This is a genomic window from Syntrophorhabdaceae bacterium (assembly GCA_036504895.1).
Lineage (GTDB): Bacteria > Desulfobacterota > Syntrophorhabdia > Syntrophorhabdales > Syntrophorhabdaceae > PNOM01.
Window position 1 is genome coordinate 57,672 of the sequence record DASXUJ010000008.1, and the last position, 45,513, is coordinate 103,184.

The 45,513-nt window shown below is 55.8% G+C and carries 37 protein-coding genes and 2 tRNA genes (1 of these 39 cut by a window edge); 26 read left to right on the forward strand and 13 right to left on the reverse strand.

From position 1 onward, the window contains the following. From murA to VGJ94_01065, 7 genes are all read left to right on the forward strand, one after another. On the forward strand, positions 1-992 hold the 3' portion of the coding sequence (gene murA / locus VGJ94_01035; protein ID HEY3275177.1) for a UDP-N-acetylglucosamine 1-carboxyvinyltransferase. It extends 283 nt beyond the left edge of the window; the window shows 992 of its 1,275 coding nt (coding positions 284-1,275); the start codon falls outside the window, past its left edge; the stop codon is at positions 990-992. Continuing rightward, complete coding sequence (gene hisD, locus VGJ94_01040) at positions 973-2,250, forward strand: histidinol dehydrogenase (protein HEY3275178.1); 1,278 nt, start codon at positions 973-975, stop codon at positions 2,248-2,250. The genes murA and hisD overlap by 20 nt, the downstream gene beginning before the upstream one ends. Continuing rightward, entirely contained in the window at positions 2,247-3,116 is an 870-nt protein-coding gene (hisG, locus tag VGJ94_01045; GenBank protein HEY3275179.1) for an ATP phosphoribosyltransferase, read from the forward strand. The genes hisD and hisG overlap by 4 nt, the downstream gene beginning before the upstream one ends. A 10-nt stretch (positions 3,117-3,126) precedes the next feature. After that, complete coding sequence (gene hisB / locus VGJ94_01050) at positions 3,127-3,717, forward strand: imidazoleglycerol-phosphate dehydratase HisB (protein ID HEY3275180.1); 591 nt, start codon at positions 3,127-3,129, stop codon at positions 3,715-3,717. After that, positions 3,714-4,316: an imidazole glycerol phosphate synthase subunit HisH gene (gene hisH / locus VGJ94_01055; protein HEY3275181.1), complete on the forward strand. Its 603-nt coding sequence runs from the start codon at positions 3,714-3,716 to the stop codon at positions 4,314-4,316. Before hisB ends, hisH begins: the two co-directional genes overlap by 4 nt. A gap of 997 nt (positions 4,317-5,313) precedes the next feature. Beyond that, positions 5,314-6,213, forward strand: coding sequence for a PocR ligand-binding domain-containing protein (locus VGJ94_01060; GenBank protein HEY3275182.1), 900 nt, complete (start codon positions 5,314-5,316; stop codon positions 6,211-6,213). Between the two features lie 172 nt (positions 6,214-6,385). Beyond that, entirely contained in the window at positions 6,386-6,571 is a 186-nt protein-coding gene (locus VGJ94_01065) for a hypothetical protein (protein HEY3275183.1), read from the forward strand. A 14-nt stretch (positions 6,572-6,585) separates the two neighbouring features. Here the strand turns inward: VGJ94_01065 and VGJ94_01070 are convergent. From VGJ94_01070 to VGJ94_01080, 3 genes are all read right to left on the reverse strand, one after another. Next, a tRNA-Leu gene (locus VGJ94_01070) sits at positions 6,586-6,667 on the reverse strand. Between the two features lie 319 nt (positions 6,668-6,986). Continuing rightward, a complete protein-coding gene (locus VGJ94_01075; GenBank protein HEY3275184.1) occupies positions 6,987-8,333 on the reverse strand; it encodes a radical SAM protein in 1,347 nt (448 codons plus the stop codon). A 13-nt stretch (positions 8,334-8,346) separates the two neighbouring features. Next, positions 8,347-8,922, reverse strand: a complete 576-nt coding sequence (locus VGJ94_01080; protein HEY3275185.1) for a rhomboid family intramembrane serine protease — start codon at positions 8,920-8,922, stop codon at positions 8,347-8,349. Between the two features lie 148 nt (positions 8,923-9,070). On the opposite strand from VGJ94_01080, the gene galT reads away from it, so the two are divergent. The 6 genes from galT (at position 9,071) to VGJ94_01110 (ending at position 15,157) form a co-directional block, all read left to right on the forward strand. After that, positions 9,071-10,072, forward strand: a complete 1,002-nt coding sequence (galT, locus tag VGJ94_01085; GenBank protein HEY3275186.1) for a galactose-1-phosphate uridylyltransferase — start codon at positions 9,071-9,073, stop codon at positions 10,070-10,072. A 9-nt stretch (positions 10,073-10,081) separates the two neighbouring features. Beyond that, on the forward strand, positions 10,082-11,539 hold the full coding sequence (gene glgA, locus VGJ94_01090; GenBank protein HEY3275187.1) for a glycogen synthase GlgA: 1,458 nt from the start codon (positions 10,082-10,084) through the stop codon (positions 11,537-11,539). After that, positions 11,526-13,259 carry an ATP-binding protein gene (locus VGJ94_01095; GenBank protein ID HEY3275188.1) on the forward strand — a complete coding sequence of 578 codons (1,734 nt, stop codon included), beginning with the start codon at positions 11,526-11,528 and terminating at the stop codon, positions 13,257-13,259. Before glgA ends, VGJ94_01095 begins: the two co-directional genes overlap by 14 nt. Next, positions 13,256-13,615 (forward strand): response regulator, encoded by a 360-nt coding sequence (locus tag VGJ94_01100; GenBank protein HEY3275189.1) that lies wholly within the window; start codon positions 13,256-13,258, stop codon positions 13,613-13,615. The genes VGJ94_01095 and VGJ94_01100 overlap by 4 nt, the downstream gene beginning before the upstream one ends. 91 nt (positions 13,616-13,706) lie before the next feature. After that, positions 13,707-13,778, forward strand: a tRNA-Ala gene (locus tag VGJ94_01105). 98 nt (positions 13,779-13,876) lie between these two features. Next, positions 13,877-15,157, forward strand: a complete 1,281-nt coding sequence (locus VGJ94_01110) for a hypothetical protein (GenBank protein ID HEY3275190.1) — start codon at positions 13,877-13,879, stop codon at positions 15,155-15,157. Between the two features lie 501 nt (positions 15,158-15,658). Here VGJ94_01110 and VGJ94_01115 read toward each other — a convergent pair. The 7 genes from VGJ94_01115 to VGJ94_01145 form a co-directional block, all read right to left on the reverse strand. Beyond that, on the reverse strand, positions 15,659-17,017 hold the full coding sequence (locus VGJ94_01115) for a pentapeptide repeat-containing protein (GenBank protein HEY3275191.1): 1,359 nt from the start codon (positions 17,015-17,017) through the stop codon (positions 15,659-15,661). A gap of 104 nt (positions 17,018-17,121) precedes the next feature. Then, positions 17,122-18,411, reverse strand: a complete 1,290-nt coding sequence (locus VGJ94_01120) for a hypothetical protein (GenBank protein HEY3275192.1) — start codon at positions 18,409-18,411, stop codon at positions 17,122-17,124. 238 nt (positions 18,412-18,649) lie between these two features. After that, positions 18,650-19,813 carry an aldo/keto reductase gene (locus VGJ94_01125; protein HEY3275193.1) on the reverse strand — a complete coding sequence of 388 codons (1,164 nt, stop codon included), beginning with the start codon at positions 19,811-19,813 and terminating at the stop codon, positions 18,650-18,652. Positions 19,814-20,312: 499 nt separating this feature from the next. Next, positions 20,313-20,921, reverse strand: a complete 609-nt coding sequence (locus VGJ94_01130) for a class I SAM-dependent methyltransferase (protein ID HEY3275194.1) — start codon at positions 20,919-20,921, stop codon at positions 20,313-20,315. A gap of 77 nt (positions 20,922-20,998) precedes the next feature. Beyond that, positions 20,999-21,679, reverse strand: coding sequence for a LuxR C-terminal-related transcriptional regulator (locus VGJ94_01135; protein ID HEY3275195.1), 681 nt, complete (start codon positions 21,677-21,679; stop codon positions 20,999-21,001). A gap of 213 nt (positions 21,680-21,892) precedes the next feature. Then, positions 21,893-22,408: a GNAT family N-acetyltransferase gene (locus VGJ94_01140; GenBank protein ID HEY3275196.1), complete on the reverse strand. Its 516-nt coding sequence runs from the start codon at positions 22,406-22,408 to the stop codon at positions 21,893-21,895. Positions 22,409-22,628: 220 nt separating this feature from the next. Next, positions 22,629-23,804 carry an MFS transporter gene (locus VGJ94_01145; GenBank protein HEY3275197.1) on the reverse strand — a complete coding sequence of 392 codons (1,176 nt, stop codon included), beginning with the start codon at positions 23,802-23,804 and terminating at the stop codon, positions 22,629-22,631. Positions 23,805-24,289: 485 nt separating this feature from the next. Between VGJ94_01145 and VGJ94_01150 the strand changes: the two genes are divergently transcribed. The 11 genes from VGJ94_01150 (at position 24,290) to VGJ94_01200 (ending at position 37,422) form a co-directional block, all read left to right on the forward strand. After that, positions 24,290-24,832: a 2-oxoacid:acceptor oxidoreductase family protein gene (locus VGJ94_01150; protein ID HEY3275198.1), complete on the forward strand. Its 543-nt coding sequence runs from the start codon at positions 24,290-24,292 to the stop codon at positions 24,830-24,832. A gap of 20 nt (positions 24,833-24,852) precedes the next feature. Beyond that, positions 24,853-26,790 (forward strand): NAD(P)-binding protein, encoded by a 1,938-nt coding sequence (locus tag VGJ94_01155; GenBank protein HEY3275199.1) that lies wholly within the window; start codon positions 24,853-24,855, stop codon positions 26,788-26,790. Further along, positions 26,787-27,941 (forward strand): transketolase C-terminal domain-containing protein, encoded by a 1,155-nt coding sequence (locus VGJ94_01160; protein ID HEY3275200.1) that lies wholly within the window; start codon positions 26,787-26,789, stop codon positions 27,939-27,941. The genes VGJ94_01155 and VGJ94_01160 overlap by 4 nt, the downstream gene beginning before the upstream one ends. Positions 27,942-28,201: 260 nt before the next feature. Beyond that, a complete protein-coding gene (locus tag VGJ94_01165; GenBank protein HEY3275201.1) occupies positions 28,202-29,185 on the forward strand; it encodes a thiamine pyrophosphate-dependent enzyme in 984 nt (327 codons plus the stop codon). Next, positions 29,185-29,862, forward strand: coding sequence for a GntR family transcriptional regulator (locus tag VGJ94_01170; GenBank protein HEY3275202.1), 678 nt, complete (start codon positions 29,185-29,187; stop codon positions 29,860-29,862). The genes VGJ94_01165 and VGJ94_01170 overlap by 1 nt, the downstream gene beginning before the upstream one ends. 161 nt (positions 29,863-30,023) lie before the next feature. Further along, entirely contained in the window at positions 30,024-30,518 is a 495-nt protein-coding gene (locus VGJ94_01175) for a TRAP transporter small permease (GenBank protein ID HEY3275203.1), read from the forward strand. 3 nt (positions 30,519-30,521) lie between these two features. Continuing rightward, a complete protein-coding gene (locus VGJ94_01180; protein ID HEY3275204.1) occupies positions 30,522-31,841 on the forward strand; it encodes a TRAP transporter large permease subunit in 1,320 nt (439 codons plus the stop codon). 60 nt (positions 31,842-31,901) lie between these two features. Then, positions 31,902-32,900, forward strand: a complete 999-nt coding sequence (gene dctP, locus VGJ94_01185) for a TRAP transporter substrate-binding protein DctP (protein HEY3275205.1) — start codon at positions 31,902-31,904, stop codon at positions 32,898-32,900. Positions 32,901-32,903: 3 nt separating this feature from the next. Beyond that, positions 32,904-34,193 carry a nickel-dependent lactate racemase gene (gene larA, locus VGJ94_01190; GenBank protein HEY3275206.1) on the forward strand — a complete coding sequence of 430 codons (1,290 nt, stop codon included), beginning with the start codon at positions 32,904-32,906 and terminating at the stop codon, positions 34,191-34,193. A 214-nt stretch (positions 34,194-34,407) separates the two neighbouring features. After that, complete coding sequence (locus tag VGJ94_01195) at positions 34,408-35,427, forward strand: TRAP transporter substrate-binding protein (GenBank protein HEY3275207.1); 1,020 nt, start codon at positions 34,408-34,410, stop codon at positions 35,425-35,427. Between the two features lie 462 nt (positions 35,428-35,889). Beyond that, a complete protein-coding gene (locus VGJ94_01200; GenBank protein HEY3275208.1) occupies positions 35,890-37,422 on the forward strand; it encodes a sigma 54-interacting transcriptional regulator in 1,533 nt (510 codons plus the stop codon). A 703-nt stretch (positions 37,423-38,125) separates the two neighbouring features. Here the strand turns inward: VGJ94_01200 and VGJ94_01205 are convergent. Both VGJ94_01205 and VGJ94_01210 read right to left on the reverse strand, forming a co-directional pair. After that, on the reverse strand, positions 38,126-39,646 hold the full coding sequence (locus VGJ94_01205) for an amidohydrolase (protein HEY3275209.1): 1,521 nt from the start codon (positions 39,644-39,646) through the stop codon (positions 38,126-38,128). A gap of 529 nt (positions 39,647-40,175) precedes the next feature. Then, the gene (locus tag VGJ94_01210) at positions 40,176-41,105 is read right to left on the reverse strand and encodes a sensor histidine kinase (protein HEY3275210.1); all 930 of its coding nucleotides are present in this window, start codon (positions 41,103-41,105) and stop codon (positions 40,176-40,178) included. Between the two features lie 616 nt (positions 41,106-41,721). Between VGJ94_01210 and VGJ94_01215 the strand changes: the two genes are divergently transcribed. Then, entirely contained in the window at positions 41,722-42,660 is a 939-nt protein-coding gene (locus VGJ94_01215; protein HEY3275211.1) for a ribonuclease catalytic domain-containing protein, read from the forward strand. Beyond that, the gene (locus tag VGJ94_01220) at positions 42,657-43,193 is read left to right on the forward strand and encodes an RNB domain-containing ribonuclease (GenBank protein ID HEY3275212.1); all 537 of its coding nucleotides are present in this window, start codon (positions 42,657-42,659) and stop codon (positions 43,191-43,193) included. Before VGJ94_01215 ends, VGJ94_01220 begins: the two co-directional genes overlap by 4 nt. Before the next feature lie 1,071 nt (positions 43,194-44,264). On the opposite strand, the gene VGJ94_01225 is transcribed toward VGJ94_01220, so the two are convergent. Continuing rightward, positions 44,265-45,326, reverse strand: a complete 1,062-nt coding sequence (locus VGJ94_01225; protein ID HEY3275213.1) for a TRAP transporter substrate-binding protein — start codon at positions 45,324-45,326, stop codon at positions 44,265-44,267. Positions 45,327-45,513: the final 187 nt, after the last annotated feature.

Here is a 45,513-nt window from a genome sequence, read left to right on the forward strand (position 1 = left end):
CGGTCCTCGTCCTCGGAGCCCTCATAAGCGCGTTTAAAAAGGCCACGGTCTCCTATCCGGGAGGGTGCGCCATAGGGGAGCGGCCCATAGACCTCCACCTGAAGGGACTTACGGCGCTGGGCTGCGACGTCCATATGAAGGAAGGATATGTGGAGGTGACGGCAAAGCATATGAAGGGTGGGCGCATCACCTTCGAGACCACCACGGTCGGAGGGACGGAAAATATCCTTATGGCCGCGGTGCGGGCAAAAGGGGAGACGGTGATCGAGAACGCCGCCCGGGAGCCCGAGGTGGTCGACCTCGCGCGGATGCTCAGGAAAATGGGTGCAAAGATCGATGGGGAAGGTACCCAGGTCATTCGGATACGCGGGGTTGATTCACTCAAGGCCTGCAATTACGATGTGATCCCGGACCGGATCGAGACAGGCACCTTTCTTGCCGCCTGCGCCATGACCAGGGGTAATATTACTATAGAGAATTGCGTGCCGGAGCATATAAAAGCGGTGATCGAGAAGCTCAGAGAAACGGGCATGGAGATTACGGAAGAGGGGAGTACCATCCGGGCCGCCATGACGCGGAAAAGGCCCATCGCGGTGGACATAAAGACCATACCTTATCCAGGGTTCCCCACGGACATGCAGGCCCAGATGATGGCCCTTATGACCATCTCACGGGGAGTGAGCGCCGTAACGGAGACCATATTCGAGAACAGGATGATGCATGCGGCAGAGCTTCGCCGGATGGGAGGGGATATACGGGTCATCGGTAAGACCGCGATCGTGAAGGGCGGGAAAAGCCTCTCCGGCGCAAAGGTGATGGCCACCGACCTCCGGGCAAGCGCCTCCCTGATCATAGCCGGACTCGCGGCCTACGGCACTACCGAGATCTCGCGGATCTACCATATCGACAGGGGTTATGAAGCGATCGAAAAGAAGCTCTCCGGACTTGGAGCCAGGATAGAGAGGAAGAAAGATGAAGATATGGGATCTTGAAAGGGAATATGACCGCCTCATCCCCTTCATCTCCGAGGGGAGAGAAAGAAGAAAAGCGTCCATAGGTCCCGCGGTACAGAAGATAAAGAAGGAGCTCCTCGCCCACGGCGAGGCGGCACTCGTGGAATTCTCGAAGCGCTGGGACGGTTGGGAAAAGGAATATCCCCTCAAAGTCACGGAGGACGAAATCCGGGAGGCCGCGGAGGCCATACCCCATGGGGACCGGGCCATCATCCGCGGCATGATACAGAACGTGCGCGCCTTTCACCGCTTCCAGAAATCCAAATCACGCACCTACCGGAGCAGGGGCCTTCTCGTGAAAGAGGAGTTCGTGCCCGTTGAAAAGGCCATGGTCTATGTCCCCGGCGGCACCGCGCCATACCCGTCATCCGTGACCATGGGGGTGGTGCCCGCCCAACTCGCCGGCGTGAAAGAGATATTTTTGGCCACACCGGCGAAAAAGGGCGCCATAAACCCCTATATCCTCGCCGCATGTTCCATGCTCGGCGTGACGGAGGTCTTCCGGATCGGCGGCGCCCAGGCCGTATTTGCCTTTTCCTTCGGCATCGGACCCATCCCAAAGGTCGATATTATCGTGGGTCCCGGAAACGCCTACGTTGAAGAGGCAAAGAGGGACGTCTACGGGAGGGTGGGGATCGATATGCTCGCCGGCCCCTCGGAGCTCGTCGTTCTTGCCACTGAAGCATTTTCACCGCGCCTCCTCGCGTGGGACCTGATGTCACAGGCAGAACATGATGAGATGGCAATGGTGGGTTTGATCTCTCCTTCCGAAGCACACCTCAGGGAGGTCGAACAAGAGATAGACAGCCTCATCGGATCGAGCCCCAGGGCTGCCGTGACGAGAAAGGCCCTGGACGAAAATGGCTTTCTCGCCCGCTACAAAGACATAGATAAGGCAATCAGCCTGGTGAATGCCATCGCACCCGAGCATATGGAGCTTATCGGCGATGAAGCCCTGGGTGAGAGGATCCTTTATCCGGGCATCCTTTACGTCGGGCCCTCGACCCCGGTTGCGCTGGGCGATTATTATATCGGTACCAATCATGTGCTGCCCACGAGCGGCGCGGGAAGGTTTACCGGGGGGCTCTCAGTCGACACCTTCCTGAGAAGAAAAATGGTGGTGAAGGCGGAGAAGGAATTCATCACACGATACGGGGACAATGCCGAAAGGCTCGCCCGCATAGAAGGTCTCTTCGCCCACGGAGAGGCCATAAAGGCCAGAAAGGAGTCCAAATGAAACTGAAAATAGGTTTACCGAAGGGAAGCCTCCAGGAGACGACGTTCAAGCTTTTCAAGAACGCGGGGTACACGATAAAACTGCCGGAGCGCTCCTATGTGCCGGTAATCGACGACCCTGAAATAGAAGGCCTCGTGATAAGGGCCCAGGAGATGGCCCGCTATGTGGAAGACGGCATCCTCGACATGGGGATCACCGGATACGACTGGGTAAAGGAACAGGACGCGAAGGTGGTGGAGCTGGTCCGCCTCAAGTACGGGAAGGTGGGGTTCAGGGGGGTAAAATGGGTAGTGGCCGTGCCCATGGATTCGCCCATAAAGACCGTCGAAGACCTGAAGGGAAAGAAGATCGCCACCGAGCTGGTAGGGTTTACGAAGAGGTTCCTCAAGAAGAGGGGCATCGAGGCGAGCGTTGAATTCTCATGGGGCGCGACCGAGGTGAAGCCGCCTCTTCTGGCGGATGCGATTATCGAAGTCACGGAAACCGGGGCCTCCCTGAAGGCCAACAATCTGAGGATCGTGGATACGATCCTCGAGTCGGAGACCGTGGTGATCGCCAATAAAGACGCATGGAAAGACAAGTGGAAAAAAAGAAAGATAGAGAATATAATGATCTTGTTGAAAGGCGCGCTCCTGGCGGAAGAGAAGGTGGGGCTCAAGATGAATGTGCCGAGGAAGGTGCTGAAAACAGTGACCGAAATCCTCCCCTCCCTCCATACGCCCACGGTGTCGAACCTTTCAGACGATAAATGGGTCGCCATAGAGGTGATCATCGACGAGAAGGTGGTGAGGGATATTATCCCCGACCTGAAACGGGCCGGAGCGGAAGGCATCGTTGAGTATCCTTTGAGCAAGGTAATACCCTAAGGGGGAAAATATGGCAAAAGCAAGGCAGGCGAAGGTAGAGAGACAGACAAAGGAGACCGACATCAAAATAAAATTGACGGTCGATGGGGAGGGCATGGGCGACTCCTGCACTGCCATACCCTTCTTCGACCACATGCTCAATCTCTTCGCACGCCACGGCATGTTCGACCTGAGCGTGGAGGCCAAGGGGGACCTCGATGTGGATACCCATCATACTGTCGAGGATGTGGGCATCGTCATGGGCAAGGCGCTGAAAGAGGCCATCGGCAGCGCGGAGGGCCTCAGGCGGTACGGCCATGCCATAGTGCCCATGGATGAATCTCTCGCCATGGTGGCCATAGATATGAGCGGAAGGCCCGCCTTTGTGTGGAACGGAGAGCTCCAGGGGAGGATCGCCATGTTCGATCTCGAGGTGGTGAAGGAGTTCTTCAAGGGTTTCGTGGGCGAGGCCAGGTGCGCGCTCCACGTGAACGTGCTGTACGGGGACAACCTCCATCACAAGGTGGAGGCCGTCTTCAAGGGATTCGGAAAGGCCCTCAAGGAAGCGGTCACGAGAGACGAACGGATCAAAGGGGTCCTGTCAACTAAAGGAATGTTATGATCGCAATAGTCGATTACGGTATGGGAAACCTGAAGAGCGTGACCAACGCCTTCCAGAAGCTTCATGCCGACGCAGTGATTACAAGGGACAAATCAATCATCGAGAAGGCGAAGGGCATTGTCCTTCCCGGTGTGGGCGCCTTCGGGAAGTGCATCGAAAATCTCGAGACCTTCGGGCTTCTCGATTTTATCAAAGAGTTGATCGAGAACGACAAGCTCTACCTCGGCATATGTCTCGGTATGCAGATCCTTTTCGAGACGAGTGAAGAGGCGCCCGGAGTGCGGGGCATGGGGTTCGTGAAGGGGACCGTTCCCCGGTTCGACGGGAGCCTGAAGGTGCCGCACATGGGCTGGAACAGTATCGAGCGCGTTCATGGCGCCGAGATCCTGGACGGCATACGGGAAGGCGAGTTCTTCTACTTCGTCCACTCCTACTATTGTTCTCCTGAAGAGGACGTGACGGCCACGAAAACGACATACGGGATCGACTTCGCGTCGTCAATTCAGAAAAAAAGGGTATTCGCCTGCCAATTCCACCCGGAAAAAAGCCAGCGCGTGGGACTCGCCCTGCTTACGAATTTCATTAAGATGACGAAATAGGCGCACAGCTGTTCATGGGGCCCGCGTCGCATGCCATTTAGGGGGCTCACGTCGCCCCCTCGGCGAACAAAGTCCGCCGAGCCTCCCCCCTCTCGCGCGCTGTGCGCGCTACATCACGCCGGGAAGATCCCTACCTGTGCCTTCGTCTTAATTTCCGCTTTGCGTTGTAAACGGTATGCTCACTTTTCGCGCTCCTTAGTCAACTGAGGTGCCGGGCCTTTCATCCACTCTTACCGGGTTTGCGCCGCACATTTGTAAGGGGCTTGCGTCGCCCCTCCGATAGCAAAGCTATCGGAGCCTCCCCCCTAAGGGCGCCTACTTTTGGCTACTCTTTGTGGCGCTCGCGGTTCGCGCTGTGACGCAGGAAATTTCTTGCAAGATTCATCAGGACATCGGATTATCGAACTGCTTCCATTTAAATCTTATTCCGCCGCACCTTCAGGTGTAAGTCATATTGTTTCTTGGATCATATGGAACGATAAATGTGAGCGGCTGCCGACGGACTTTTTTGGGCGGGTGCTGTTCGGCCGACGGAGGTATTAACCGGACAGGGCAACTACGGTTTGGCGACGGGTGTCTATTTTTCAAATTGGACCAACTGCAGGGGGGAGGGGAGGGGGGCAAAAAATTGTCTTGACGGGCGCTAAAAACGATCTCGCAGAATTCGCGAGGCGGCACGAAAAGGCACCCATGAGGGTCATACTGACTTGAAGAGGGTGTAATGCAGTACAAGGGGTACAAGGGCCGCCAGAGAGATCGGCCGTTGCGGTCTTTTGTTGATGATGGGGTTTCGGGAGCACCAAATGACTGGAAGCACTCGTTCCCTTGATACGGTGAAAAAAACGTGCGAAAATTTATAAAAGTTCCTGATCCTCGAGGTTTGCGAAATTAACATATTCATCGTGTGGGGGCGCCGTCTATAATAGAAAGTTCGCAGAGATCGGCGCCAAGGGGGAGTGAGGGTATTCTTGTTGACGGCAAATGTGGCATAGAAGATTTGATCGACCTCGGAAGCCTGGGCAGGATTTTCAAGACCTTCGCGGAGATTACCGGATTCGGGATCGGTCTGGCGCAGCATCCTTCGGACAGGGTGCTTTTGACCTCCGGCTGGTCGGATCTGTGCGCCCGCTTTCATAGGGGCTCTCCTTCATCGCAACAGGTGTGCGAGAAGGGTCTTCATGACCTTTTCCGACAGGCGGGGGAGCCTGGCGTGCTGATAGTGAGGGAGTGCGGCCATGGTGCGGCAGATTGTGCCCTCCCGGTGTTTATCGAGGGGGCCCATGTGGCGAGCCTCTTCACGGGACAGGCATTCATTGAAGCACCCGACCGCCTGACTCTCCGGAATCAGGTGGAACAATACGGCTATAATTCCGAGGAATATCTCAAAGCCGCATCGCGTCTACCGGTAGTCATGAGAGAAGAGCTGGCGAACAAAGCCTCTTTCCTGACCGCAGTCGCCGTGATTATTGAGGAAATGGCGCTTCAGAATATGGAGACGAAGAAGAGAGCCGAACTGGTCGAGAAGGAGATGAGGCGGCACGAGGATAGAGAGAGGACGCTCGCGGCAGGGGAGCGTCGATTTCGCACGGTCCTTAATTCCCTGAATGACGGAGTCCTCAGCTGTGATCCTGAAACGGGTCTCATTATGGACGTAGACGAACGCGTGTGTGAGATCTTCGGCTGGACCGGCGCAGAAGCGCAAGGACTGCCGGTAATGCAGGTATTCGGTGACGAGCCGCAGTTTTCCGGGGAAGAAGCGGTCGCCTTCCTTAGGAGGGCCGCAACAGAGGCCCTCAGCTCATCCGCCGGAGGGCGAAGCGGAAAGAGGGCAACTGGTTTTGGGCGGAGGTGGGGACGAGGCACGCGAATATCGATGGGAAAGAGCGGATCCTGGTAACCGTCCGGGACGTTTCGAAAGACCAAAAGGCCGAAGAAATGCTGCAACGGACGGAGAAAAAGTATCACGCCATCTTCGATAACGCCTATGGTCATCTTTCAGACGACGCCGGAGGGACGGTTCCTGAGCGCCAATAGGGCCCTTGCACGGCTCCACGGATACGAAAGGGGGCATGGGAGGAAAAGAGGTCTTCGACCGGATACGCTCCTTGGACCCTGCCATCAAGGCCATCATCTCGAGCGGCTATACCGATGACCCTGCCTTCTCCCGCTACCGGGAATACGGCTTCAAGGGGGTCATCACCAAGCCTTATAAGATAGAGGAGCTTAAGGAGCTGCTTCGGGAAGTGGCGGGGTAGGTTTAGGGGAAAAATGCGAGAGAGGGGACTTGAACCCCTATGGTGTAACCCGCTGGATCCTAAGTCCAGTGCGTCTGCCAGTTCCGCCACTCTCGCGCGTCGATCAACTATTTAACACTATTCACCGTCAATTTTCAAGGCAGATTAGAGTGGCGGGGGCGCAGCGGTGCCGGTGACCGGCCCCCGTGCACGCTCCGGGCAGAGAAAGCTTGGCGCGAAAAAAAAGGCGAATACCGTCCCCCCCATCCCCTACGTCACCCTTCGGTCGCTCCAGGGGGTACTACGTCGCCCCTCTTTCCGCTGAGTTTTCTTCGCTGCCCTGCGCTTAACGCACCAAGACGAACCAGCAACATCCCTCCTTTGGGATAGCGAGGATTTGGAAAGCGCGGAATTAGAGCCACTGCCACTTAAAGGCTCAAGCGCGTGAAGCAGCGGCGTAGGTCTCGGCGAGGTATGTCTTGAGATAGGCGAGGTCCTCTTCGGTGAAGCCTTCCCAGGCGAAGGGGAAGAGGGCGTTATTCTGATAGATCGGGTCCTCGTCCAGGGGATAGCGGGCGTGGGAGGCATATTGCTCGTAGAGGGGGGTGTGGGGGATGGGCGTGTATTCGGCGATGTGGGCGCGGACCCCGAGTCCGGCGAGATAGTCTATGGAGGCCTTCACGTCCTGCCATTTCTGAAAGGGCAAGCCGGAAAGGATGTAGGCTGCCACACGTTCTAAGGGAAAGGCGGCGGCCTTGAGTGATCTCAGGGCCCTCTCGAAGACCCGGGTAGTGACCTTTCCGCCGGTTGTGCGCTGGAGGGCGGGATCGACTGTCTCGAGGCCGAAGCGGACCTCCTCGAAGCCGGCGAGAGAAAGAAGATCTGCCAGTTCCTCATCCATAAAGGCTGCATTGACCGCATTTGGGTTGTAGAGGTTTATGGGCGAGGGGAGGCGGGAGAGCTCCCTGAGGAGGGGCTTTGCAAAGGCATCCGACTGGTAGAGGAAGCTGTCGTCGTAGAGGACGAAGCGGCTGACGCCTTGCTCCTGCCAGTGACGGACCTCGTAGAGGGTGCTTGCGGGGCTCCTCCGCGCCATACGGGGGTGCATAAAAGGCGTGGCGCAGTAGGCGCAATGGAATGCGCAGCCGTAGGAGGTAAGAAGGGGAACAAAAGGCAGGGAGTCATAGAGGTCGAAGGCCGGATAGGGGAGGGCGTCGAGATCGTAGAGAGAGGGTCTGAAAGGGAGGGGATAATGAAAGCTCTCCTCGACGTAGCGGTAGAGGATATCCATCTGCCGGTGGGAGAGGACAAGGTCGGCGTCGCCTTTATGGGCCTGGGCGTGTTCGATGCAGAGAGACGGGTAGATGCCGCCCATGACGATCCGGGCGTGGGGATAGGCCTCGCGCGCGACCCGGGCTGTCTCGTGGGCGCCCATGTACCAGTAAGTCATTATGGAGGTGATGAGGACGAGGTCGGGTGGCTCGAGGAGGGCCAGCTCCTCCCGAAGCCGGACGGGCGATATGCCGTAGCGCTTGAGGCGTTTCTTTATGCCTGCGAGAGGGGCGGGAAGGGGCCCGCGGGACTTCTCCTTGACGAACGGGGCGCGGCCGTCGGGCTTTCGCTTCTCTTCCTGGCTCCTCATACAGTCGATGAGGGTCACCTCGGCGCCGTTTTGCCGGAGGACGGCGCCCGTATAAAGCAGGCCCAGGGGGCTCGACCAGAAGTTGTAGGCGGCGAAATCATATATGTGGGGATTGATCAGGAGGACCCGTAAATGTTTCACGTGAAACATTCCCCTAACGACGGGCCCTGCCGAGGCGGAAAAGACTGACCATGACGAGACCGAATATAAAGCCACCGATATGGGCAAACCAGGCCACCCCCTCACCGTAGGAGAAGAGGATCTGCATGATGAACCATACCGTCAGGAGCAGCACTGCGGGCAGTTCGACGATTTTGATGAAGATCACGATGATGAGCGCAGTTTTGACACGTGCGAAAGGGTAGAGGACCAGGTAAGCCCCAAGGATTCCGGAGACGGCCCCGCTCGCACCGATCATGGGGACCGCCGAAAGGGGGTCGTAAAAGTACTGAAAGGCTGCCGCGGCCGTGCCCGAAAGGAGGTAGAAGAAGAAGAACCTCCCGTGACCGAGGGCGTCCTCCACGTTGCTGCCGAAGATCCACAGGTAAAGCATATTCCCCAGGATGTGCAGCCATCCGCCGTGGAGGAACATGGAGGTGAAGACGGTAAGAAGGTTGTAGGGCACAAGTCCCCACTGTCCCGCCAGAGCGGCGGAGAGCTCATGCGGCACGAGACCGAAAGAGCGATAGAGATCAAGGCTTGAGGGACCGTGAAGGTATAGTTTTTGCATGAGGAACACTGTCAGGTTTACAAGGATAATCGATGTGTTTATAATTGGATATGTGCGTGACCGTATGTTAACCTTAAGCGGTATCATTGGTAAATGTCTTACCACGGGTTTCTTTCCGTGTCAAAACTAGGATAAAAGGGAGCGATGTATGCCTGAGCTGAGAAAGGACCCTATTATTGACAGATGGGTCATAATATCGACCGAGAGGGGCAAGAGGCCTGTCTTCTTTGTCGAGGAATCGCCCCCGGCAAAACCGGGCATGTGCCCGCTCTGCCCGGGCAACGAGAACATGACTCCTCCCGAAGTCTATGCGATCAGAAACGACTTTTCGCCGCCCAATAGCCCGGGATGGAGCCTGAGGGTAGTACCCAATAAATTTCCTGCCCTGCGGATCGAAGGGGGCCTCAACAAAGAAGGTGTCGGGCTCTTCGATAAGATGAACGGCGTGGGCGCCCACGAGGTGATCGTGGAGACCCCCGTCCACGGGGAGACCCTGGGCGTGATGGATATCGAGGATATTGTAAACACCTTCGTAGCCTATAAAGAGAGGGTGCTCGACCTCGCGAAAGACAAGAGATTCAAATACGTGATGGTCTTCAAAAACCATGGATCGATTGCAGGGGCCTCACTCGACCATTCCCACTCGCAACTGATCGCCCTGCCCGTTGTCCCCAAGAGGGTCCTGGAGGAGATCAGCGGCGGCCTTGCCTATTACCGGTATAAAGACCGGTGTATCTTCTGCGATATCATAGCCCAGGAGAAAGAGGACGGGGTGCGGGTGGTCTTCGAGAACGCCTACTTTATCGCCATCTCGCCCTATGCCTCCCGGTTCCCTTTTGAAACCTGGATCATCCCGAAGAGGCATGAGCCCTATTTCGTGACCCCGGAAAAAGAAGATAACTTCTACGAGTTCGCGGAGGCACTCTCCACGATCCTCAGGAAATATAACAAGGTGCTCAACTCACCGCCCTACAATTTCATGATCCATACCGCACCCTTCGGAAACGGCGAGATGCACCACTATCACTGGCACCTGGAGATTATTCCCCGACTGACGAAGCTTGCAGGCTTCGAATGGGGGACAGGGTTCTATATAAACCCGACCCCGCCGGAGGAGGCTACCGAGTATTTGAGAGAAACCACGACCTAGGGGGCTCATATGAAGGTGTTGATTGCTTCTCCCGAAATATTTCCCTTTGTGAAAACAGGCGGTCTCGCGGACGTGACCGGGGCCCTCCCCAAGGCGCTCAAGAAGCTCGGGGCCGATGTGCGGGTAATACTCCCGAAGCACAAGGGCATCGATGAACAGAAATTTCCCATGGAATATAAGAACATGACCGTATCCTGCCAGGTATCCCAGTCGATGGTCGATGCGGAGATCGTGGAGAGCAGCTATGACGGAGTCACCGCGTACCTGGTGGAAAAAGACGAATATTACTATCGGGATTACCTCTACAGCACCCCCGACGGCGATTACCTCGATAATGCGGAACGGTTTGTATTCTTTTCAAAAATCATACTGGAGGCCATAAAGGCGACCGGCTTCGTGCCCGACGTGCTCCACTGCAACGATTGGGAGACGGCCCTGGCGCCTGTATTCCTGAAGACCATCTACAAGGACGACCCGGTCCTCAAGGATATCCCGACCGTCTTTACCATCCACAACCTCGGCTACCAGGGAATATTCTGGCATCACGACATGCACCTCCTCAATATGGGCTGGGAATACTTCACCCCCGATTACCTCGAATTCTTCGGTAATATCAATTTCATGAAAGGGGGGATCATATTTTCGGACCTCATAAGCACGGTAAGCAAGAAGTACGCGGAAGAGATTCAAACCCAGGAGTTCGGCTACGGCCTCGACGGCCTTCTTCGCACCAGGAAGAAAGACCTTTACGGCATCGTGAACGGCATAGACTACGGGGACTGGAACCCGGAAAACGACCGTCTTCTCCCGGCCACGTACACGATCGGGCAGATGGGGAACAAGGCGGTCTGCAAAAGGGAGCTCCAGAAGGCCTTCGGACTGGGAGCCGATGATCGCAGACCGCTCATTGCGACCATAGGAAGGCTCGCCGATCAGAAAGGGGCCGATCTCATCTCATCGAGCCTCGAAGAGATGCTCGCCCTCGGCGTCCAATACGTGGTCCTCGGAACGGGAGAGAGGAAGTATCATGAAATATTTACGGAGCTGGCGAAGGCATTTCCCGACTCCTTTTCCGTCAAGATCGCCTATGACAACGGTCTCGCTCATCTGATTGAGGCGGGCGCCGATATGTTCCTCATGCCCTCCCGGTACGAGCCCTGCGGCCTCAATCAACTTTATAGTCTCAAATACGGGACCGTGCCCGTGGTAAGAGGCGTGGGAGGCCTCGAAGATACCATTACGGATTATACCTCGGAGCCACGCCTCGGAACAGGGTTCAAATTCTATGAGTATACGAAAGACGCCCTTATTGAAACACTTGAAAGGGCGCTCGCAGTGTACGGAAGGGCGGACGAATGGCAAACCCTTGCAAAAAGGTGCATGACTGCCGATTTCTCATGGGAAAGATCCGCGAAAGAGTACCTCGATCTCTATGCAAAAGCAATGAGTGCCCATGAATTACCTTGAATTATTCGGAAAAGTAATAGAGATATCCCACTCCAACCTTGAGATATCGTCACGCGTAAAATCGATTCTGAATATCATTGCCCAGGAGCTTGGGTTCGAGGAGGTCCTGGTCTATACCCTCGATCAGGATAAGAGGCTCACCTGCCGCTTCATGAACGACAAGAGCACCCTTTTCAAGATCCTGAGCAAGTACAGGTGTCACATGGGCGAAGGCGTGGTGGGCAGTGTGGCGCAACGCAGGGCGCCGCGATATTACAACTCCAAGGACATTCCCCCGAGGTTCGGCTGCCTTTTTTATCCGGACCTCGACGGCCTGGACGGGAAGTTCAAAACCTTCGCCTTCCTTCCGCTCGCCGACGACAGTTATCTCCATGGCGTGCTCATCGCCATATCGTCGAAAGAGACCATCGACAGCCAGGAAAAGATCCTTCTCTCCATACTGTCTCGCGAGATCGGCGGAGTGCTGCGCACCTATTCCCTTATCCTCGGCTCCAAGAAAAGGATAAGCGAGCTCGCGACCCTCTCCGAGCTCGGCAAGGTGCTCACTTCCGACGTGGAGCCCCGGGAGCTCCTGAAAACCCTCACCCTCATTATCGCAAAGGCCCTGAACGCGAGGTTCGTGACCATCAAACTCGAGTATCCCTTCCTGAGCCTGGGCTCCCAGAGGTTTACTCACGGGGCCATCGAAGCCCAGACCATGGAATACGTCAACGACCTCGAAGGGGAGGCCGTAAAAAACAAGAGGTCCCTGTCTCTCAAAGACCGCCTTCCCGAGACGGAGGAGAAGGTGCTCAAGTTTTCCGTTCACACCTCTCCCATGCTCTCGAAGAGCCGCATTATCGGGACAATTACCATGGGAGCCACCAAAATCCAGTCTTTCGTGGGCGAAGAGGATGGACAGTCGCTTATCAATACCATATCGAATTATATGTCGAACGGTCTTGAAAATACCCTTCTCAACAGGCGACTCCGGGATGTGGTGCGGGAGCTGAGCGACGCACAAAAGAGGCTCATCGAACAGGAGAAGCTCAAGAGCCTGGGAGAGATGACCGCGAATATCGCCCATGAGATAAAGAACCCCCTCGTCATTATCGGCGGCTTCACCAAGAGGCTCGCGAAGAAGGCCGTCCTCGACCAGCCCGAGCAACGCTACGTGGAGATCATCCTCAAAGAGGTCACGCGCCTGGAGGCGATACTCAATGAGGTGCTCAACTATGTGAAGGAAGGTCCCATCGCCACCGGAATGTGTGATATAAACGCCACCCTGGATGAGGTTCTTTCCCTCTTTACCCCCGACAGCGCCTGGAGAAACGTGAAGATCGAGAAGAAATATGGCGAAAACCTGCCCCCCGTGCTCTGCGACAGCCAGCAGATCAAGCAGGTCCTGATCAACATACTGATAAATGCCTTCGAGGCCATGAGCGGCAAGGGGAAGGTGAGGATAGAGACGTGCGAGACCGTAACCGATCGGAGAAACTTCCTCGCCGTCTCCATCTCGGATACCGGCGGCGGCATAGACCCCTCCATCATGGATAACATCTTCAACCCCTTCTTCACTACAAAAGAGAAGGGGACGGGCCTCGGGCTCGCCATATCGAACAAGATCCTGATCAACCATAACGGCAGGCTTGACATAAAGAACGAGGTAGGAAAGGGCGTAACGTTCATGGTGTATCTTCCGATCCAAAACAATACTATAATAGCAGAGGAGTTTTTATGAAAACCGTGAGACTGATGGTCGTTGACGACGAGGAGAACATAAGGATCCTCTTTAAGGAAGAACTGGAGGACGAAGGCTATGAGGTCGAGCTGGCTTCCAATGGATATGAGGCCATCGAGAAGTTCAAGGCAGGCACCTTCGATCTCATCATTCTCGACATCAAGATGCCGGGGATGGACGGCATCCAGGTCCTGAGCGAGATCAAGAACAGCAATAAAGATCAGCCCGTGGTCCTCTGCTCGGCGTATGGCGAATTCAAACAGGATTTCTCGAGCTGGGTGTCGGATGGATATGTAGTAAAATCGGCCGATACGAGCGAGCTCAAGCAGACTATTAAGAAGATCCTGAACCTCTAGGGACGTTAAGGAAGAAGGGCCGCCATGCGAGGCCGGGCAAGAAAAAACTTGCTATTGCGACAGGGAACATACTATTATAAAGCTGATCAACGGGGGTGTAGCTCAGTGGGAGAGCATCTCGTTCGCAACGAGGGGGCCGCGGGTTCGAATCCCGCCATCTCCACATTCCTATAAGTTGATTGTCAAGAGACCCATGCCAAGGCTTACACAAGTGAGCCCTTCCTGTTCCGATTCGACTTGCGTTTGACATTATGAAACAATATGGATTATAATCACACGATGAAAAAGTACCTTGCCATTTTTATAGCATGCTCCCTGGTTTCCTGTAGTTACATCCCTTTTTTCGGCAATAAAACCGAAACCGAGAAGAAAACCGAAACCACCGCCAAGGCGGGAGATAAGAGCCCGAAGCCCATAGAGCCGAAAGGCGACAGGGTGGACCTCGAAGATCCCAAGCCCGGAGATATAAAGGTTCTTGACGGGGTTGAATACATTTATACGAGAAATAAAAAGTATATGCTCACGCCCTACGAGCAGGAATATGTCTGGGTCAGAAAAGATCAGTACGTGCCGGGAATAGGCGAGACCGTGATGTCGGCACTGGGCGGATCGAGCCAGAAGGACAAGGCGGAGCTCGAGGCGAGACTCGCAAAACTCGAGGAAGATTACAAGAAGAAGGGTATCGCGCCCCAGATGGCCTATCCAATGCAGATGGGCTCAATGCCCCCGGGGATGATGGGATATATGCCCACCCCGATGCTTTCTTTCACCTATCCTTCCCCCAAGATGAAGAGGCGGATCATCGTCCTCCCCGTCATCGATCAAACCAATTATAAGACCGAACACCTGGGAGAGCTCGCCACCAAGAGGCTTGTCTCCAAACTTGAGAACACCAACGCCATTATCTGCATCGATCCCGGGAACGTGAACGTGAAAGGCTCTTTGACCGATCCGGGCAACATGAAGGCCTTAAACGAGATATACGGCGTTCAGGCCGTACTCAAGGGCACCCTCTCCGACATCTTTACGAGCACGTCCAAAATAGAAGGGAAAGACGACCGGGAGACCTCATTTGCCATATCGAAGCTGGGCCTCGAAGTATACAGCACGGAAATGGGCACCATCCTCAAACAGCTCTCCGGCAGGAACCCCGTCTTCCTCTCGAGGGAAAGGGGCGATCTCTCGAGCGAGAAAGCCAAGATCAAGGCCATCGATCTCGCCATAGAGATCATCGCCGATGACCTCATGAAAACGGTCCTCACCATAGATTGGCACGCACGCGTGGCATCCCTGGAGAACGGCAAGGTCTATATCAATGCAGGACGCCAGTCCGGCCTCGATAAGGGCGCAGTCCTGGAAGTCTATTCCCCGGGCGAGCAGATCGTCGACTCAAGGACGAAGAGGCCCATGGGCAAGGTAAAGGGAAGCTACAAGGGCGAAATCAAGGTATCCGAGCTTTTCGGAGTAGACGCGTCCTGGGCCGCTCCGGTAAAAGGCGGAAATTTCTCAGCCACCGACCTCGTATACCTGAAGAAAGACTAGAGCCGCCGCTACACATCATCTGCAAGACTACGAAATCAATAGCTGAATAGCTGAAAAAAGCAAGAGCAAGGCGTTCACTTGGACGGGCCGGTGAATCGAGAAGGATGTCCCATCTTCGCCGCCTGGCTCCGGTCAGGTGCTCCAGCGTATGCACGATACGCCTCCGCCCTCTGATCCTCACCAGACGACGAATCTGGAATATCCTCCCCGATTCACCGTCCAGCGCAGCCCGGCAACTATCCAATGAATAATATGGATGCCGGGCGAAAGGCCCCGCAGGGGGAAATCGAGGGAAGCAGCCGGGCGGGGCGACGCAAGAAAAAGTGTAGCGGGAAGAGGGAGTTTTCTAAATGCTATACATCACAATTGCACCTACAAACAAATAACCCGGTTAAAGGAGGGGGCAAGAATTATGGCATGAAAGCGAGCATGGTAAAGGTTCTATCAATAAGCAAAAGTGAAAAAGGAAAGGATGCCCCCATCGCCTTGCTATTTGCTCACCTACTTGAAAATTGAATAAACTATTTCTACGATACGTCCACGTAGGTTCTCCATCTTGGCTAAGTAGCTTAATGCCACCTTCTCGGCGGCGTGTATGTCAATTTCAAAGGGTGTTCCTGGAATGGATAGTTTTTCCTTTAGTCGTAGTACCCCCTCGGTTGGTTCCCTGACAGGATCTAGGAGGAGATCGGCATTTGTTTCCTGAGAGATGCTTTTGAAAGTTTCATTCAATGCATCCTCGAAGGTGGTCTCGAAGGTCTGTCTTTGGTTTGCATGGAAATCTTTGTCGAAGACTATGAAAGTTATCTTTGTGTCATTATCGGACAGGGCTTCGATACCCTTCACTTTCAGTATGGTGGACTGTCTAATATCGTTAACTGCGTCGGCGATGAAGCTGGTGATGAAACCCGTTGACTCCGTGAGGGGGATGTTTAGAACCAGTTCGGCTATCTCTTCGATTTGAGTATATCTTTTTTCGAACTCCAGGGGCTCGAAGGTTACTATTTTCTGAATGCCGTATTTTCGTCGGATTAAATGGGTGCAGATGACTCCCTTGATGATCCAGTCCGCAAGGTTCGCGTTATCAATGCACGCCCCGTTTAGGATTGCCTTGGTAAGGTTTGTTCTAATCATAATAGATTCGCTTAGGACGGCTCCGCTGAGATTGGCTTCACTGAGATTGGCTCCGCTGAGATTGGCTTCACTGAGCACAGCCCCCGTGAGATTAGCCCTCGTGAGATTAGCCTCGGTAAGGTTAATTCCATAGAGATGGGCTCCGCTGAGGTCTATCCCAGTGAGATCGGTTCCGGTAAAATCTGCTCGCGCGAGGTTGGCATCCTTGAGGTTAGTTTCGCTAAGGTCGGCATAGCTGAGATCGGCCCCAATGAGATCTGCTATGCTGCGAACCTTTCCAGTACGATCCGTTCTACTAAGAATAGCTTTGCTAAGAATAGCTCCGTTAAGGGTGGCATCGCTGAAGTTGGCACCGCTGAGGTCGGGATGGATGAGATGGGCTCCTCCGAGATCGGCCCCAACGAGAACAGCATCTCTAAGGTTGGTTTCGCTAAGATTGGCTTCGGTAAGATCAGCCCTGCTGAGATGGGCATCGACGAGCACGGCTTCGGTAAGATCAGCCCTGCTGAGGTTGGCTCCGATAAGCCAGGCTCCCGTCATGTCAGCTCCGATGAGGACGGCTCTAACGAAAAGCGCATCACTGAGATCGGCTCCGTGGAAAACAGAGCCCCTGAGGTTGGAATTCACAAAAGTGGCGTCACGGAGATTTGACCCAGCAAAATTCGCACCAGCGAGGTTTACATTAGCAAAACTTGCCCCAGACAGGTTCCATTTATCGTCAACCATGGGACCATTGACTACACCGAGATTAATGAGTGTTTGCCACGTCTCTTGTCTGGTCATCTGAGTCGATTATAGCAGCGAGAGCGGTGGAAAGCAACGTGCCACATTCAGGAAATAGACCAAGGCATAGAGAGAATATATAGCAAAATTGGAGTAGCCAACAATGGGATGTCATTATCAAAATTCCCTGAATGCCGGAACAGTCTTTCCACTGAATCTGGCCGAAGCGAGTATCCATGAATCGAATTTCTGACGTCTCGTAGGAGTTGCATCGTAACTTCGTCATGTCGAAGGGACATGCAGACGTATTCAATTATGGAAGTAAAAATAGTCTTGGGGAACTCGCTAATCCCACTCACGAAGTTTAAGAGATCTCCGGCCCAGAATTCTTCAGACATTAAATAGCGCCATGCTGCGGCGTCATTATCAAACCGGCCTATTTGAGCCATAATATTGGCAAGCTTATCAAGGCATCCGAAGAAGAACGTCTTAGCCATGTAAGGCAATTCACTTGCGACAGCAAGAGTCCCATCGCATACTGCTCTATTAAACGTCATTGCAAGCTGCTCGCGCTTCAGCGCATCTTCGATCCGCAGAATGTCCTCCATTCGCTGACCAACCATTCGAACGAACCAAGCAATATATTCGACGGAAGCTCCTGTTTGAACGTCCACCCCTCCATACCGGCCTTTTGGGTCGTGCGCACTATACACATGGGATAGACTCCACAGCACGTCATTGAATGAGCTGCTTTCCATCATCTTTGAGTGCTGGAGTGGTCTTGGAGGGACGTAGACAAAAAGGAGGTGTAGCGAAGGATAATGAAGATGGAATAGGGTCAAAGGGAAAATCCCGAATTGGGCTATATGTAGCGAGCTAATAGGGAAAAAATCTGATTTCAATCCTGACATGTCCTGAGGGGAATTATAGATGTGATCCTTTTCATGCCACCCGACTTTGAAAGCCTGGTCAACTTGCCCGGCAATAATTCTATGAAGCCACTCTTCGTCGATCTCAAGGATGAGTATCTTCCCCTTCGGAAAGAGCCGGAAGAATTCGGGCCACACAAATCTCTGGCACGCTATATCCACATAGTTGCCGTAATAAAAGCCATCGGTATTGTGGCATATGTATGCAAAACGTTCATGTCGAAGACGGGGTAAACCGCTCTTGAAAGTCTCTCCCCACTGATCAAGTTCGTTAAGTATCTGTGTACTCTTGTCTTTAAACCAGTCTGGATCGGGACGGAAATGAGGCCTTAAGAAGTCGGAAACACTTTCAGTTGCAAAACTATTTACGTTCAAAAGAAGACTAGGTCGAAACATTTCCATGTGCAGCCCTGTCTTGCGGCTATACCTCCGGGCAAGATGGTAGCGGCTCTTCAACCATCTGGCCATTTTCTATTCATTACCACTCGAAAAGAGGGATGTCCAGAAAAATCCCCGCAACTCCCTTTCAGGAAGGACGGGCAAAATGCTTTCTTGCGGGAATTTACCGATTACGTGCAGGAAGTGTCACGGCGCCGAAACGGGGTTGAGTGTAGGGAGAGGGGCCGCCCCGGGAAGTCAGGTGAGGGCCTCGCCTATTAAAAGAACTACCGCAAGTTATCGATAAAACGGGCCGGGACCGCAGGTCTCATCCTTTTCCAGCTTCCCTGTGCAGGGTGGCGTGGACCTTCTTTAGTTCCTCGCGGATCGGGATCTGCTGAGGACACTTCTCCTCGCACTCCCCGCACTCGCTGCACGCCGACGCTTTCTGCTCCGGCGACATGAACTCGTTATATACCATCGCTCCTGTCGGATCCTTGAAGGTGACCACGTCATTATAGAAGGAGAAGTTCATGGGGATATTGACCCCCGAAGGGCACGGCATGCAGTAGGCACAACCTGTGCAGTCGACTTTGAGGAGGGTGCGGTAGGTCTTGTGCGCCTCGTCGATAAGGGCCAGGTCTTCATCGGAGAGGGAACCGGCTCCGCCGCCTTCTGCAAACCCGATGTTCTCTCGGACCTGATCAAGACTGCTCATGCCGGAAAGGACCGTCGCGACCTCGGGATGGTTCCATACCCAGCGGAGTCCCCATTCCGCAGGCTGTCTTTTCGTGCGTGACGATTCAAGAAGACGGAGCACTTCGGCGGGCACCTTCGCGAGCTTCCCTCCCCTGAGAGGCTCCATGACCACCACCCCAAAACCCTTTGACGCGGCGTATCTGAGCCCTTCCGTCCCCGCCTGGTATCGCTCATCCAGGTAGTTGTACTGTATCTGGCATACATCCCAGTCATACGCATCCGCTATGTCCTTGAAGATGGCAAGCGTGTCGTGGAACGAGAAACCCACTTGTCTGACCCGGCCGTCCAACTTGGCTTGGTCCAGGAAAGTGAGTACGCCTTGGTCTTTTGACTTATGCCAGGTCTGTGCGTTGAGTCCGTGGAGCAGATAGACATCGAGATGGTCGGTTTGGAGCCTCTTGAGCTGCTCACCGAGTATCCTGTCGAAATCATCCCGTTCCTTTAAGAGGAATACGGGCAGTTTCGTGGCGATGAGAACGCGGTCGCGGTAAGGCTTCAGGAGTTTCCCCAGCACGGCCTCGCTCTTTCCGCCATGGTAAACGTAAGCGGTATCGAAATAGTTGACACCGTGGTCGATGGCGTATTCGATCATTCTCGCCGTCTCCTCCTGGTCGATGGATCGCACCGGGTCGAAGGAGTCAGTCGGTGCCTGCGTCCCTCCTACCAGTGGAAGGCGCATGGCGCCGAAGCCGAGGATTGAAACGGGGATCTCTTTCAGGGGCCTGTAAAGCATTGTGAACCTCCCGTGTGATACTAGTCTATAATGCTATTTTACACGCCTGGCAATGCCATGGGTAGTCAAAATAATCCTTCGCGTCAATGGCCACCGTGACACTGGCCATTGCAACCAAAACGCAGATAAAGGCCAAATGCCTTCTTGCGGGAATCTACCGATTACGTGCAGAAAGCGCTATGTGGCAAAAGAAGGGTTGGGTATGGACTTCAGGAAGTAAGGCAGCGCACCTTTTTTGTGGGCGGGCAGCCTTGGTCGATCTCACTTCACGGGGCGGGAGGGCTTTATCCTCCTGCGCCTTGTCAGCACTGTTGGGAGCCGCTTGGTGAGGAGGAATGGTCCGAAGGACAGCCACCTGTGTGTGAGGAGCTTTGCGACAAGTTGGTGGCTGAGTGCTCGACGAACCTTTTTAGCGGGTAAGGTTGCGCAGCCGAAGCAGGGAGGCTAAAGCCCTCCCACCCCGTGCCCCCGTGACGGCGAGAGAGTGTTTCAAATGCTACTATTTCCTTGCCATTCCGACCACTTCCTCGCAGGGGATCACGATTTTATTGTCCCCCGTGCGGAAACGCTCGACTGTCTCCATGACCGTGTTCCGTATTCGTGCCGCAGTTTCCTCCGGGATGTTTTTGAGGAGCATCTGGAGGCGGCCGCTTATTCCCACCACTCCTTTCCAGTATTCGCTGGCGCTTTTAACCTCGAAAACAACGTTGTGCCTGAAAGCCTGAATTTGTTGAAAGCCGGCATACAGGACCACATCGAAAGAGTCATCAGGAAAGGGCAACGCTTCCGCATCGCCCTCCCGGAAGTCGACATTCGCGAACGCCTTTGCTTGTGCCTTACTTCTCGCCAGGGCGACCATTCCAGGCGCGAGGTCTACCCCTGTGACCGTTCCGCCCGGCGCGACCATGGGCGCTGCCATAAGTGAAGGGATGCCCGGCCCGCAGGCGACGTCGAGGACGACCTGGCCCGGAACGAGCCTGGCGTGTTGAAGAAGCGGCTGTGCGCAGGATTCGAATGTGGCGCTTCCGTATTTGTCGTAGTCCGGCGCGGTCATGCTGTACACCTGACGCTCTATATTTTTGTACTGAAGCGGATCGAATGGGGTCATGGCTTTACCTCCTTTTTCTACAATATATAAGGAGGAGCGATGCAACACAATCGCCCGAACGGGTGATATCGCGATATTTAGACGAGTTTATGGGAAGCCGCCCAGACCGCCGCCCGGGTCCGGTCGGTGACACCTAGTTTCGAGAAGATATTCCGGACGTGAGTCTTTACCGTATCGGGACTGATAGAGAGGATACCGGCTATTTGTTTATTGGAGAAGCCCTGCGCCATAAGCCGGACGATCTCTTTCTCTCGAAGGGTGAGGGCGCCCTCATGGGCCTCCGCCGGTCTTTGCCCGCTACGGGCCATCCCCGCCGAATTCAATTCTTTCAATGTCTTTTCAAGAGATTGGATGTATCTCCTCGATTCCTTCTCGCCCTTCTTTCTGTCCGTGAGTGGTATAATGATTTCAAAGACATATTTTACCAAACCTCGCGCATCGAAGATCGGGTATGCCCTGACTTCGGCATATCGCCGCTCCTGATTGGGAAGGTCGAGCCACCTCTCCATCACGCAGGGCTTTCGCGTATCGGAAACGATCTTCAACAGGCAAACCGGGCAAGGAGCGCTTCTCCTGCGCCACACCTCGTAACAGGGCTTGCCGATCATCTCGTCGAGGGGACGATCGACCCCCTTTGCCATAATCTCGTTGGCCCAGAGGACCCGGTAGTCCTTATCGAGCAGGTTGACCGCGATATCTGGGGCGGTCTCGAAGACCGCCTTGAAGAGGTCCAATGAGGCATCAAAGGAGCGGCTCATAGTTCCATTGTCCCATCCTGCATCCGCACAGCCTCATGAGGCCCCCGAGGAGCACGTTACCGCGCCGCTCCCCGATCAAATAGAATCACTGCACGTCGGTTACCTTCACATATTCCAAAGAGAACCCGCTTATTCTATTCTCCAGTTTGGTCAAAAAAATGTCAATGATATTCAACAAAAGGCACAGCTACTTCACCCCCTCGCCGGGAATGTCTATTTTTCTGCTCCGGTAATGGCGTAGATACGTCTCGGACCTCTGGCCTCGGTGGGGATCTCTTTTACGAATCTCATGCCGAGCTTTTCGAGGACCTTAAGGGAGTTGACATTATCGGGATGGGCGAGGGCAAGGAGGCGCGGTAGGTGCAGCGTTCCGATGCCGCAGGATATCTGGGCAGAGCCTATCTCGACGCCATAGCCCCTGTGCCAGGAATCTTCCATAAACGCGGCGCCGATCTCGAAGTCTTCAGCCCCGAGATATTGACAGGGCAGTAACCCCGCGAAACCGATAAAACGGCCTGTCTCTTTTTCCTCCACGACGCCGATGCCCGTTGCCGATGGCCCGAAGGTGAAATTCCGTTCGATGAACCGCCGCGCATCGGCGGGATTCATGGGGGCGCCCTGAAAGAGCCACGCCATGACAGACGGCGAGGCGAGCATTCCTTGTAAGGCCGCCATATCGGTCTCTTCCAATCCCCTCAGCAGCAGCCTCTCCGTCTCTATGTTATGCATTCCGAACCCTCCCTTGCCGGAGCCCTGCGGGCTTCCCCATGCCGGTATTCTCTCACAGAGCGAGTGGTCTGTAAACTCACAATCCTCTCTATTCTAATTCACGGGGGGCGGGAAGAGCAAAGGGCTACCGGTTCAGCGCTTCACCGGCCATGGCGCCGGCAATATCTGAACCTCCATCCCTCCGGCTTCGCTCCCCTTGCCCTGCATCACGGCAAGGTGCTCATTGTCGTGCCGGCTTAAGTTCCTTTAGGAAGAAAATGAGGCCGCTCGCGAGCATGGTGAGAATCCCGAGGATGAGAATGCCGAAGCGGAAGCTTAAGAGGTCGCCCGAGAGCCCGAGCAGGTAAGGCGCCACACCCCAGCCGAATATTACGCCCACGCCGAATATGAAGCCCGTGGCGATGCTCCTCACGTGAAGCTCGAACATCCGGGAAATGGCGATCAGACCGGCGGGGAAAAATCCATAGATGAAGCTCGCCTGGAGAAAAAGGGCCGGGGCAATGAGACTGCTGCCGGCGAGACCGACCAGGATGGTGAAGGCGCCGGAGATGACGAGCATAGAGGCCATCACGGCCCGCACCGAAAAGCGGGTCACCAGGTAGCCCGAGCCGATGGCGACCACAAACCCCCCGAGTCGCGATATACCGAAAATAGTATTTGCATATTGAATGTCGAGGTGAAGCTCCTTCGTGAGATAGAGGGGCAGGACGGAATAGATGCCAAGGCTCGTGGATGCCGCGAACACCCATACCACGCTTAGAAGCCACAGGGACCTCCTCGTGATGAACTCCCCGAAGGCGGCCCGCGTGATGCGACTTACCTTGAGCTCGTCGAAGAGAAAGGCGAACGCTGCGGCTGCGATGACAAAGACAAGGGCGACTACGCCGAATATCCCCCTCCATTGAAAGAAGTGGAGGAGCCCCATCGCAATGAGAGGCGCCCCGAACACGCCTATCGAAGCGCTGGAGTCATGGATGGCGATGGCCTTTCCCCAGATCTTTTCGTTGTAGAGGCGCGTGATGAGGGGGATGACCGCCGGGATGTAGACCCCGGTAGCCAGGCCCATAATAAAAGAATAGAAATAGAGGGTCGAAAAGGCGGAGGAAAAAGGGATCAGGAAAAAGACGGCGGCCGAAACCATAAGAGAGATTACGATGGAGCGTTTATACCCGAGAAGGCCGGACCAAAGCCCCGAGGAGAAGATGGATATCCCGTAACCCACGGACTGAAAGATGAAAATGCTGCTCGCCTTCGCATGAGTGATATGGAACTCGTCCTCGATAAGGGGCAGGACGGGAGAGAAAAGGGTCCTCCCCACAAAATTGAGAAACCATAAAAAGCTCAGGAAGAGGAGGAAGAGAAAAGCCCTCCCCTTAAGAGAGTCGAATCGCTCCACTTGAACACAATACCTGCAAAAAAAGGAAAACACAATAGGGAAGAACGGTTATACTCCATCTGTGAAAGGGGGGCCCGAGGTCCGCGGTATGAATCGGCGAAATCCCTTATTTCCGGAACGACGATGTCGCCCCTTTCCCGGGGGCAGTCCTTTTCCCCATCCCCCGGCCCACACGTTTATCCCAATGATTTCGTGGACAAAATCTGCCCATTTTTCTTTCACGGGTCGGCCCAAACTTATTGACAGGGAATTTCATCTGGGGTACAGTATTTCAAAATAGTTCATTTAATGCGACACAACCCGGAAGGAAAAACGCGAATGCGGGGCTGGACGTCAGACAGTCTGAAGGGCAAAAATGAAGGCCCCAGGTCCCCTGGGGACGGGGGATACAAAAGAGGCCTTAGTTGCGTCACAATGCTCTTACGCGAGTGGAGGGCATGGGTCCCTTAAATGACCATATATCATTTCATTGAGGTTAACCGATTATGACTGAAATCAAGTTTTACGGCAGAGGGGGACAGGGAGCGGTTATCGCTGCCCAGATCCTTGCGAAGGTCTTCTTTCTTATGGACATGTACCCCCAATGTTTCTCCGTCTTCGGCGGGGAGCGAAGGGGAGCGCCGGTGGCGAGCTTCCTCCGGGTGGATAAAAAGAAGATCTTTCTGAAGTGCGAGATCAGGAACCCCGATCAGGTGATCTATATGGCGCCGGACCTTGTCGATGAAAAGGAGGTCGAGGCAACCCTGAAGCCCGGGGGGCTCATCGTCATCAATAACGCCCTCACCACGAATGAATTTACGGGGCTCACCAATTTCCACCTTGCCCTTGTGGACGCCCTTGCCGTTGCCGAGGAGGCGGGGCTGGGGAGTACGATCAATACGGCCATCCTGGGGGCCTACGCGCGGGCGAGCAATGCCGTGTCGATGGAGTTCCTGGAACAGGCCATCAGAGAGACGGTTCCCGCGAAAATTGACGCGAATATTGCCGCGGCACGGAGAGCATACGAAGTGACCCGCATTATCTCGTGAGACATTAAGGAGTGGATTAGATGAAGGAACATAAAATAACCATCAAAGATATAGAGCCCTTGGCGCCCTTTTCACGGGGATCGACCGAGATATTCCTCACGGGCCATTGGAGCCCGAGGAAACCGCTTTATGTGGAGAAAACCTCCCCCTGCCGCGAGACGTGTCCCATCGGCAACGACATCGCGAGGGCCTTCTCCTATGCCTCGAAAGGCGATTATGATGAGGCCCTGCGGATTTTCCGCGAAGACAATCCCCTTCCCGGCATATGCGGGAGGGTCTGTTACCATCCCTGCGAGACGGAGTGCAACCGGAAAGAGTTCGACCGGCCCATCAATATCAGAGGCTTCGAGAGGTTTCTTTCGGACCACGGAAGGGTCGATATTACCCGAGAAAAGCCCACGGTCACGAGGAAAGAGAAAGTAGCCGTCATAGGTTCGGGGCCTGCGGGCCTGAGTGCCGCCTTTCACCTTGCCCGGTTCGGATACGGGGTCACCGTGTTCGAGGCCCTTGACCAGCCGGGAGGAATGCTCATGTACGGCATTCCGGAGTACCGCCTTCCCAAGGATGTGCTCATGAGGGAGATCGGCTATATCCAGGATCTGGGGGTAGAGATAAAGACAGGATTTTGCGTGGGCAAGGACACATCGCTCGAAGACCTCAAAAAGGATTACCATGCCCTCTTCATCGCCGCGGGCGCCCACGGCGGAATGAGTCTCGGAGTGGAGGGAGAGGACCTCCCCGGCGTCACGGAAGGCGTCAGGTTCCTAAGAAGCGTAAATCACGGGGACAATATCGAGGTCGGCAGGAGGGTTGCCGTGATCGGGGGCGGAAACACGGCGATAGACTGCGCCCGGGCCGCCCGGCGCATGGGCAGCGACAATGTGACGATCATCTACCGCCGGACCCGCGCTGAAATGCCGGCCCTTGCGGAGGATGTGGATTCACTCGCCATGGAAGGCATTACCATAGAGTTTCTCGCCGCTCCCACAAGGCTTATCGCTGAAAACGGGGTGCTCGCGGGAATCGAGTGCGTGAGGATGGAGCTCGGCGCCCCCGACGAGAGCGGCAGGCCCCGGCCGGAGCCGATTAAGGGGTCGGAGTTCGCCTTGCCTATAGATTCGCTTTTCGCGGCCATAGGACAGGCGCCCGAATCGGAATTTGCCCGGAAGCTCGGGCTCAACGTAGACGGACGGGGCATGATTACCATCGATCCCGAGACGGGGGCCACCAATATTGAAGGCGTTTACGCGGGAGGGGACAGCTCGGGAGTGAAGGCATTCGTGGCGGACGCCATAGGGAGCGGAAAGAGAGGCGCCCTGGCCGTGCATGCGTACCTTTCGGGCAAGGATATAGAAGAAGAGCTGAACCAGCTCCGCATTGGCCGCAAGCGGTCCTTGTCCTTCAGGAACGCGAGAAACGGCGGAGGCGAAGAAGAGATCGACCTTGCCCAGGTGGTCACGTACGATAAAGTGAACACCCTCTGCTTTGCCCATAAAGAGCGCGCTGAAAACCCCGACCTCCTCACCGCGGCCGAGCGAGTCAAGGCATTTCAGGAGATCACGGGGGGCATCGACCCCGAGCGCATGGCGGAAGAGGTCTCCCGCTGCTTCAAATGCGGCACCTGCACGGAATGCGACCTCTGCTTCCTCCTCTGTCCCGATATTTCCATCACCAAAGAGACGTGCGGCGGTTACGGAGTAAGAACAGACTACTGCAAAGGCTGCGGCATCTGCGCCACCACCTGCCCCAGGCACGTAATAGAGATGAAAGAAGGACAAACGAAAACCCCGGCGGAAGGCCCAGTAGCAGCGATGAAAGAGGGCCAGGCTAATAAAACCACGGCACATCCTTCCGGCGGGACCACCCCCAGCCCGCAAAGCGGGCGAGAGGGGGAGGCTCGCTCAGCTTTTGCTGAGCGAGGGGGCGACGTGAGCTCCATTAATAGAGGTGGCAAATGAGGATTCTTCTTGCAGGAAATTATGCGGTAGCTGAGGCGGTCCGCCTTTCGCGCGTGAAATTCGTGGCAGCCTATCCCATTACGCCCCAGACGCCCATCTATGAAAAGCTCTCCGACATGGAGAACGAAGGAAAATTATCAGGCGTGATGATGCGGACCGAGTCGGAGCACTCTGCCATGGCAGCCTGCATCTCCGCGTCTCTCACCGGGGTGCGCACTTTTACTGCCACTGCCTCACAAGGCCTCGCCCTCATGCACGAGATGCTTCATTTCGCCTCGGGCAACAGGGTGCCCATCGTGATGACCAACGTGAACCGCGTGATCTCCGCGCCGTGGGCCTTCGGCAGCGACCAGTCGGACAGCCTTTCCCAGAGGGATACGGGATGGCTCCAGTTCTATTGCGAGGATGCCCAGGAGGCACTCGATACGGTAATCCAGGCATATAAGATCGCCGAACAGGTGCTTCTGCCCATCATGGTCTGCATCGACGGTTTCTTCACGTCCCATTTTATTGAGCCTGTCGAGATACCCGACCAGGAGACCGTCGACGCCTTTCTGCCCCCTTTCAGCGTCCCCACGAGGTTCGACATCAAGGAGCCCGCGTATATTACCAATGTGGTGAACCCCGAGCAATATATGGGCTACCGGCAGAGAAGCTTCGAGGACATGGAGAAGGCAAGGGCCGTGATCCGGGAAGTCAACCAGGAGTATAAGGAGATCGTGGGCAGGGGATATGATCCGGTGGAGGCCTACGACACCGAGGGCGCCGACATAGTCCTCGCCACGAGCGGCGCCATGACGAGCACCGCGCGGGTCGCCATCGAAAACCTCAAGGAGAAAGGATATAAGGCGGGGCTCCTCAAGATGAAGAACTTCAGGCCCTTCCCCTTCGAAGAGGTGCAGGCCGTACTGAAAGACGTTCCCAAGGTGGTCGTCCTCGACAGGAATATCTCCCTGGGCAAAGAGGGCATATGGTGCCAGGAGCTGAAGGCCGCCCTCTATCCCCTGGAGCGCAGGCCCCAAGTGTACGGGTACATCGCAGGCATCTGCGGCGCCGACGTCTCCCCCGACATGATAGAAGATATGGTAACAAGGGCCCTGAAGAGCGAACAACCGGAAAAACTGCCCGTCTGGGTCAGAAGGGACGGATAATAGAAAGGCAGTCGCTAGTCTCTAGTATCTAGTCGCTAGTGGAAGGATAGAAGAGTCTTTAGTATATAGTCTTCAGTATATAGTAAAAGCAGAGGCATCGATTATGATGACTAAACGGGAATGAGAGATGAGGGCATCACCACACTACCCCGCGTGATGTGCCCGCACAGCGGGCGCGACGCGAGCCCCATATGGTTGTGCGACGGGAATCGCAGCCGGCAAAGAAGAGGTGAATGCACCGATGAGTAGAAGGAGCGGAAATGAAAGAAAATGACCACATAGAAACGATATCGCGTGACGTAGCCCGCACGGCGGGCGAGAAGGGGAGGCTCGACGGGCTTTCGCTCGGCGAGGGGGCGACGCGAGCCCCGCTAATGGCAGCAAAAGAATATATGCGGGCCGGCCATATGGCCTGTCCCGGGTGTGGGGAGGCGAATACCATGCGCCTTATCCTCAAGGTGCTCGGAGAGAAGACGATCGTGGTCATCCTTCCCTCCTGCGTGGGGGTCATAAGCGCCACCTATCCGAACAGCACTTTTGCCGTGCCCTGTTTTCATTCGGCCTTCGAGATCGCCGCGCCTACTGCCGCAGGCATCGCGAATGCCCTGAAGCTCCAGGGCCGGGAGGACGTGACGGCCCTGGCCTTTGCGGGAGACGGCGGCACCTTTGACATAGGCCTTCAATCTTTATCCGGCGCCGCGGACAGGAACGAGAATTTCATCTATGTCTGCCTCGACAACGAAGGGTATATGAATACGGGCATCCAGTCGAGCTCGTCCACGCCCGAGAAGGCATGGACCATGACGACGCCCGGGGGCCGGCGCGGAAGAAAGAAAAAATTCATGCAGATCATCGCCGCCCACAGGATGCCTTATGCGGCCACCGCGTCCATAGGAAACCCCCTCGACCTCATGGAGAAGATACGAAAGGCGAAGGAGATCAAGGGCATGAAGTTCATCCATACCCTGACGCCGTGCCCCACCGGATGGCGCATGCCCGAAGACCTCACGGCCAAGGCGGCCCAGCTCGCGGTGGAGACGAAACTCTTCCCCCTTTATGAAGTCATCGACGGGACCGAATACCGGATCACCCACGAGCCCCAGGGCATTCCCGTGGCCGAGTACCTGAAGATCCAGGGCCGGTTTAAACACTTCAAGCCGGAGGACGTGGAACGGCTCCAGCGGGAAGTGGATGAGGATTGGGAGCGTCTCGTGGCGCAAACGAGACTCGGGGGCTGCATTTAATGGCAAAAAAGCTGGTGATCACGGATAGTCCCACGATCCGCAAGAAAGTCTACAAACACGTGCGGGAGCAGATCCTGAGGGGCGAGATCGGGCCTAACGAAAGGCTTATCGAGGCCAAGATCGCGGCCGAGATCGGGACCTCCCGGACTCCGGTGAGAGAAGCCCTCCACAGCCTCGAGATCGAAGGGCTCGTGGAATCCCTGCCGCGGATCGGCTATATGGTGAAGGCCATAAGCGATCAGGAAGTGGTCGAGCTCTGGGAGATACGGTTTCTCATTGAAGGGCTCGCAGTGCGGTGGGCCATGGAAAAGGCCCGCGACAGGCTGATAAAAGAGTTGAAGAAGAATATCGAGGCAGCGGAAAAGATGGTGGCAGGCGGCGATGTGAGCGACATGGCCGACGTGGATGCCCAGTTTCACGAGGTAATCGCCCGGTTAAGCGGGGGAAAGCGCCTTCTGGAGCTGTCCCAGACGCTGCGGCGTCATGCCCTGCGGTACAGGATCGAGTCCATGTACCTTCCCGATACTGCCATCCGCGCCATAGAAGGACATAAGGCCATACTCGATGCCGTCGAGAAGGGTGATACGGAGGCGGTGAACGCCGCACTGAAGCGCCACCTCGACCAATCGAAGGCCGATACCCTTCGCTACGCATTTAAAGAGGAGCACGATATTTAGTTTTACCGCACCAGGCACCATCGGGGGATATGAGAGCAGCACAGGAGAAGGGGCCGGGGAAAGGATAGTCTTTTCACGGTGAAGCGCGCCGAATACGGGCCTTCGGCATGTCGCCTGTTATAATAGTATTGTTATTATTGTGTGCGAGGAGGTAAGGTTTCATGAAAGTCTTCTGGGGTTTTTTCGACAGGCTCCTGAATGCGATGGCGGGGCTTGCAGGAGTGATTCTCGTCTTTATCGTGGCCGCAGTCTGTTATACCATCGGCATGAGGTTCTTTTTCAAGCAGACCACTATCTGGATTATCCAGACCACGGAATATGCGCTCCTCTGGATCGTTTTTCTGGCAACCGCCTGGCTTCTCAGGGAAGGGGGCCACATCACGACCGATATCATCTATGTCCATCTGTCGACAAAGGCCAAGCATTACCTGAACTTCATCATGAGCCTGGTGGGCGCCCTCACCTGCGCGATCATGCTCTATTACGGCGCTGCCTACACCTATGACTGCATTATCAATAACGTGACCGACGTGCGGGCCATCACGGTCCCGAAAGCGGCGGTCTTCGTCATTATCCCCATAGGGAGCCTGCTCCTCACCCTCCAGTTCCTGAGGATCGCGTGGGACCGCCTCCATGAAATCAAGGCGGGGAGGTAAGCCATGGAATGGTCGCTCATTATCAGTCTCCTCTTCGGGGGCATGGTCCTTCTTCTCCTCACGAACCTGCCCATCGCCTTCGCCTTTCTCGTCGTCAACATGGTGGCCGCCATCTTCTTTCTCGGCGGCATTCCCGGTCTCGTGGGGGTCGTGACAGGGGTCTTTACCTCCATCACTACCTTTACGCTCCTTCCCGTACCCTTTTTCATTCTCATGGGTGAGCTGATCTTTCACTCGGGCCTCGGCCTTGACGCGGTAAACGTGCTCGACAAGTGGCTCGGGAAGATCCGCGGCAGGCTCTCCATTCTGGCCGTCATCATGGGGGTGATCATCGGGGCCTTAAGCGGCTCCACCATCGCCACCTGCGCCCTTCTCGGCACGATCCTGCTCCCCGACATGCTGAAGCGCAAGTACAGCAAGAGCATGAGCCTCGGGCCGCTCATGGGCGTGGGCACCGTGGATGCCCTCATTCCGCCCAACGCCCTCACCGTGGTGCTCGCGAGCCTCGCGAATATCGACGTGGGGCAGCTCCTTATCGCCGGCATCTTCCCGGCCCTGATCATGTCGGGCCTCTACTTCGTCTTCGTGATCGTCTGGTGCCATATCTTCCCCGAAGAAGCGCCCATGTACGATGTGCCCCATGTCCCGCTCAAGGAAAAGATACGGGTCACCTTCCAATACCTCCTGCCCCTGGGCTTCATCATCTTCATGGTCATAGGTCTCATCTTCCTGGGAGTGGCGACCCCCACCGAGGCCGCGGCCACCGGCACCCTGGGCTCCTTCGTCCTTGCCCTGTGCTACCGTCGCCTCAACTGGGATATTATCAAGAAATCGGTGATGGGCACGGTGAAGGTGACGGTTATGATCTTCATGATCATCATCGTGTCGAGCACCTATGGAGAGATCCTCGCTTTCTCCGGCGCGGCGTCAGGCATGACGAGCTTCATCACGAACCTTACCATCCCGCCCATTGTGGTCGTTATCGGGATGCTTGTCGTGGTCCTTTGCCTGGGGTGCTTTATGGAGACCGTGGCCATCATGATGATCACCATCCCTATCTATATGCCCGTGATCACCGCCTTCAGCTATAACCCGGTCTGGTTCGGGGTCCTCATGCTCATTGCCCTGGAAACGGGGCTCATCACCCCGCCCTTCGGCGTGACGCTCTTCGTGATGAAAGGCGTGGCCCCTCCCCATATCACCATGGCGGACATCTGGAAGGCGGTGACGCCCTACGTGATAATCGACATCGTCTGCATTGTCCTCGTGCTGTGCTTCCCGTGGATCGCCACGGTGGTGCCGAACCTGATGGGCATGAAATGATATTTATGGTCTGTAAAAGTGTGAAGAAAAGGATCTCATAAAAAAAGAGGAGGTTTTACCATGAGAAAGCGTGTAGTGTTCCTGTGTGCGGCGGCCCTGTTCGCATTCGCGACCCTCGTCATGACCGGCGCGCCGGTATCCGCGGAGACGGTCACGTTGAAGGCGGTCACCGGATGGCCCAAGACATCGAGTGAGAACAAGGCATTCTTTATATTCATGGAGCTGGTCGAGCAGGCAGTGGCGAAGAAATACCCCGGCGAATTGAAGATCAATTACGTGGGAGGACCCGAGGCGGTCAAAAGCACCGACCAGGTCCAGGCGGTCCAGAGGGGCATGGTCGACATGGCCTTCACCACCAATGCCTACTACGTTTCGGTGTTGCCCGAAGTCGACGCCTATAAGCTCTCCGACTACACCCCCGCCCAGGAGAGGGCCAATGGGGCATGGAAATATATGAACGACCTCCACGAGAAGAAGGGCCTCTATCTGCTGGGAAGGCTCGGTCTCGGTGAAAAGTTCTACCTCTACCTCAAGAAACCCATCCAGAACGCGGACCTCAAGGGCCTCAACATCAGGGTCTCGCCCATGTACCTCCAGATCATCAAGGGCCTCGGGGGCAATCCCGTAGTAATTCCTCCTACCGAGGTCTATCCTGCCCTCGAGAGGAACGTGGTGGACGGGTTCTGCTGGCCCGCCGTCGGTATCCGCGATTGGGGATGGCAAAAGCAGGTGAAATATATCGTGGAGCCCGGCTTTTACCAGGTGCCGAATCCCCTTGTCTTAAATCTCAAAACGTGGAATAATCTTAATAAGAAATTTAAAGACCTTTTGACCGAAGCTGCGGCTGAGGCGGAAAAGAAAACGGTTGCCTATTTTGACGACCTCGCGAAACAGGAGCGGCCTATCCTCGTGAAGGAAGGGCTGCAGGTAATAGATTTGCCTGCAGCGGAGAAACAGAAGTTCCTGAAAGTGGGCTTTGACGAGGGCTGGAAAGACATTATCCAGAAGAACCCGAAGACAGGTCCCGAATTGAAGAAGCTTCTGACCAAGGGGAGGTGACCCGTGGACGAGCGTTACGTAATCTGCGAAGGGGAAAAGCTCTGCTTTGCCCTGCCCCGCGGATGGAAGGTGCTTACCGCCGAGGACCGGCCTCCGGTCCCCGGTGTTGCAGATCCCCTTGCCGAGATCAAACGGGCCCTCGATAATCCCATAGGCGGACCCCGCCTGGAGGAGCTCGCGAAACCCGGCATGGATGTGGCGCTCATTTTCGATGACCTCCAGCGGCCTACCCCTGCTCACCTCGCCATGCCGGAGATCATGGACCGGCTCAATCAGGCAGGCATACCCGATTCCAGGATCACCGCCATCTGCGCGGTAGGTACCCATCCCGCCTACGGTCTGCCTGAGCTCGAGACCAAGGTGGGCCGGGAGGTAATGAGCCGTCTTCCGGGACGGGTGCTCTCTCACGACCCCTATTCCTCGGAAAACATCGTGATCGGCAAGACCCACAGGGGGATCACCGTCGAGGTGAACCCCTATGTGGCGTCGGCGGACCTGGTAGTGGGCGTGGGCGAGTGCATGCCCCACCCCTGCGCGGGGTTTGGCGGGGGCTACAAGATCATTATGCCCGGCGTGGCCTCATACCGGGCGGTGGCGGACCACCACTTTACATGGATGCGCCACCGGTATAGCAAAGTCAATATGCTGGAAGGCAACGGCTTCCATGAGGAGATCGCGGATGCGGGACGCCTCGCGCGCCTCGCCTTCAAGCTCGACCTTATCATCAATGAGAAGAAAGAGATTATCAGGGGCTTTGCCGGCGAGCCCGCGGCAGAGCACGTTGAGGCGACCAGACACGCCGCATCCCTCTATTGGGTGCCCATGGAAAAGCTTGCCGACATCACCATTACTTCGGCCTTTCCCATGGAGATTGCGGTCCAGGCGACCAAGGCCCTCACCATGGCGAAATTCTGCACCCGCTCGGGAGGCACGATCATATGGGTAGCGCCCCAGCGCCAGGGGGCGGCGCCTATCATGCCGCTCGTGAGGGAGATGGCGAGCGCCGAGACGGCGAGCGATTTTCACCGCCGCCTCATACGGGGGGACATCCCCGATGCGCTCCGGTCCTTCGGCATCTCCTATATCATGCAGATCGTCTATTTCAAGGAGTTAGCCGAGACGTTCAACGTGATTCACGTGACGGAAGGGCTCACTGCCGAAGAGGTGAAGATGATGAAATTTACCCACGCCTCGACCCTGCCGGAGGCCATAGAGATGGTATCCCGGACCGTGTCGAAGGCGGACGTGGCCATATTCCCCTCGGGGGGTACGGTGATACCGGGCGTGCTGTAGGTTGGAAAGAAGGAGCAGTGACATGTAAGGAGGAGAAGACCGGCTTTAAATACATCTACGGACCTTGAGGAGACCGGGAAGGAAGAGGGAGGCTCCCAATTCACGGTTGTCCGGTAAGGGGGGAGGAAGGGCCTCACAATCCGCAGGCGCGTTTAAAGCCGTTTTCACGCGCCATGGGCCTAAGCCCGTGAGCAGTAATCAATAAGGAGGGGTTATGAAGAAATCTGTTGTTTTTGCCGTGGTAGTCTCCGTATTTATGTTGGGCTTGTGTATTATGCCGCCCGTGGCGAGCGCTCAGACGATTGCGCTCAATTATTCGAATTTTTTCCCGGCGCCTCACAAGAACAGCATTCTTTCGGAGCAGTGGTGCAGAGAAGTAGAGAAAAGGACTAACGGAAAGGTAAAAATTGCCTATTTCCCCGGCGGCACCCTGACGCCCGCAGCCCAGACCTACGATAACGTGGTCAAAGGCATCGCGGATATCGGCTTCAGCGTGCTGGGTTACACGAGAGGGAAATTCCCCATGATGGGCATGCTCGACAATCCCCTGGGCTACAGAAGCTCCGCGGTGGCAACGGGACTCATCAATGCCTATTTTCAGAAATTCAAACCGAAAGAGCTGGATGAAGTGCATGTCCTCTATCTCCACGGCCACGGCCCGGGCATACTCCACACCAAGAAACCCGTGACCAAGCTCGAGGACGTAAAGGGCATGAAGATCAGGGCCCAGGGAACGGTGGTGCCAGTCGTTCAGGCTCTGGGAGGCGCTGCAGTGGGCGCAACCATGCCCGAGACGTATGATGCCCTCAGGACCGGCGTCGTCGACGGCTCCATGGCGCCTTTCGAGGCTTTAAAGGGCTGGAAGTGGGGAGAGGTAATCAACTCCTCCACGGAGTGCTACGGCGCTGCCTATACGGCCACCATGTTCGTCGTCATGAACAAGGCAAAATGGAACAAGCTGCCCGCCGACGTACAGAAGGTCTTCACCGACGTGAGCCAGGAGTGGATAGGAAAACAGGCGCAGGTCTGGGACGAGATCGACAAGGAAGGCAAGGAGTTCACAATAAAGAGGGGCAACAAGATCATCCCCTTGTCCGCGGAAGAGAATGCCAGATGGGCCGCCAGAGTAAAACCCATCATGGATAGCTACGCTGCCGAGCTGAAAGGCAAGGGACTGCCGGGCGAAGAAGCCCTCAAGTTCTGCCAGGACTATATCAAAACAAAACAGAAATAAGTTCGCCAGCTTACAAGACCGGGCGCAGGGCTCCAGGCCCTGCGCCTTTAATTTTCTATTATTGGGGCTCACGTCGCCCCCTCGGCCGGCAAAGCCGACCGAGCCTCCCCTTCTCGCGCGCGGTGCGCGCTACATCACGCGAGACCACTAATAGTGAGTTATCCATCATGGTCGCCGCCTGTTCCTTCTAATAGTATGGCGGGCTTTTTTCGTGCCTCTGTTATGTTGGGGCTTATGTCGCACCTCGCCCCATGGTTTCGTAATCCCTATTCTCCTGTTCCCGCCTGTTCACCGTAATCGATGCCTCTGCTTTTACTATATACTGAAGACCATATACTAACGACTTATATGATCCTTCGACTAGCGACTAGCGACTGTTTCTCCCCGACTGCTTCTCCTCATTTGACATATGCGCCATATTCTGTGTTCAATACGTCACATATGACAGAAAGGAGAGCCTAGGTGGAGAGGGATGATTATAGATTTTTTCGGGAGATGAGCGTGCGCATTTGCGGGAGCCTGGAGATCGAGAAGGCGCTTATGAGCTGCCTTCAGTTCCTCCGTGATGTGATGCCCTTGGACGAGCTTATGCTCGTGGTCTATGACCGGGAGCTGGGCTCCACCACCATCAAAGCGATCGCGGACCTCGACGGGGGGAGGTCCTGCTCTGAGGAGACCCCGCTGCCTGCCGCGCTGAGACGGGAGTTCGAGGAGGTTCAGGTCCACCTCCGCACGCGGAGGATAAACGCCTTTGACGACCCCATCGTGAGCTATGTGGCCCGGCGGCGCCACTGGGAAGACTCTTCGCTCCTCGTCAACCGTCTCATCATCGACGGCACCTATGTGGGCGCGATCGCGGCACGGGCTGTCGGACGGGACCGGTATACAGACGAGCACCTCAGGCTCTGGGCCCTCGTGAACGAACCTTCCGCCATCGCCCTGGCCAATAACCTCCAGTACAGGGAGATCTCACGGCTCAAAGACCTTCTCGTTGACGATAAATCATATCTCGAAGAGGAGCTGCGCAAGAGGATAGGCGCACGGCTCGTGGGGGCGGAGTTTGGCATGAAGCGGGTCATGGAAGGGGTGCGCCTGGTGGCGCCGCTCACGAGCCCGGTACTCATAAGCGGCCAGACGGGTACGGGCAAAGAGCTTGTGGCCAATGCCATTCACGACCTCTCCCCGAGAAGGGAAGGGCCCCTCATACGGGTAAACTGCGGCGCAATTCCCGAGACGCTTATCGACAGCGAGCTTTTCGGCCATGAAAAAGGGGCCTTTACCGGCGCCTACGAGCAGAAGCGGGGGCGATTCGAGCGGGCCCACAAAGGGACCATATTCCTCGACGAAGTGTCGGAGCTCCCTGCGGCGGCCCAGGTGCGGCTCCTGAGGGTGCTCCAGGATAAGGAGATCGAGCGCGTAGGCGGGGCCGCCTCCGTCAAGGTCGACGTGCGGGTCATATCGGCCACGAACCGCCGCCTCCCCGACCTCGTGGCGAGGGGCCTTTTCCGCGAAGACCTTTACTTCCGCCTCAATGTCTTCCCCATCCATATCCCCACTTTAAGGGAGCGCACCACGGACATACCCGCCCTCGTGCACCACTTCATCGAAAAGAAAGGCCGCCAGATGGCCCTGCCCACGGTGCCTTCCCTCGCACCCGGAGAAATAGACAGGCTCATGGCCTACGAGTGGCCCGGCAATGTGAGGGAGCTCGAAAACGCCGTGGAAAGGGCGATAATCGTTTCCCGGGGCAAGCTTCTCACCTTTGCGGAGATCATAGGACATCTGCCGGGGCCGCGGGAAGAAGATGGCGCAGGGGTTGAACCCCCCACCACCCTCCGGGACGCGGAAACGAGGCAGATCACGCGCGCCCTCGAGAAAGCAAAAGGCAAGGTGAGCGGAAAAGGCGGCGCGGCCGAAATCCTCGGCATAAATTCGGGCACCCTGCGCCACAGGATGAGGAAACTGGGTATCCCCTTCGGAAGAAAAGCCGCCTGACCGCAGAGCCCCTCAAGATAAGTTTCCGGTATTCGGACACACTCTGTGCGGTGCACAAAGGCTGGCCGAAGGTTGGGAAGCCACGGGGACGGCAGGGCTTTATCCTCTCCGCTTCAACTGCGCCCGTCACCCTGCAAAAGACGGTTCGTCGTGCACTCGTGACGGGGCGACGTTCTTCAATATACCGGGCTTGTCTTCGTCGTCAGCTCCTCGGCGTACTTCCTTGTACGCCGCTTGAAGCGCCTACTTTTGGCTTCGGTGCCTCCTCCTTGCTGCACCGGTCTATTTTCGAAGGCCGCCCCGTCACCCGTCACCCAACTCGTCGTACCTCCTCAAACAAGGGTGACTGTCCTCCGGACGTTTCTCCTCACCGAGCGGGTCCCGACGGTGCTCGCAAGGCGCTCCAAGGATAAAGCCCTTCCGGTCCCGTGCGGTGAGATCGGGGAGAAAGAGAAATTTGAAGATAGAGGATGACCTGCCCTATTTCCAAAAGTCATACTACCAGAATTGGAACACAATAATTTCGTGATTAATGGGATAAGAACTCGGGCGGATAGCCTCCGCGGCCGCAGGGGAAGAGGACGAGCGCGCTCTGAGCCCGTAAGGGCGGAGCTGCAGGAGAGCTGATGCAAAAAGGGGGAGCCCATGGTCTCCCCCTGACTTGGCTTCGCCCCCCTTCTTCTCTTAAGTCTTTCCTGTTTCCCTATTTCTTCGCTCCCGGAACCTGGTCCGGCTCCATCCCATAGAGGTCCTTAAAGGTGGGCACCTTCGCGCCCGCGGGTATGGGCTCCTTGTAGGCGCCCAGCCTCGCAAGCTCGCCCTTGAGCTCCGCCTGGGCGTCGGCAACGAGCTTCGGGTTGGTGAGGAGTTCGAGACCCGAGGCAGCCATATACTTGCTTACCTGGAGGCCCGCTTTAAGGGATGTGGGCGTGCCGGTCTGGCAGACGGTGATCCACGAATGGAGCGGCGTGCCCCCTGCGAATGTGGCGGCCACGAATTTCACGGAAGGGAATCTCCACGTATAGTTCACGTCCATGGAGGCACCCACGAAAGGCACATCGGGAAACTTCTTGCTGAAATCGGGGACCGTGATCTTCGCGCTGTAAGGCTCTCCCTTTACCTCCTTGCCCATGTCCTTCAATATGGCCGCGCCGAGTTGCTGGTCCTCCGTGGTAAAAGGCGGGGGACCGATGAGCTTCGCCATTTCGGTGCCCATCATGGAGAGGGTCCTGTTGGGGAGATACTCGTAGACGCCCACGATGACCTGGTATTCCATCTTCGTCTGGGTCATGAGGGCGGCCCCTTTGGCGACGTCGATGAGCCACGCCCGTATGGGATCGACCTGCGCCCTCCGCTGGGTCCTGACGGTATACCAGGATTCGGCGAAGGCGGGCACGATGCTCGGCACCCCTTCGGTCTTGGTGATGGCATAGGAGATCTTCGCACCTTGGACAATGTGCTCCCTCATGTAGTTCGCGGCCACGTTCATGAGCTCGACCGCGTCGAGGGCACTTCTCCCCGCTTCAGGCGCGAAGCCCGCGTGGGACGCCTTCCCGTAGAAACGGAATTTTATGCTGTCCTGGGCCATGGAAGAGCTGTAGTCCGCGCCGTTGATGTACTCGGGGTGCCAGTCCATCATGATGTCCGTGCCATCATAGACGCCGTCCCTGTTCATAAAGGTCTTGCCCACCAGGGTCTCCTCGGCCGGCGTGCCGAAGACCTTTATGGTTCCCTTGATGCCGAATTTTTCCATGGCCTTGGTCATGGCCACTGCCGCGGTCACACTCGACGCGCCGAAGAGGTTGTGTCCGCACCCATGGCCCGGCCCTCCGGGGACGAGCGGTTTCCGTACTGTCTTCCCCGACTCCTGGGAAAGGCCGGGAAGGGCGTCGAATTCCGCGTTGAGCCCTATGACGGGTTTTCCCGAGCCCCAAACGGCCACGAAGGCGGTGGCCATCCCGGCCACGCCCTTCTGAATGGTGAAGCCGTTGGACTCGAGGTATTTCTGGAGCTTCGCGGAGGACTTGAATTCCACGAGGCTGAGCTCGGGGTTCTCCCAGACGTATCTCGCCGTCTCATCATAGACGGCCTTATTCTGATCGATCCACCCGATGGCGGTCTTCATCGCCGGAGTGAGCTCCAGGGCGGAGACCTGCGGGCAGAGAAAAGCGGCGAAGGCAATAAGGAACAGGAAAACTCCGAGTACGGCCCTGCATCTGAACATGTGAAACCTCCTCATATTTTGGATAGCGCGTCCTTGAGGCGGGATCGTATCCCTGCCGGGAGGGGCGTTACAAGCTTCCCGGCCGGCCGGATTCCCGCCTCTGAAATACATTCTCCTTCAGGCTTCGCCGAAATGCAACAGAAAAAGAGGGGCCGGAATTGAAGCTTCCGCCCCGGCCCAAAGGGCGCGGCCGGCCGGACGCCCTCCATGAAGCCGACATTTCATTCCCTAATCCCCCATCTGCTCCCGAACGCCTCGTACTTCCCTTTAAGTACAAGGTCTACCACCACTCACCCTCTTGGCAATACTTCCAACGTTCCGTCCCTTTTATTCGGGCAATGGGCCTTTTGGGGACACCCTTGACATATTGACATTTACATTTTTCTCGCCCCGGACGTGATTTTCCCATGTCCCGAAAAGCCCGGTTGGATGCTCGCGGCAGCCTTCCCATGCGATGATCAGAGGCGTCCGGCAGGGTAACATCTTAGATAGAGATGACCCTGACCCCGGACGGGTTCCCGGATGTTCGTCAGATCGCAAAAAAGAAGTGAACCCGCGTACCTTTGCCTAGCTCGGAGGAGATCTCCAGGCGTCCCCCTGCCAGGGATGCCCGTTCCCGCATGCCGAGCAGACCAAGGCCGTCCCCGCTCGAACCTCTCATGAGCGTCTCTTGCATGTCGAACCCTTGCCCGTCGTCAATAATTGAAATACGCAACTCTCCGTCACCGGCACGAAGCTCGACACGCACTTTTGCCGCGCCGGAATGGCGGACGACGTTCGTCAATGCCTCCTGGGCAATACGATAACAGGTGAGCTCCAGGAGAGGAGAAAAACGCTCCTCCGTCAGATTGGTATGAAACTCCGCCTCGAATCCCACCCTCGAAGCGAGGCGCTTCACATACCATTCCAATGCGGTGGCAAGGCCGAAATCATCGAGGATGGAGGGCCGAAGCTCGGCGGAGAGATTTCGCACCTTCCCGATCAGCTCTTCAACGGTAGGCATGCTCTCATGTATTGATGCCAGCGCCGATTCCAGGGACCGGGACCCTTCGGACCGCTTGAGCCCGATCCGAAGCGCGGTGAGGGACTGGCCGATCTCGTCATGAAGCTCGAGGGCAATATTGCGCCGCTCCGTTTCCTGTATTTCGAGGAGCCGATGGGACAGAACCCTCAGCTGCTCCGACGTGTGCTGCAGTTCCTCTTCGGTGCGGTATAGAGAAAAGGTGAGTCTCAGATGCATCACAATCAGGGGAGGGGCAACCATCATGGGGCCGAAAATACACATCGATATGGCAAATCCAATTATCGGGCGGCCGGTTAAGAGGGATGCGCACACGTAGAACAATAACGAGCCGACACAACACGGGACCACCATAGCCGCCGTGAGAGGCGCGATGCCGAAACGTTTGGCCATACGCCGCACGAAAGGAATCGATTTCTGTGACAGGTCCGCCGACATCACCTACATTGTCATCCGTAAAAGTCGGTATGTCAAGGGGAACTGCAATAGCTGGAATATTGGGCGGCCACGGGGCCGGGAGGTCTCTATCCTCTCCGCTTCAACCGCGCCCGTCACCCGCTGAAAGTCGGCTCGTCGACACTCGGCCACCCAACTCGTCGTACCTCCTCGGACAGGGGTGGCCGTCCTTCGGAGCGTTTCTCCTCACCGAGCGGGTCCCGACGGCGCTCGCAAGCCGCTCCGAGGATAAAGCCCTCCCAGCCCCGTGCGGCGGGATTGGGGAGAAAGGGAAATTTGAAGATAAAGGATAAACTGCCTACTTCCTAAAAGAGAGTTTTTTTGATTTTGCCCTACGATGCCGCGTTTCAGGTGGCAATAAATAATCGTTAACATCCCGATCCATAGAAAAGCCAATCATTCCTGAATGAACAACGGATCGACCCAATTCCCGATTCAACATGCTTCCGGTTGAAGGGGAGCAAATAAATGCATAAAATGGTATGGTGTTGAGAATAATCTCTCGGTGCATGCATAAAGAGGGTACTTATGGTTAGGCAAAAAACACTTCCTATCTTAGGGACAGTGGTCCTGTATACCAAAGCAAGGTGGATATCCAATGGATGGAATTGATAACCAGCACCGAAGTATCTTACAAAGGATCGCCCGGAGGGCAATGCTTGAACGAGGATTGTTCCCTGACTTTTCTGCCGAAGCACTCGCTGAACTAGCCACAATTGAGGGAACGGTGTCAGTAACTGACGATGGGCTCCATCGTGACCTCCGGGATCTTCCCTGGGCCTCCATTGACAATGATGATTCCCTTGACTTAGACCAGCTTACAGTCGCCTGTGTGTCGCCGGGAGATACAGTGAAGATACTGGTTGCCGTAGCGGATGTGGATTCCATTGTGAAGAACGGTTCAGCGATTGATGACCATGCCCGCCACAACACGACCTCAGTATATACCGCCGCCACAATATTTCCTATGCTTCCGGACAAGTTCTCTACAAACCTCACGTCTCTCAACTTCAAGGAAGACCGACCGGCAATTGTCATCGAGATGATGGTAGCTGCTGACGGCTCCATAGGGGGCTCCGATATCTATAGGGCGTATGTTCGCAACCACGCAAAACTCGCATACAACAGTGTTGCGGAATGGCTTGAAGGAGGAGCTGCGCCTGAGGCTCTTGCAGCCGTTACGGGCCTCGGTGAGAACCTCCGCATACAGGACCGGACAGCACAGAACATGAAGGCATTACGGCACGTTCACGGAGCCCTTGACCTTGAAACTGTTGAGGCAAGACCCGTCTTTGATGGTGATACCATCCGTGAGCTCAACATAGAAAAGAGAAACCGCGCAAAAGATCTTATCGCGGACTTCATGATTGCCGCAAACGGGGTAACAGCCCGGTATCTCTCATCAAAAAAAGTTCCATCCCTGCGTCGTGTGGTTCGGACGCCCAAACGGTGGGGCGGATTGTCGAACTCGCCGGGGAACATGGATTCGATCTTTCCCATACACCTGACCCGGAGGGATTGGAGGCTTTCCTCATGAAGGAGAAAGCGGCTGACCCGCTTCGATTCCCTGACCTCTCGCTTTCAATTGTCAAGCTTTTGGGGCCTGGTGAATACATTGCAGAACTCCCCGGGGATACCCATGCCCCGGGTCACTTTGGCCTCGCGGTCAGGGACTACACGCACTCCACCGCACCGAACCGCCGGTACCCGGATCTCATCACACAGAGGATGCTCAAATCTGCACTGAATCGCGAATCCCCGCCATATGCCATGGCCGATCTTGAAACGCTCGCCAGACACTGTACTGAGGCAGAGGATGACGCAAAGAAAGTCGAAAGGCAAGTCGAAAAATCTGCAGCAGCACTTCTTCTGGAATCAAGAATAGGAGACCGGTTCAATGCTATCGTCACCGGTGCAGCCCCCAAAGGCACCTGGGTTCGTCTTCTTGAATTTCCCGTCGAAGGGAGATTAATGCACGGTTTTGAAGGTGTTGATGTGGGCCATAGGATCAGCGTGCAACTGATTCACACAGACGTTGACCGAGGGTTCATCGATTTCAGGAGGATTTAACGATAAGAGCAGACAGTGTTCTTTGTATCTTCCTGTAGTTGTACCTGCGGCATCCCTTGACGGCATACCGGATTTGATACGGCACTCAGTGGCGCAGCCGAGAAGTTTTCGTTTGAAATTTCATCGGGGATAGAACAGAATAGATTCTATCTGGGGGGCGGCAGGAGGCAGCAAGCATGGATCTCAGCAAGAGAACGAACGGCCGTTTGTTCAAAGTTTTTGCAATAGCAGTGTCAACCGTGATTGCTGCAATTGTTTGCCAGGTGGTCTTAATCGTATTCATAGCCATGATGTATCTGTTTACCTTGCCTAATGTGGTAAAAATGCTCCTTGTAATAACCGGGTTTAGCCTATCTCTGCTGTTCGCGGTTTTTAGCTTTAGAGCGATATATAAGTATGTGAAGCGGAATACCGTGGCCGGGTAGGCGGCTGGCACGCATGTCCGCCTTGGTAGCCACAGGGGCCGCTTGTTTGCGTTGCCGACTATGCTAATTTTTTCCCGTAATCCGCAACCTGCCCAAACGACCGCGTAATCGCTTTTAGATACAAATCGTCGCCACCGATACCCCCGTCCTTTCAGCTGATTGTCAATCTTGTTATCACGTGACGGCGTAAAAAAGGTCATGAGTGACTGATCCAGTTGTTCTTGGCCTCGCCATCACCTCGATCACGCTTCACGGGAACGGGAGGGCTCTATACTCTACGCCTTGCGAGCACCGGTGGGACCCACCCGGTGAGGAGAAACGGTCCGAAGGACAGCCCAGCCGTGTCTGAGGAGCTTTGCGACGAGTTGGGTGGCTGAGTGCCGGACGAACCGTCTTCTGGTGGGTAGCGGGCGCAGTTGAAGCGGGGAGTATAGAGCCCTCCCGTTCCCGTGGCCACCAAATTTCCACCTCAATGGGAAGAGGCTGCGCTCGGCTCCGCGTTATTGCGGCATGGGCGGAGATTCATCCGTTATCGCCTGTAATCTACAATTTCAAATACTTATAGGGGAGCGGAGCTGTGGGAATGAAAAAGGGGCCACGTCCTTTCCGGAACGCGGCCCCTTTTCGCTTTAGTCTTTTTGCTCTTCTAATAATTATACGCCGTAGGCACCTTCTGGGCCTTCTCCTGGCCCTTCCAGTACTCGATGCGGTCCTTGATGAAGGCTACCCATGTATCTACCTCGGCTGCCTTGAAGCCCTTGTTGACGAGGTCTTTCTTGAAGTCTACGATCACGGGCTCCACTGCCTTCACCATCTTCGCCTGCTCCGCATCGGAGACGGGGATGACCTGGCCGCCGAGCTTGATGAAGTAGTCCCTGCCTTCGATGTCGATCTTGTTCCATTCCACGGCCCATCTCTCGAGGAACTCTCTCGAGAAGTCGGTGAAGGTCTTCTTTACATCCGGAGGAAGGCTGTCCCATTTCCTCTTGTTGAAGACAACGTAGAACTGGAAGACGCTGCCCACCTTCCAGGTGGCGGAGGCATACTTCTCCACTTCTCCGAGCTTGAATCCCTTTAAGGTCTCGAGGGGAGTGTAGGTGCCGTCGATGACGGCCCTTCTTAGTGCCTCATAGAGGTCGACCGTCTCGATAGGCATGGGGACTGCGCCCAAGGCCTTCACGATGTCGCCTATTCTGCCCGTACCCCTTATCTTCATACCCTTGATATCTTCTAAGGTCTTTACCTGCTTTTTCAAGGTCTGGACCACGTTCGGGGGGCTCGTCGAGAACATGAGGGGCTGGTAGGTATCCCATTCCTTGGGTTTGAACTTGTCGTAGAAGTCCATGGCCACGTGGGTGGCGATCCAGCTCGAGGGAAAGCCCAGAGGCAGCTCCATGACTTCCATTACCGGGAAGCGTCCCCTTGAGTAGGAGCAGTGGGAGAGGCCGATATCGGCGATACCCGAGGCTACTCCTGCGGCCATCTTGGGGGCGGTAAGGAGGGTGCCTCCCGTGTACTGGGTGACCTCTGCCTTGCCGGCGAGCTTCTTGTTGATCTCTTCACAGAACTTGCCCATCATAATGGAGTTCATGTGGGTGGGGGGGAAATAGTTCGCAAATTTGAGCTTGATCACATCGGCAGACGACACGGATGCGAGACCGAGTAAGAGTGAAACGATGAAGAGCGCTGATAGAAGCTTTCTTACCATTTTGTTACCCCCTTATTAATGTGTGTGCCTCCGGGCACGTATTCTCACTTGTAAAACACCGACGGGAGCCAGAGCGCCAGTTCAGGAAAGGCAAAGAGGAGGCCCCACATGACGCCGAGAGAGATGAGAAAAGGAGCCACTCCTTTATAGATTTTACCCATGGGCTCTTTCGTGATGTTCTTGACCA

Coding starts and splice junctions, on each gene's coding strand:
- hisD (HEY3275178.1), top strand. CDS start 973: ATGAAGATATGGGATCTTGAAAGGGAATATGACCGCCTCATCCCCTTC.
- hisG (HEY3275179.1), top strand. CDS start 2,247: ATGAAACTGAAAATAGGTTTACCGAAGGGAAGCCTCCAGGAGACGACG.
- hisB (HEY3275180.1), top strand. CDS start 3,127: ATGGCAAAAGCAAGGCAGGCGAAGGTAGAGAGACAGACAAAGGAGACC.
- hisH (HEY3275181.1), top strand. CDS start 3,714: ATGATCGCAATAGTCGATTACGGTATGGGAAACCTGAAGAGCGTGACC.
- VGJ94_01065 (HEY3275183.1), top strand. CDS start 6,386: ATGGGAGGAAAAGAGGTCTTCGACCGGATACGCTCCTTGGACCCTGCC.
- VGJ94_01080 (HEY3275185.1), bottom strand. CDS start 8,922: ATGCAAAAACTATACCTTCACGGTCCCTCAAGCCTTGATCTCTATCGC.
- galT (HEY3275186.1), top strand. CDS start 9,071: ATGCCTGAGCTGAGAAAGGACCCTATTATTGACAGATGGGTCATAATA.
- glgA (HEY3275187.1), top strand. CDS start 10,082: ATGAAGGTGTTGATTGCTTCTCCCGAAATATTTCCCTTTGTGAAAACA.
- VGJ94_01095 (HEY3275188.1), top strand. CDS start 11,526: ATGAATTACCTTGAATTATTCGGAAAAGTAATAGAGATATCCCACTCC.
- VGJ94_01100 (HEY3275189.1), top strand. CDS start 13,256: ATGAAAACCGTGAGACTGATGGTCGTTGACGACGAGGAGAACATAAGG.
- VGJ94_01110 (HEY3275190.1), top strand. CDS start 13,877: ATGGATTATAATCACACGATGAAAAAGTACCTTGCCATTTTTATAGCA.
- VGJ94_01115 (HEY3275191.1), bottom strand. CDS start 17,017: ATGGTTGACGATAAATGGAACCTGTCTGGGGCAAGTTTTGCTAATGTA.
- VGJ94_01120 (HEY3275192.1), bottom strand. CDS start 18,411: ATGGCCAGATGGTTGAAGAGCCGCTACCATCTTGCCCGGAGGTATAGC.
- VGJ94_01125 (HEY3275193.1), bottom strand. CDS start 19,813: ATGCTTTACAGGCCCCTGAAAGAGATCCCCGTTTCAATCCTCGGCTTC.
- VGJ94_01130 (HEY3275194.1), bottom strand. CDS start 20,921: ATGACCCCATTCGATCCGCTTCAGTACAAAAATATAGAGCGTCAGGTG.
- VGJ94_01135 (HEY3275195.1), bottom strand. CDS start 21,679: ATGAGCCGCTCCTTTGATGCCTCATTGGACCTCTTCAAGGCGGTCTTC.
- VGJ94_01140 (HEY3275196.1), bottom strand. CDS start 22,408: ATGCATAACATAGAGACGGAGAGGCTGCTGCTGAGGGGATTGGAAGAG.
- VGJ94_01150 (HEY3275198.1), top strand. CDS start 24,290: ATGACTGAAATCAAGTTTTACGGCAGAGGGGGACAGGGAGCGGTTATC.
- VGJ94_01155 (HEY3275199.1), top strand. CDS start 24,853: ATGAAGGAACATAAAATAACCATCAAAGATATAGAGCCCTTGGCGCCC.
- VGJ94_01160 (HEY3275200.1), top strand. CDS start 26,787: ATGAGGATTCTTCTTGCAGGAAATTATGCGGTAGCTGAGGCGGTCCGC.
- VGJ94_01165 (HEY3275201.1), top strand. CDS start 28,202: ATGAAAGAAAATGACCACATAGAAACGATATCGCGTGACGTAGCCCGC.
- VGJ94_01170 (HEY3275202.1), top strand. CDS start 29,185: ATGGCAAAAAAGCTGGTGATCACGGATAGTCCCACGATCCGCAAGAAA.
- VGJ94_01175 (HEY3275203.1), top strand. CDS start 30,024: ATGAAAGTCTTCTGGGGTTTTTTCGACAGGCTCCTGAATGCGATGGCG.
- VGJ94_01180 (HEY3275204.1), top strand. CDS start 30,522: ATGGAATGGTCGCTCATTATCAGTCTCCTCTTCGGGGGCATGGTCCTT.
- dctP (HEY3275205.1), top strand. CDS start 31,902: ATGAGAAAGCGTGTAGTGTTCCTGTGTGCGGCGGCCCTGTTCGCATTC.
- VGJ94_01195 (HEY3275207.1), top strand. CDS start 34,408: ATGAAGAAATCTGTTGTTTTTGCCGTGGTAGTCTCCGTATTTATGTTG.
- VGJ94_01205 (HEY3275209.1), bottom strand. CDS start 39,646: ATGTTCAGATGCAGGGCCGTACTCGGAGTTTTCCTGTTCCTTATTGCC.
- VGJ94_01210 (HEY3275210.1), bottom strand. CDS start 41,105: ATGTCGGCGGACCTGTCACAGAAATCGATTCCTTTCGTGCGGCGTATG.
- VGJ94_01215 (HEY3275211.1), top strand. CDS start 41,722: ATGGATGGAATTGATAACCAGCACCGAAGTATCTTACAAAGGATCGCC.
- VGJ94_01220 (HEY3275212.1), top strand. CDS start 42,657: ATGAAGGAGAAAGCGGCTGACCCGCTTCGATTCCCTGACCTCTCGCTT.
- VGJ94_01225 (HEY3275213.1), bottom strand. CDS start 45,326: ATGGTAAGAAAGCTTCTATCAGCGCTCTTCATCGTTTCACTCTTACTC.